Genomic DNA, 56,390 nt, shown 5'->3' with positions numbered 1-56,390 from the left:
GGATGGCCGGCTGGACGGGACTCGCGGCGAACAGCCTCAAAGGCGGCTTCCTTTCGACCGTCGGCCCCACACTGAAGAACCAGAGCGTTCTCGTGCGGTGGCTGGCCAACTGCTATTCATTGCGGGCCACGACGATTCACGCCACCCGGAACAACACCCTCGAGCTCATCTCGCGGGCCACCAGTGAGCTTTTCGAAACCGCGCCGCCGCCGGCGAAGGACACTCCGAAGGCGAAAGTGGCGGTGAATGCCGCCAGCCAGGCATGGGGCATCGCCACAACAGTCGGCAAGGCGCTGGGCAAGGAGGCTCCGGGCAGCGTCGGCACGGCGCTGAGCCTGATCGGCTTCCTGGTCGACGTCGTGGCGAACGTCGGCGAAGCGAAACCGAACGAAGGGCTCCGGTTCCCCCAGCTGAGCACCTTCTTCGCCCACCTGGATTCCGCCGTCCGCACCCTCCACACCGACCTGGACGAAGCCGAACAGGACTACCAGCGGGCCATCACGGCCATCGAGCACCGGATCGCCGGCGTCGACCGCACGGCGCTGGAACTGTACGACTTCACGAAGAGCAGTCCCGACGGCGACGACAGCGACCCGTCCGCTTCCGGCCGGTACGCCGTGGACGTCGTGGTGGTCATGGAGATCGCCCAGCACTGCTACGAGGCCGCCGAGATCTACTCCGGCCTGCTGAGCGACGTCGCGACAGCCTCCTACGCCGACGGGCAGCTGGTGGGCCGGGGCGTCGTCCCCACCGCGGCGGACACCGCGTTGATCGGGTTGCGGAGCGACGTCGAGTCGTTCTTCCAGAAGACGACCGCGCGGTACCTCATGGCGGCCGACCGCATCAAGAAGGCCGCCGAGAAGTACGCGCAGAGTGACGCGGAACAGAAAGACCGGCTCAACGCCGCGATCGCCGACTGGAAGGAATCCGGGGAGGGCGAATACGGCAAGCGCGGCAAGATCGACCTCGACCCGCGCAAGGACGGCTTCCAGAACTGAGCCGTCCGCTCACAGCGTCGCGGCGGCTTCCAGCAGCATCCAGCCGCCGACCTGCACCGACATGTCCCGCTCCGGCGCGTCTTCCGGCAGCGGCAGTGGCGGCGCCGGGCGGTCCCAGAACGCGCTGAACACCAGCCCCTCCGCGGCTCCGGACCAGCACGCCTCCGCGGCTCCGGACCAGCACGCCTCCGCGGACTCCAGCACCAGCGACCGCGCGATCGCGGCTTCCGGGCCTGGCAACGCGTGGGCCGCCAACGCCAGGTAGCGCGCCACGATCGCGGCGAACAATCCGCCGTCACCGCCGCCCTGGCCGCGGATCACTCCGTCCGGCGCGCAATGCGCCGCGACCGCGCGGACCGTCCGCGCGGCTAAGTCCATTTCGGACAGTTCGAGGCACGCGCCGAGATAGACACCCTGGCAATACGTGTAAATGTGCTTCACCAGCTCGCCCGTGTCCGCGCGGATCCCGTCCCAGACCAAGCCCGATTCCGGATCGACCAAAGTGGACGTCATCCAGTCCAGCATCGCCCGGGCGCGGGTGAGGTTTCCCGAGCGGGCGTGGAAGATCGCCGCCGGGCCATTGGCCGGGGCGTTCTTGAAGTCGTCGCCGCGGCGCCACCAGATTCCGCCGCCCGCCGCGGCCGTCCAGCCCGAAAGCAGCTGCGTGTCGATCGCCGCCACCGCCGGGCCGACGTCGATGCCCAGCGACGAAACCCGTTGCAGTGCGAGGCCGAGCCACGCGATGTCGTCGTAGTACTCGTTCGTCCAGCGGCCGAAGTTGCGCAGCCGCACCGAACGCACGAACGACCGGATCAACGCCAGCCGCGCGGACGTGGGCGCACGCAGCTGCGCGTCGACCAGCGTGTCCAGCAAATGGGCCTGCCACCAGTAGTTCCAATGCCAGTGCAACCGCTGATCCACCGAAGCCGGCCAGCGGCTGCGGCCCAGCACCGTCCCGGGCAGCCCCCACACCCGCCGCAGGTGCCGGGCAGTCACCGCGCGTTCGGCAGCCGAGACGTCCATGGCGCAATCCTGCCTTGCCCATCGACATACCGCTCGGTATGTTGAAGGACCCCGATGGCCTGCGAGGTGCCCATGACCACAGCACACGTCACCTGCCCGCTGTGTGAAGCCACCTGCGGCCTGGAGGTCACGCTCGACAAAAACCAGCAGGTCACGCGGGTTAAAGGCGACGAGCACGACGTCTTCTCGAAGGGCTACATCTGCCCGAAGGGCGCCTCGCTCGGCGCGCTGCACCACGACCCCGACCGGCTCACCGCGCCGCTGCTCAAGCGCGACGGCGAGTTCGTCGAGGTCAGCTGGCAGGAGGCCTACGACGAGATCGACCGCCGTCTCCCGCCGATCCTCGAGGAGCACAGCCGGGACGCCGTCGCCGTGTACGCGGGCAACCCCGGCGTGCACAACATCGCGCTCACGCTCTACGGCCGTGTGCTCTACAAAGCCTTGGGCACCAAGAACTTCTACAGCGCGACGTCCGTCGACCAGATGCCGAAGCACTACTCGTCCGGCACGATGTTCGGCGACCCGCTCGCCATCCCCGTTCCCGACCTCGACCGCACGCGCCACCTGCTGATCCTCGGCGCCAACCCGCTCGTCTCGAACGGCAGCCTGATGACCGCGCCGGACATCCGCGGGCGGCTGCGCGGGATCCGCGAGCGCGGCGGCAAGATCGTCGTCGTCGACCCGCGTCGCACGCGCACCGCCGCGTTCGCCGACGAGCACCACGCCATCCGGCCCGGCACCGACGCGCTGCTGCTGTTCGCGCTGGTCAACGTCCTGTTCGCGGAGAACCGCGTCCAGCCTCGAAAGCTCGAAGCGCACCTCAACGGCCTCGACGAGGTCCGGGCGCTGGCCGAGCCGTTCACGCCCGAAGCCGTCGCGTCGCGCACCGGCATCGACGCCGCCGACATCCGCCGGATGGCGCTCGAGCTGGCCTCGGAAAACGCCGTCGTCTACGGCCGGATCGGCACGACGACGCAGACGTTCGGCACAGTCGCGAGCTGGCTGGTCGACGTCCTCAACGTGCTCACCGGCAACCTCGACGAGCCGGGCGGCGCGATGTTCCCGCTGGCCGCGTGCCAGCCGACCGGCAACCGGCGCCCGTTCGCCGTCGGGCGCTGGCACAGCCGCGTGCGCGGGTATCCCGAGGTCGTCGGCGAACTGCCGGTCGCGACGCTCGCCGACGAGATCGAAACCCCGGGCGACGGCCAGGTCCGCGCGCTGATCACGGTCAGCGGCAACCCCTGCCTGAGCACGCCGAACGCGGGACGCCTGGCCGAAGCCCTGAAGAAGCTCGACTTCATGATCTCCGTCGACGTCTACCTGAACGAGACGTCGCGCCAGGCCGACGTGATCCTGCCCGGTCCGTCGCCGCTCGAACGCCCGCACTTCGACCTGGCGTTCTACCAGCTTTCGGTGCGCAACGTCGCGAACTGGACGCCGGCGACGCTGCCGTCGAAGCTGCCGCAGGAGTGGGAGACGATGCTGCGGCTCTCCGGCATCGTCACCGGTCAGGGCCCCGAAGCGGACGTCGAGGCGCTCGACGACTTCGTCGCCGCCGACGTCGCGCGCCGCGCCAAGCTCGAGGTCACCCACGACCGCACCGGTCCCGCGCGGCTGGTCGACCTGATGCTGCGCGCCGGCCCCTACGACGTCACGCTGGCCGACCTCGAAGCCGCGCCGCACGGCATGGACTTCGGGCCGCTGCAGCCGCGGATCCCCGAGGTGCTGTGCACCGCGTCCGGCCGGATCGAGCTGGCCCCGGAGACGATCGTCGCCGACGTCCCGCGGCTGCGCGCCGAGCTCGCCAAGCCCGAAGACGACGGCCTCGTGCTGATCGGCCGCCGCCACCTGAGCTCGAACAACTCGTGGATGCACAACCTCGCGCCCCTGATCCGCGGCGGAAACCGCTGCACGGTCCTGGTGCACCCGGCCGACGCGACGCGCCTGGGCCTCACCGACGGCTCGCTGGCGTCGGTGACCTCGCGCGCCGGAAAGCTGGAGGTCCCGGTGGAGGTGACGGACGAGATCCGGCCGGGCGTGGTGAGCATCCCGCATGGCTGGGGCCACGACGTCGACGGCTCACGAACCCGCGTGGCGCGCGCGAACCCGGGCGTCAACTCGAACCTGGTCGCAGACGAGACCCTGCTGGACGTGCCGTCGGGAACGTCGGTGCTGAACGGGATCCCGGTGGAGGTCGCGCCGGCATGACCCGTCGGCTGCTGATCGCAGTTCTCGCCGCGTCTCTGCTCACGGTCCCCCAGCAGCTGCGCTGGGGCTGGGGTCTGTAGCTACCAGGCCGTCGACAGGTCGGCGTGCTGGCGGACCCAGGCGTGCATGACGATCCCCGCCGCCACGCCCGCGTTGATCGAGCGCGTCGTCCCGAACTGGGCGATCGACACGACCAGCGACGCCGCTTCCTGCGTGCCCTCGGACAGGCCCGGTCCCTCCTGGCCGAACACCAGCACGCACTCGCGCGGCAGCGAAGCCGTCTCGACCGGCTCGGACCCCGGGGTGTTGTCGACGGCCACCACCGCCAGGTTCTGCGACGCGGCGAAGGTCACCAGCCCGGAGACGTCGTCGTGGTGGCGGAGGTGCTGGTAGCGGTCGGTCACCATCGCGCCGCGGCGGTTCCAGCGGCGGCGGCCGACGATGTGGACCTCCGCCGCAGCGAAGGCGTTCGCCGTGCGGACCACCGTGCCGATGTTGTGGTCGTGCTGGAAGTTCTCGATCGCGACGTGGAACGGGTGCCGCCGGCGGTCCACATCGGACACGATCGCCTCGCGGCGCCAGTAGCGGTACGCGTCGACGACGTTGCGGCGGTCGCCGTCGCGCAGCAGGTCCGGGTCGTACCGCTCGTCCGAGGGCCAGTCACCCGGCCACGGGCCGACGCCGACCTCTTCGCGGCTCACCCACTCGGTGGGTCCGGCGTCCGGGGAGGTGCTCACCCCCCGATTGTCGCCTAGCCCAGACGGACGCGGTGCGTCCGGGCGTCCTCGCTGTGGTCGCGGTGGCGCCAGCGGTGGTAGACGCCGGCGTAGGAGTAGACGACCACCGCGATCGCGACGACGCCGATCGCCGGCAGCCACGACTGGGGGAACACCGTGCCGTACAGGTAGTACGCGTTGAACCCGCCGGGCAGGTCACCGAGGCCCTGCTGGTGGCGGAAGTAGTTCTCCAGCGCGGTGAACGGGCACGGCACCGGCGCCACGTTGACCAGGATTCCCCAGGCGACGGCGAGCATGTGGACGAAGATCAGCTTTGGCCAGCGCCACGCGACAAATCCGCCGAAACCGATGAGAAGCAAGGCCAAAAGGTGTACCGCGACAGTCACTTCCGCCAAGAACTTCGCCACCACACGCCCCCTTCACCGACCCCCACCAGCGACTTTACTCCGCTGATCGAGTTCGGCCGCCCCTAGGAATGCCCGGTGGTGTGATGTTTAACCCACCGGAGCAACCCGTTCACCTGGGCGGTGACGGAGGCGTCACGCCCGGTGGGAATTCCGGTGGGCGTTTCGCCGGGTATTTCGTCGGCGTCTCGTGTGGGTACTGCTCGGGCGGCTTCTTCCACGGCGGCTGGTGCCCTGGCCGCTCCGGCTCGTCGGGCTTCGACGGCTCGTCCATGCTCCCGACGGTACGCCGGGCGGGGTCAGCGCACCCGGTCACTCGGCGCGGGCTCGTCACCGGGCAGGTGGACGTCGCTGACGTCGATGTTCACCTCGACGACCTGCAGCCCGGTCATCTGCTCGATCGAGGTGATGACGTTGCGGCGCACCGACCGCGCGAGGTCGGCGATGGCGACGCCGTATTCGACGAGGATCTGCAGGTCGACGGCCGCCTGCTTCTCGCCGACCTCGACCGAGACGCCCTGGCCCGCGCTGGCCGACGCGCCCGGGATGCGGTCGCGCAGGGCGCCGAACGCCCGCGCCGCGCCGCCACCGAGGTCGTGCACGCCGGTGACCTGGCGCGCGGCGAGCCCGGCGATCTTCTGCACCACGGTGTCGGCGATCGTGGTCGTGCCCTGCTTCGTGACGAGGGCGGCGGTGTCGATTACCTCGGCGGTCGCGGTCATGGAGTTCCTCCCTGGATGTCCTGAGCCCCCTGGCTCTTCGTAGCCAAGGACCCCGTGAACGGGCGAGGATCACTGTGATGTGGGTCTCGCGAACGCCGCGCCGTCGAGGTCCGTGACCACCAGCCGCAGCCGCGCGTTCGCCCACTCCGTCCCCGCCAGCACCGGACGCACCGCGGCCGCGGCCTGCTCCAGCAGCGGCGGGATCGGCAGCCGCGTCGCGATCAGGCGGAGCTCGACCACCTCGGCCGACAGGTCGACCGCCAGGCCGGCCCAGTCCACCGGCAGCCACGTCGTCCCGGGGGAAACCGGGGTCGCCGGCCGGAGGCCGTCCACCGCTTCGAGGGCGCCGACGATCTTCTCGACGGCTTCGGACCCGGTCACCGGTCCTCGATGTCCATGATGGACACCGAAACCTCGTCGACGACCAGGCCGGTCTGCTCGGTCACGAACCGCCCGACCGCGCGCTGCACGGCCCGGCCCACCGCCGCGGCCTGGTCGGCCGACGCCGTGACCAGGTCGATCTCGACGGTCACCCGGCCGTCCGCCGTGCGCACCCGGACGCCGTCGGCCGGCGCCGGGTCGAGGCCCTTCCAGCGTTGCCGGGCGGCTCGCGTCCACGCCGTGACCAGGCCGCGCAGGCCCGGTTCGAGCCGCACCACGCCCGGCGTCCCGATCGCCGCCCTGGCCGCCACGCTGGCGATCACCGGATCGGCGATGACGTAGTCCACGCTCATTCCCCTGGCTCCCCGACAGTGTCTTCCTCGACAGCGTCTTCCTCAAAAACGTCATCCACCAGCAGGTCGAGCCTCGCCAGCGTCAGCCCCACCCGGGCCGCGGCCGCCGCGGTCACCCGCTCCCGCACCAGCGCCAACGCTTCACCGCCGGTGACATTCCGCAGACTCACCGCGAGAGTGAGTTCGACTTCAACGACTCCGTCCGCTCCGGTCCGCACCCGGCAGCGTCGCGCCCGGACGCCGTCGACCGTGTCCGCCGCGTACCGCAGCACCGCGGCCACGGCCTGCTCGCTGATCTCGACGACCCCCGGCTCCGGGGTCGGCAGCGCCACCATCGAGCCGCGCCGCACCTCGGCCCGCACCGCCGACATGATCCGGCCGAACAAGGCCGGTGGCACGTCGTCCTCGGCCACCAGTTCCGCGGTGGCCTCGCGCAGGGCCAGCAGGCTTTCGCGCGCGGCCCGGCAGTGCGGGCACGTCAGCTCGTGCTCGTCGGCCAGCCCGGCGCCGACCGCGTCGAGCCGCTCCCACACCTGCTCGACATCGCGTTCGCAGGGCAGTTCGTAGTCCGTCATCGCCATGGCTTCATCACCTCCGCCAGCTGAGCCCGGGCCCGCGCGATCCGGCCGCGGACCGCGGTCGCGTTAGCGCCGACGACTTCGCCGATCTCCTCGTAGGACCGGCCGTGCACTTCGCGCAGCAGCCAGCACGCTCTCTGTTCCGGCGTCAGCTGCGCCAGCGCCGCGTTCAACGCCGCCAGCTGGCCGCTGACCTGGGCGGCCCGCTCCGGCTGGAGATCCACCCGCGGCGACTCGGCGGTGTCCAGGTCGACGTCCGCCTGGGGCTTGCGCGCCCGGATCGTGTTGAGGCAGCGGTTCGTCGTGGCCCGGTAGAGCCAGCCGACGAACGCCGCGTCCTCGCCCAGCTGGCCGAGCTTGCGCCAGGCGTTGAGGAAGACCTCCTGCACGACGTCCTCGGCGTCGCCGCGGTGCGCGAGCATCTTCACGGCGAGCCGGAACATCGGGCCCTGGTAGCGCAGCACGAGCTGCTCGTAGGCGTGGACGTCGCCGTCCTTCGCGCGTCCGACGAGGGTCGCGTCGTCAAGCGGTGTGGCAGCGGTCGTCACGGCACCTCCTCGACGGGAAGACACGGAGGCGCGGAAAACGTCACGGGGTGATTGTCGGTGACCCGCGTCACCGAGGCGAGTCCGTGACGATCACGCGCCTCGGTGGTCTTTCCGGCACGAGGGTGCCCCGCCGGGGCGCCGGCGGAACCGGAGGTGCGCGATGTCGCTGGGCGACAAGATCAGCAACAAGGCCGAAGAGCTGGGCGGCAAGGCCAAGGAGGCGGCCGGGTCGGCGACCGGCGACGAGCAGCTGCAGGCCGAAGGCCAGGCCGACCAGGCGAAGGCCGGGCTGAAGGGCGCGGTCGAGAACGTGAAGGACGCCGCGAAGGACCTGTTCAAGAAGTGAGCCGGGCGGCCCGGGGACCGCAGTGGTCCCCGGGTCCGGCCGATCAGTCCAGGCCGAGGTCGTCCTTACCGAGGACGTAGCGGTACTCCAGGCCTTCCTTCTCGATGGCCTCACGCGCCCCCGTGTCGCGGTCGACCACCGTCACCACGCCGATCACGTTCGCGCCCGCTTCACGCAGGGCCGCGACCGCTTCGAGCACGCTGCCGCCGGTCGTGGAGGTGTCCTCGACCGCCAGCACGCGCTGGCCGCGGACCTCCATACCCTCGATGCGCCGCTGCATGCCGTGTTCCTTGACGGACTTCCGGACGACGAACGCGTCGAGCACGACGCCGTCGGTCGCCGCGGAGTGCAGCATCGCCAGCGCGACCGGGTCGGCACCGAGCGTCAGCCCGCCCGCGGCGACGTAGTCCCAGTCCGCGGTGAGCTGTCGCAGCAGCTTGCCGATCAGCGGCGCGGCGGCGTGGTGCAGCGTCGCGCGCCGGAGATCGATGTAGTAGTCGGCTTCCTTGCCGGACGCCAGGGTCACTTTTCCGTGCACCACGGAAAGATCGGTGACCAGCCTGGCCAGTTCGAGTTTCGCCGCTTGATCCAACCCGGGGTACGCCACGGCCGAGAGTCTTACACACGGCCGTTCTCACTCACCGATGGATGTGGCGTCGACCGCACGCCCGCGCGTCGCGGCCCAGGCCGGGACGAGGATCGCGACGAGCGAGAGCACCACGGCGATCGCGAGCACCACCAGGTAGATCGCCAGTGGCCCGGACGGCAGCACCGATCCGCTCACCACGAGGCAGAACGGCACGATCGAGCCCGCCGAGACCAGCGTCCCGAGCAGCACCGCGATGGTGGCGATCAGCCCGCCTTCGACGCCGGCCATCCGCAGCACCTGACCGCGGGTGAACCCGCTCAGCCGCTGCAGCCCGAACTCCCGGCGCCGCTTGGCCGTGGCCATCACCAGCGTGTTGACGACCGAAATCACCGTGTACGCGATGATCATCCCGACGAGCAGGTAGTTGACCCACGCGCCGATCTCGTTGCCCTTCGCGTGTGCCGCGATGAGCGCGTCCCGATCACCGACCATCACCGGCATTCCGGCCGTCGCCTCGCGAAGCCGCGAAGTGAGCGTCGCGGTGTCGACGCCTTTGGCCGCCCGCACCAGCAGCTGCGGCGCGAGCCCGAGCGTCGTGTGCGGAGCCAGCAGCGACGCGGGCAGCACGAGCCGTTCGAACCCGGCGCGCTGGCTCACGACCGCCGTCACTCGCACGTCGACCGGCACGCCGTCGCCGAGCCGCAGCGACAGCGTGTCGCCGACGTGACGACCGAGCGTCGTCGGCACCTCGACGGCGTTCCCGGTCAGCTCGCTGACGCCGAGCGCGGGCCAGCCGTCCTCGTCGTTGTTCGAGTCGTACGGCTTTTGGACGAACACCGTGCTGGTGACGTACTCCGACGCGCCGGCGACCCCCGGCACCGCGGCGACCCGGCCCAGCACCGACGGGTCCAGGCCGCCCGGCCCGGCGACGACGGCGTCCGCCCGCAGGTCCTCGGTGTACGCCTGGTTCGAGACGGCTTCCTGGGTGGTCTGCAGGTAGATGTTGGCGGTCGCGATGCCGACCGCGAGCATGATCGGGGTGACCGCGCCCGCCGTGCGGACCGCGCCGACGCGCGTGTTGAGCAGCGCGACCCGGCCGGTGACGCCGCTGAAAGCCTGGACCGGCCAGCGCAGCAGCATCGCCGTCACCTTGGTGACGCCGGGGCTGATCGCCGCGAGCCCGAACGCCCACAGCATCACCGCTGGGCCGGCCGTGCTGGCCGCGACCGGGCCGGTCATCAAGGCGACCGTGACGATCGCCAAGGCCGTCCCGCCCGCGAAGCACAGGATCGCGGTGATCAGCCGGATCGGCGTCAGCCAGCGCCGTTCGACGGCCGCTTCCGCCAGCGCCTCGGTCGGGCGGACCTTCGACGCACGGCGTCCGGCGACGAAGGAAGCGGCGACGACGGCCAGCAGCGACGCGCCCGCGGCGACCGTCGCCGGGAGCCAGCCCTGCTCGAACACCAGCACGTCCGGCACGACGTGGTTGGCCGCGAGCTCACCGAACAGCCAGTTCCCGAGCACCGGGCCGAGCACGACCGCGACGGCGACCGCCAGCACGCCGACGACCAGCGCCTCACCGAGGACCATCCGCCGCAGCTGGCGCGGGGTCGTGCCGATCGCGCGCAGCAGCGCGAGCTCGCGCTGGCGCTGCTGGGTCGACAGCGTGAGCGTGCCCGCGACGACGAACACCATGACCATCGCCGACAGCCCGCCCGACACCGCCGCCAGGACGATCAGGTTCTCCCCGCTCTTGCTCACCTCGGGGAACTCGAGGAGACCGCGGTCGGCGCCGGTGGTCACGACCCCCGCGTCCCCGACGGCCGCCGTCACCGCGGCGACGTCACCGCCGAAGACGCCGATCGCGTCGAACTGACCGGGGTGTCCCGAGAGTCGCGAAGCGTCCGAAGCCGCGAAGAACAGCGCGGAGTCCCGCATGGCCTGCGGTGCTTCGGCGACGCCGGAGATCCGGTACTGGCCGACGCTGCCGTGCGCGGCGACCGGCAGCGTGTCCCCGACGGCGAGCCCGAGCCCGGCGTCGACCACGACTTCGCCCGGCTTCGGCGCTTCGCCCTTCAGCGTGTACGGCGTCAGCGCGGCGGAATCCCACGCGTGGCCGAGCGCGCTCGCGGCGCCGATCTGGGCCGGGAAGCTGACCTCGCCGACGACGTTCGTGACGCCGGGGACCGCGCGCAGGCGGTCGGCCAGTGCCGCGTCGACCCGGACGCGCTCGGGCAGGGTCGCGTTCTTGACCTTGTGCTTGTCGTCCGGGTCGAGGGTCGCCGGGTCCTCTCTGGGCAGCGCAAGCGTTTGCTGCCCGCCGACCACGATCGGCGCGGCGGCCAGCCGCTGCACCGGCGTCTCGGACCGGATGCCCGTCTCCATCAGGCCACCGCACGCCGAGACGATCAGCGCGCCGAAGAACACGGCGACGAACGTCGCCAGGAAGGCCCCCTTGCGCAAGCGGAGCGTCCGCATCGCGAGCTTGAACATCAGGCCCGCACCGCCGACCGGTCCCAGGCCCCGAGGTGGGTCATCCGCTCGGCGACGGCTTCCGCGGTCGGCCGCGCGAGCCGACCGGCGATCCGGCCGTCGGCCAGGAACACGACCTCGTCGGCGTGGGACGCGGCGACCGGGTCGTGCGTCACCATGATCACCGTCTGGCCCGACGCCCGGACGGACTCGCGCAGCAGGTCGAGCACGTCGGCGGCGGTGCGGGTGTCGAGCGCACCGGTCGGCTCGTCGGCGAACAGCACCGCCGGGTCCGTGACCAGGGCCCGCGCGATCGCGACGCGCTGCTGCTGCCCGCCGGACAGCTGCCCCGGCAGGTGCTTGCGGCGCCCGTCGAGCCCGACGTGGGTGAGGATCCGCGCCACGAGCCGCTTGTCCGGGCGCTTGCCGGCCAGCTGCAGCGGCAGCACGACGTTCTGCTCGACCGTCAACGCCGAGAGCAGGTTGAACGCCTGGAAGACGAACCCGACGCGGTCGCGGCGCAGCTTCGTCAGGTAGGTCTCGCTCTTGCCGTCGAGATCCTGGCCGTCGAGCACGACACGGCCCGACGTCGGGCGGTCGAGCCCGGCCGCGCAGTGCAGGAACGTGCTCTTGCCCGACCCGGACGGGCCCATCACCGCGGTGAACCCGCCGCGCGGGAACGAGATCGAGACCCCGTCCAGCGCGACCACGCCGTCGTACTCCTTGCGCACGGCCTCGAGCCGAACCGCCTCATTTGTCATGGGGAAACGCTAGGGAGACAGCGCCCCGATCACCCTGGTGCGCACGCGCGTCTTCGAGGTAGGGACAGCCCTACTCAGGTGCGTCCCTTGCCGCCGAAGCCGCCGCTGATCTTCCGCAGCACCGCGCGCGGCAGCAGCCCGCCGATCGCGACGACGGCCTTGTACTGCAGGCTCGGCACCGAGATCACCTTGCCGCGGCGCAGGTCCGCGAGCGCCTCGCCGACCACCTGTTCGACGCCCAGCCAGGCGATTTTCGGTCCCGGCTTGCCGATGCCGGCCCGCTGGTGGAACTCGGTCGCGGTGAAACCGGGGCAGAGCGCCATCATCCGGACGTCCTTCGGCAGCGACGCGGCGATGCCTTCGGTGAACGACGTGACCCAGTTCTTGCTGGCCGTGTACGTCGAACCGCGGCCGCTGAAGAACCCCGCGACGCTGCTGACCTGGATGACGTCGCCGTGGCCGCGCTCGATCATGCCGGGCAGCACCGCGCGGGTCAGCCGCAGGACGGCGGTGACGTTGACGTCGAGCTGACGCTGCAGCGCGTCCGGCGGGATCGTCCAGAAGTCGCCGTTCAGCCCGAACCCGGCGTTGTTCACCAGCAGGTCGACCGGACCGGCGGCGAGCCGCTCCTCGACCTTCGTCCGTCCGTCCACTTCGGACAGGTCGGCGGGAAGCACTTCGACGGCGACGCGGTGGCGGTCCCGCAGTTCGGTGGCGTAGGTCTCGAGTCGCGCCGCATCGCGGGCGACGAGCACCAGGTCGTACTTCTCGGCGGCGAGCGTGCGCGCGAACTGCGCGCCGATGCCCGCGGTGGCTCCGGTGATCACGGCGGTGGTGGTCATGTGGGTGAACGATACCCACTGGTCAGGGCCTCCGGGTGCAGTCGTTTCCTCGCCGGGTTATCGTCCCGATCATGGGTAAGCACACCAGGCGCAAAAGCGGCTACCTGCCCAAGATCGCCGCCGGCGCGGCGCCCGTGGCCCTCCTGTTCGCGGCTCCGGCGGCGGCCCTCGCGGCCCCGGCCGAGCTCACCCTGCCGCTCGACCACCGGCACACCACCACGCTCGACAACGACGGCGACACGCTCTCCGCGAGCCGTCGCGACGTCGTCTTCAAGCAGCTCGGCGACACCAGGATCGCGTCCGACCTGTCGGAGGCCGTCGCCACGCGCGGCGACCGCGCGGGCGCTGTCGAGCGGGCCCGCCAGGGCGTCTGGCTCGCCAAGGGTGTCGACGTCCTCAGCGAAAACGCCGAACAGCTCGACGCCGGGCTGTTCGCGGGCGACCTCACCGGCGGGATCGCCGCCCGCCGGTCGTCCGGCCAGGCCGTCGACCTCGGTCAGCTGGGCGCGGTCGGCACTACGTCCGAGGTGCACGCCATCGGCAGCTTCGCCGGCGACCTCGACGTGGGCGAGACGCACGAGCTCGGCGGCCAGCTGGGTCCGGCGTCCGGCCTGGTCAAGACGTCGCGGAGCCTGTCATCGGGCTCGTTCAGCGGCGACCTCGGGGTGGACCACGTCGTCCACGTCCAGGGCAGCACGACGTCGCTGCGCGGCACGCTGGCGGTCAGCGCGCTCGACCAGCCGGTGCTCGGCCTCTAGTTGTTCTGCGGGTCCGCGGGCGGCTGCTGCACCGGGATCCCCGCCGCCGGGGTGGGCGGGGTGCCGCCGGCGGACGGGATGGGCGCGCTCGCCTGGTGGCGGCCCGCCTCGTAATCCTCGTCGAACGGGTCGACGATGTCCGCGATCTCGCCCAAGTCCCTGAGCAGCCGCTCGAGCCGCGACGGTCCGGCGGTCGGGACGACGCTGGCGAGCACCCACTCGGCTTCGAGCCAGGCCACGCCGACGTCGCCGCCGAGCTGGTCCGCGGCGTCGACGAGCTCCTGGGTGATCACCGCGCGGGCACCGTCGGCGTCGTCCGCGAAGGCGTAGCGCGAGCCGATCGGGCCGAGCATCTCCGGCATGTCGGCGCGCTGGAACGGCACGCTCGACAGCCACATCTCGATCGGGATCCGGTGCTTCTTGTTGCAGCGCACGGCGACGACGACCGCCGGGATCTGCCCCTCGGACTCGATGTCGAAGATGAACACAGGACGGCGGCCGTCGGAGGTGAAGGTCGACCCCGCGACGACGTTCACGGCGGCGTCCGCGCCGAAGTAGCCGATCGCGCCGTTGGACCACTGCTGCGGCAGCCGCTCGTCCTCCTCGACGAACTGCCAGCCGCGCAACTGGGCCCAGCGCATGCGCTCGCGGTTGCGCGAGCCCTCCTTCGCCCGGTCGGCAGCGAGCAGCCCGAGGCCGGCCACCAGGGCGACGGCCGCGATGACGAACCAGATCCACGCCGGAATACCCACGACGTGCAGGGTATCGCCTGCTACGCCGAAGAGATGATCGCCGGTACCCGTGTCGCCGGGCCCGTTCGGACCAATTCCCTGCTCCCGGGTCGACAAATCGCCACAAGACGCCACTGTGGACGCCCGCCGGCGTGAGTGTTCAGTCAGGTCGGAACCCGACTGAACACTCACGACCGGTCAGACGCGTTCGACCGTGAGCGCGTCCCCGGCTTCCAGCTCCGGGAGGTCGACGCGGACCGTGTCGCCGTCGCGGACCTCGCCCGACAGCAGCTTCTTCGCCAGCTTGTCGCCGATCGCCGACTGGACCAGCCGCCGCAGCGGACGGGCGCCGTAGATCGGGTCGAAGCCGTTGAGCGCGAGCCACTCGCGGGCGCCGTCGGTGACCTCCAGGTTCAGCCGGCGCTGCGCCAGCCGCGCGGCCAGCCGGGCCACCTGGATGTCCACAATGGACGTCAGCTGCTCGGTGCCGAGCGAGTGGAACACGACGATGTCGTCGAGCCGGTTGAGGAACTCCGGCTTGAACTGCCGCTGCACCACCGAGAGCACCGCGTCCCGCCGTTGCCGTTCGTCGAGCCCGGGGTCGGCGATGGCCTGCGAGCCGAGGTTCGAGGTCAGGACCAGGATGGTGTTGCGGAAGTCCACCGTCCGGCCCTGGCCGTCGGTCAGCCGCCCGTCGTCGAGGACCTGCAGCAGCACGTCGAAGACGTCCGGGTGGGCCTTCTCGACCTCGTCGAGCAGCACCACCGAGTACGGCCGGCGCCGGACGGCCTCGGTCAGCTGCCCGCCCTGGTCGTACCCGACGTAGCCCGGCGGGGCACCGACCAGGCGCGCCACCGAGTGCTTCTCGGCGTACTCGCTCATGTCGATGCGCTGGATCGCGCGCTCGTCGTCGAACAGGAACTCGGCCAGCGCCTTCGCCAGCTCGGTCTTGCCGACGCCGGTCGGGCCGAGGAACAGGAACGAGCCGGTCGGGCGGTCGGGGTCGGCGACGCCGGCCCGGCTGCGGCGCACCGCGTCCGCGACGACCTGCACGGCCTCCTTCTGCCCGATGACGCGGCGGCCCAGCTCGTCCTCCATCCGGAGGAGCTTGCCGGTCTCGCCTTCGAGCAGCCGGCCCGCCGGAATACCGGTCCACGCGGCCACGACGTCGGCGACGTCGTCCGCGCCGACCTCTTCCTTCAGCATCACGTTCTGCTGGCTGGCCTCGCTCGCCGCGGTGGCCGCTTCGAACTCCTTCTCCAGCGCCGGGATCCGGCCGTAGCGCAGCTCGGCGGCCTTGCCCAGGTCACCGTCGCGCTCGGCGCGTTCGGACTCGCCGCGCAGCTGCTCGAGCTGCTCCTTGAGCTCGCGGACCTTCTCGATGGAGCCCTTCTCGTTCTGCCAGCGCGCGGTCAGCGCCGTCAGCGTCTCGCGCTTCTCGGCCAGCTCGGCGCGCAACGCGTTGAGCCGTTCCTTGGAAGCGGCGTCGCTCTCCTTGGCGAGCGCCATCTCCTCGATCTCCAGCCGACGGACGGCACGCTCGACCTCGTCGATCTCCACCGGCCGCGAGTCGATCTCCATGCGCAGCTTGGACGCGGCCTCGTCGACCAGGTCGATGGCCTTGTCCGGCAGGAAGCGCGCGGTGATGTAGCGGTCGGACAGCGTCGCGGCGGCGACCAGCGCGGCGTCCGTGATCCGGACACCGTGGTGCACCTCGTAACGCTCCTTCAGGCCGCGCAGGATCGCGATGGTGTCCTCCGGCGACGGCTCGCCGACGAGCACCTGCTGGAAGCGCCGCTCCAGGGCGGCGTCCTTCTCGATGTGCTGGCGGTACTCGTCGAGGGTGGTCGCGCCGACCATCCGCAGCTCACCGCGGGCGAGCATCGGCTTGATCATGTTGCCGGCGTCCATCGCGCCCTCACCGGTCGCGCCGGCGCCGACGATCGTGTGCAGCTCGTCGATGAAGGTGACGACCTCGCCCGCGGAGTCGGTGATCTCCTTGAGCACGGCCTTCAGCCGCTCCTCGAACTCGCCGCGGAACTTCGCGCCGGCCACCATCGACCCGAGGTCGAGGGCGATGACGCGCTTGCCGCGCAGCGACTCGGGGACGTCCCCGGCGATGATCCGCTGGGCCAGGCCCTCGACGATGGCCGTCTTGCCGACGCCCGGCTCGCCGATCAGGACCGGGTTGTTCTTAGTGCGCCGCGACAGCACCTGCACGACGCGGCGGATCTCGGTGTCGCGCCCGATGACCGGGTCGAGCTCGCCGGCGCGGGCGCGCGCGGTGAGGTCGACGCCGTACTTCTCCAGCGCCTTGAACGTGCTCTCCGGGTCCTCGCTGGTGATCCGGGCGGAGCCGCGGACCTTGACGAACGCCTCCCGCAGCGCGTCCGGGGTCGCCCCGTGGCGCTTGAGCAGGTCGGCCACCTGGCCGCCTTCGGTCGCGAGCCCGACGAGCAGGTGCTCGGTCGAGACGTACTCGTCGCCCAGCTCGGTCGCCAGCTTCTGCGCGTGCGTCAGCGACTTCACGGCGAAGGTGTCGAACTGCGGGCTCGACACCGTGGCACCGGTCGCGGACGGCAGCGCCGCGATGAGCGGCTCGAGCTCCTTGTGCACCACCCCCGGGTCGGCCCCGACCGCGGTCAGCAGCGGTGCGGTCAGCCCCTCACCCTGCGCCAGCAGGGCGCCCAGCAGATGGGCGGCCGACACGTGCGGGTTGCCGGCCATGGTGGCCGCCTGCGCCGCGGACGAGATCGCCTGCTGGGTCTTCGTGGTCGGGTTGAAAGCGTCCATCCCTCACCTCATGCTCAATACCGAAAGTCCTGGTGACAGGCCTGACCGAGACCTGACACTATCCTTAACGCACGAAAACTTGAGTCTGTTCCGCTCAACTCTGACCGGGTGCGACGGCGCTCGCCGGCAGCCGGGACCCCAGCGGGCCGAGCCCGGCCACGGCGAGGCCGGCGCACGCCCCGACCAGCACCCAGGGTAACCAGTCGGCGACCGAGAACAACGCCACCACGGCGGGTGCGAGCACCTGCGCCATGGTGAACGCGTACTGGTACGCAGCGAGATAACGGCCGCGGGCCACCGGAGGTGCCGCGGCTTCGGCGAGAGCACCCGAACGCGGGCCGAAGACCAGGTCGCCGGCGGCGAAGATCAGCGTCGACGCCAGCAGGTACGCCACGACCCAGTCGTCGGGCACGAGCAGCACGCCCAGGCTGACCAGGCACCACGCGGAGAACAGCGCCGAGCCCGCGCGCATCGCCGTGATCCGGCTCAGGTGGGCGGTGAGCCGCAGCGCGAGCGTGCCGCCGACGCTCGTCAGCACGGTCAGCAGGGCGAGGATCGCGCCGGGCAGCCAGGCCGGCCCGTGCAGCCGGTCGAGCACGAACACCGGCGTGCCGATCAGGAAGAACTCGAGCGAGAGGCCGAAGAGCCCGCTGAAGAGGATCAGGGCGAGGTACGGCCGGTCGCGCAGCACCTTGACGGACCGTTCGCAGTGGCGCCGGTGCGGCCGCTCGAGCCGGACGAACAGCGCGAGGATGGACGCGGCCGCGAAGAACGTCACGACGTCGAGCCCGAGCGCGATCCGGTACCCGCCCGTCCCGAGCCACGTCAGCAGCGCTCCCGCCACGAGACCACCGAGGCCGAAGCAGCCGGCCCGCACCATCCCCACCTCGGCGAACGGCCGATCCTTCGGGACGTCGCCCGCGACGTCGGCGATGAGCGTGAACAGGGAGCTATAAAAGAGCTGCTGCCCGGTGGCGAGCAGGACGGCGGCGGCCACGACCGTGCCCGCGCCGTCGGCGAGCAGGTACGCGCCCGCACCGGCCGCCTGCAGCAGCTGGGCGACGATGACCACGGCCCGCGGCCCGACGCGGTCCACGAGGCGCCCGGCCAGCGGCGGCACGACGAGCCCGCCGACGGTACCGAGCGTGACGGCCGTGCCCGCCATCACGAGCGGGACACCGACCACCTGCGTCACGTAGACCAGCGCCAACGGAAGGAACAGACCTGAGCCGAAGTTGTCGATCCCCAACGCGCACAGCAGTGCGACCCGGCTACGCGTCACCTACCGACGGTAACCCTGTGGCACACCGCCAAGTCAGGCCCGAACGGACATAATCCGGCGTGCAAAATGCAACTCCCGGTGTTACCGCTTCGCCCGGCGTCACTTGGTCGTGTCGGCGAGGCAGGCGGCGCTGCCGAGCGCGCGGCGCAGGTCGGCGTTCATCTCGGCGAGCCTGCCGATGAGGTCGGTGACGCGCTCGTCGTCCCAGCCGCCGAGCGCCTTCTCCATGAACTCGAGGTAGTTGGCCCGCCAGCGGGCGAGCTCCTCCCGGCCCTTCTCGGACACGCTCACCAGGGACGCGCGGCCGTCTTCGGGCGCGGGACGGCGGTCGACCAGCCCGGCGGCGGACAGCTGCGTGATCTGCCTGCTGACCACCGACAGGTCGACGAACCGGCGCTTGGCGAGTTCGGACGGCCTGGCTTCGCCGTTCTTCGCGAGGTCGGACAGCAGCATCGCGGCCGCCGGGTGCAACCCCGGCTGGTCCTGCCAGGCCTGCATGATCCAGGCGTGCTGGAGCTGCGACGCGGTCTTCAGCTCGCGCATGAGCTCGACCCGGACGTCGTCGTCGGTGTCGTCGAAGCCCATCGGACCCTCCCTGCCCCAGCTATTACTTGTCCAATACAAGTTTATTGTGGAACGCTTGCGCGGGCAAGAATCTTCCCGGTGAGGTCGCCCACGCCGTGACCGGGAGCGATACACCCGGTCGGAGCAACAATGCGAGCAAAAGGGCGCCCGGCGGCTACCCTGCGGACGGGCCGCGCGCGCGGCCCGCGCGAGTAACGAGGCGGATGCAGTGGCGATGGACTCAGGAGGCGGCCGTGTGCACGAAGGCCGTCTCCGCGCCCGGGCCGTCGATGACTGACCCGGCACCACCGCTCCACCGTCCCCGAGCAGCGAACACCACGCCATGACAGCCGACTCCGTCAGCCCGCTCCCCAGGTCTTCTTCGTCCCCGCGTCAAGCTCCCGCCGGCGTCGTCGCGATGGTCGGGCTCATCCGCGAAAGCTGGGCGAAGTCCGAGCCGTACATCGCGGACATCTCCCAGTTCTTCTACGGGATGCTGTTCACCCTCGCCCCGACCACGCGCGACTTCTTCCCGATCAACATGGAGATCCAGCGCGGCCGCCTGGTGCGCGCGCTGGTGCACATCGTGCAGATGGTGGACCGGCCCGACGACCTCGCGCCGTTCCTGCGCCAGCTGGGCCGCGACCACCGCAAGTTCGGCGTCGCGCCCCGGCACTACGAAGCCGTCGGCACCGCGCTGCTGGCGTCGCTCAAGAACCACCTCGGCCGGGAGTGGACGCCCCAGGTCGAACGGGCGTGGGCGGAGGCGTTCACCATCGCCGCGCGGGCCATGCAGGACGCGGCCGCGTCCGACACGAACCCGCCGTCGTGGCAGGCCACCGTGGTCGAGCACCGGCGGCTGACGTGGGACCTCGCGCTGGTGCGGCTGATGCCCGACCAGCCCGTGCCCTACCACCCCGGCCAGTACGTGAGCGTCGAAGTCCCGCAGCGGCCACGGCTGTGGCGCTACCTCTCGCCGGCGAACGCGCCGCGCGAGGACGGCGGCATCGAGTTCCACGTCCGCGCGATCGACGGCGGCTGGGTGTCCAGGGCGATAGTCAGCCACACCCAGCCCGGCGACGTCTGGCGGCTCGGTCCGCCACTCGGCCGGCTGACGGTCGACCGCGAGTCGTCGCGGGGCGTGCTGATGGTCGCGGGCGGGACGGGTGTCGCGCCGCTGCGGTCGATCCTCGACCACCTCGCGTTGTGGGGCGAGAACCCGAAGACGCGCCTGTTCTACGGCGGGCCGTCCCGGGAAGACCTCTACGACCTGGAGGAACTGCGCGCGCTCGCGTCCGTGAACCCCTGGCTGAACGTGACGCCGGTGGTGGAGCGCGGCGGCGACGTCCCGGGGTTCGAGCAGGGCACGCTGGCCGAGGCGATCACGCGGTACGGCTCCTGGCCCGGCCACGACATCCTCGTGTCCGGCTCGCCGGCGATGATCCGCGCGACGGTGTCGCGCATGCTGGTCGCGGGCAGCGTGCTGGACCAGATCCAGTACGACCCGTTCACGATCGACTAGTCGAATAGACACACCGATCCGGTGCACAAATCGAACGAACGACGATAATTGTTACGCGAACCGGGTAAATCTTCCGGGTGATCGTTTTTACGCTGTGACAGACGGGGTTTACCCGGTGTGGCGAAATTGGTCCGTTCGAGCGGACCGCGCGGAATCACGCGCATCTGCACGGGAATTCGCATACAGTCGGAAACCCTCGGGGGCGGCACCGCTACAGCATCGCCGCATGCACGGCGCAAAAAAAGCCTTTGCACGACTGGAGATTACCGTTCCCGATGACTGCTGAATCCGTGAAGATCTCCGCACCACCCAAGGCCGTCCCCGTTTCCACAGTGGAAGGTCGCGAACAAGCTCGGCTGATTCGTGAAAGTTTTGCGGAGATCGAACCGAAAGCCGACGAAGTCGCGCAGTACTTCTACGGCGTGTTGTTCGTCGTCGCGCCGGAATGCCGCGACATGTTCCCGGTCACCATGGCGAGCCAGCGGAGCCGGCTGCTGCGCGCGCTCGTCTACGTCGTGCAGATGGTCGACCGGCCCGACGAGCTGATCACCTTCCTCGGGCAGCTGGGCCGCGACCACCGCAAGTTCGCCGTCGTCGCCCGCCACTACGACGCCGTCGGGGTCGCGCTGCTGGCCGCGTTGAAGCGGTTCCTCAAGCAGAAGTGGACGCCCGAGGTGGAGTCCGCGTGGACGACGGCGTACGGGCTCATCGCCAAAACCATGCGCGAGGCCGCGCAGGCCGAAACCGGGCCCGCCTCGTGGGCGGCGCGGGTGCTCGACCACCGCAAGCTGTCCCGCGACGTCGCGATGGTGCGGGTGCAGACCGAAGGCCTGCTGCCCTTCCGGGCCGGCAGCTACGTGAGCGTGGAGGTGCCGCAGCGGCCGCGGATGTGGCGCTACCTCTCCCCGGCGACCGCGCCGCGCGGCGACGGCCAGATGACGTTCCACGTGCGCACGGTCCCCGGCGGCTGGGTCAGCGGCGCCATCGTCAACCACACCAAACCGGGGGACACGTGGCGGCTCGGGCCGGCGATGGGCACGCTCAACGTGCGCCCGACCGCCACGAGGAAGCGGCTGCTGATGATCGCCGGCGGCACCGGGGTCACGCCGTTCGTCTCGATCCTCGACGACCTCGCGCACTGGAAGCGCAACCCGCCGGTGCACCTGTTCTTCGGCGGCAGAAGACCCGAGGACCTGTACGCGCTCGACGACCTCCGGCGGCTGACCGCGGTGTCGAAGTGGCTGACGGTCACCCCGGTGACCGAGGAGGGCGCGATCCCGGGCGGCGACCGCGGCACGCTCGCCCACGCGGTGACCCAGCGCGGTTCCTGGAAGGACCACGACATCCTCGTCTCCGGCTCACCCCCGATGATCCGGGCGACGATCGCGAAGCTGCTGACCGCCGGCATCGAGCTCGAACGCATTCGCTTCGACCCGTTCACCCTGGACTGAGGAACTCTCAGCGGGCCGCGCGGGCGGGGCGGATTCTCGCTATCTTCACCGATATGGAGATGACTATTCCGGTTTCGGACGGGACCATCGGCGGCTACCTCGCGGAGCCCGCCGGCGAGGGACCGCACCCGGGCGTGGTGCTCATCCACGACGCGTTCGGGCTGAGCCAGGACACGAAGAACATCACCGACCGCTTCGCCGCCGAGGGCTTCCTCGCGCTCAGCCCGGACATGTATTCGCGCGGCGGGTTCCGCCGCTGCGTACGTCGCGTGTTCTCGGACATGTTCGCGAACAAAGGCCGGACGTTCGACGACATCGAGGCGGCCCGCACACTCCTGGCCGGCCGCGCGGACTGCTCGGGCCGGATCGGCATCGCCGGGTTCTGCATGGGCGGCGGCTTCGCGCTCGTCGCGGCGTCACGCGGCTTCGAGGCGTCGGCGCCGTACTACGGGCAGCTCCCGAAGAACCTGGCCGTCCTCGACGACGCGTGCCCGATCGTCGCCAGCTTCGGCAAGAAGGACTTCTCGCTGCGCGGCGCGGCGGCGAAGCTCGAGACGGCGCTCACCGAGCGTGAGATCCCGCACGACGTCAAGGAGTACGACGGCGCGAGCCACGGGTTCGCGAACAAGATCGAAGTCGCGCCGCCGCTGAACCTGCTGCTCAAGGTCGTCGGGTTCACCTACCACCACGAGGCGTCCGAGGACGCGTGGCGCCGGGTGACGGCGTTCTTCGGCGATCACCTGCAGCAACCGGCCCGACCTTCGCACTGAGCCGAGCGGGCTAGCGTTTCTGCTGAACGGCTGTAGTTGATTGACCGTTGTGCCCGAATCGCCTTATGGTCTAGACCACATCTTCCCCGGATGTGCTCGTTCGTCCTCCCTCCGGAACAAAGCTGTTCCCCCTCGAGGAGCCGAAATGACCCTGAAGCGAAAGCTTTTCGCGGCCGCAGCCGGTGCTCTCCTCGCCCCGGTGCTGGTCGTCGTCCTCCCCGCCACCTCCGCGAGTGCCCATGGGTACATCTCCGATCCGCCCAGCCGGCAGGCCAACTGCAAGGCCGGGAAGGTGCCCGACTGCGGCCAGATCGTCTACGAACCCCAGAGCGTCGAAGGTCCCAAGGGCCTGCGCAGCTGCAACGCCGGGCTGAGTCAGTTCGCCGAGCTGGCCGACGAGTCGAAGCCATGGCCGGCCAAGTCGGTCGGCACTTCGGTGACGTTCAACTGGGTGTTCACCGCCCGGCACGCCACCAAGAGCTACGAGTACTACGTCGGCAACACGCTCATCAAGTCGTTCGACGGCAACGGCCAGCAGCCGCCGGCGACCGTGCAGCACACGGTGAACCTGGCCGGGTATTCCGGCCGGGTGAAGGTGCTGGCGATCTGGAACATCTCCGACACGGCCAACGCGTTCTACAGCTGCGTCGACCTCCAGATCGGCGGCGGCGGAACCCCGCCGCCGACCACGACGACCCCGCCCCCGACGACGACCCGTCCGCCGACGACGACCCCGACCACGCCGCCGTCGAGCGGCACGTGGGCGGCCGGAACGGCGTACAAGGCCGGCGACGTGGTGACGTACAACGGCGTGAGCTACCGCTGCCTCCAGCCGCACACGGCGATCGCGGGCTGGGAGCCGCCGAACACGCCGGCGCTCTGGCAGCGTCAGTGAGAGTGCTGCTGGCCGTCGTCGCGCTGCTGCTCACGGGCTGCGGCGCGACGGCGGCCCCACCCACGTACAACGCGGCCGACGTGATGTTCCTGCAGATGCTGATCCCCCAGAACCAGCAGGGCATCGAGATCGTCCGCCTGGCCGCGGACCACCCGCTGCCTCCGGCCTTGAAGGAGCTGGCGGCGGCGATCGAGTCGACCCAGCAGACCGAGATCACGGACATGAAGAACTGGCTACGCGCCTGGGGCCAGCCCGAGACGATGGACATGAACCCCGGCGCCCACGCGGGTCACGGCGGCATGAAGATGACATCGCCGGACTTGGTGAGCGCCCTACGGACGGCTCCGCCGGGTGAGTTCCCGCGCAAGTTCCTCGACGTCCTGACCGGCCAGCAGCAGGGCGCGGTCGAGCTGGCCCAGACGGAGAACGGAGCGGGCGGCGGCGTCAACGCCCAGTCCCGTGACCTGGCCCGGCGGGTCATCGAGTCGAGGAACGCCGAGGTCAAGCAGCTGTTGAACTTCAAGGTGTGACGTCCCCGCGGCCCCGGGGTGCGACCGCGAGCAGCCTCCTGCCGAGCTGCTCGCGGTCGCGCGTTCGCTGCCCGCCTCGTGCCGATATATTCGGTTGGCCGCGCTCACGGGCCGCGTTAGCCTCGTGATCATGAAGTTCTCCTTCGCCGTCTTCGCGAGGTTGCGCAGCCGCCGCTGACGGCGGCGCACCGATCTCCTTTCCCTGCCCGCCGTTCCGGCCTTCGCCGGGCGGCCGCTCTCGTGCTGCCCGGCTCCCTCCAGAGCTGCGGAGCATCCCTTGAATTCCCCTCTACTCGACCACGCCCACCTGCGCGCGGAGCACGTCGGCGTCACGCTCGGCTCCCGCCGCGTCCTGCACGACGTGAGCGTCACCGTTTCGGCCCGGTCGCGGCTGGCGATTGTCGGCGAAAACGGTCGCGGCAAGACCACGCTGCTGCACGTCCTCGCCGGGCTCCGGGCGCCCGACCACGGCACCGTCCACCGGACGGGCACGGTCGGCGTCGCGCGGCAGGCGCTGCCGTTCCGGTCCGGCGAAACCGTCGGCACGCTGACCACCGAAGCACTGCGCGACGTCGATGAGGCCTTGCGAGCACTCGACGCGGCGATTTCCGACTTCGACGAAGACCACTACGCCGCCGCGCTGGAGGCGGCGACCCGCCTCGACGCGTGGGACGCCGAACGTCGCGTCGACATCGCGCTCGAAGCCCTCGGCGCCTGCGCCGACCGGACCCGCGAGCTCGGCACGCTTTCGGTCGGGCAGCGCTACCGCGTGCGCCTGGCCTGCCTGCTCGGCGCGCGGCACGACTTCCTGCTGCTCGACGAGCCCGGCAACCACCTCGACGCCGACGGCCTCGCATTTCTCACCGACCGCCTGCGCGGCCACGACGGCGGCGTCGCGCTGGTCAGCCACGACCGTGCGCTGCTCGGCGACGTCGCGACCGAGTTCCTCGACCTCGACCCCAGCCAGGACGGCAGTCCGCGCAGCTACGCGGGTGGCTACCAGGCCTGGCAGGACGGCCGCCGGCGCGACCGCGAACGTTGGGCGCAGGAGTTCGAGGAACAGCAGGACACGCACCGGCAGCTGACGCTCGCGGTGACGCAGGCGCGAGACCGGCTCAGCACCGGCTGGCGACCGGACAAGGGCACCGGACGGCACCAGCGCCAGTCCCGCGCGCCCGGCGTCGTCCAGGCGCTCAACCGGGAGCGGGCGGCGCTGGAGGCCCATCGCGTGACCGTGCCCGAGCCGCCGTTGTCGTTGCGGTGGCCCGATCTCGGCTCCGGCGCTCAAGCGCTGGTCCGCCTGCACGAAGTCGGCGTCGCCGGCCGTCTCGACGGCCCGGTGACGCTCTCCCTCGACCGCGGCGACCGGCTGCTCGTGACAGGAGAGAATGGCGCGGGCAAGTCGACGCTGCTGTCGGCGCTCGCCGGCGAGCTCACACCGACGACGGGGTCGGTCCGGCACCTGCCCGGCGCGAAGGTGGCCTTGATCGGCCAGGAAGTCCCGGCGTGGCCGGAAGAGCTCACCGCTCGCCGGCTGTTCGAGCGCGCGGGTGTCCCGGTTTCGGCCATGGGCCTGCTCGACTCGGAAGCCCTGCGGACACCGGTCGGCCGCATGTCCCAGGGGCAGCAGCGGCGGCTCGACCTGGCCCTGCGGCTGGCCGGACGCCCGGACGTCCTCGTCTTCGACGAGCCGACCAACCACCTGTCGGCGGTGCTCGTCGAGGAGCTGACCGAGGCTCTGCTCGAGACCCCGGCCGCGGTGGTCGTGGCGACGCACGACCGCCGGATGCTGGCGGATCTCGCGGCTTGGCCCCGGCTGGCCCTCTGACGCACGAAGGCCTCCCCGGTCACCCGGGGAGGCCTTCGGTACGTCGGAACGTCAGCGGCGCTTGGGACGCCAGACCACCATCGCGGTCTGCGGGTTGAGCGGCACCAGGTCCCGGCGGTAGGACGCGTGCGCCGCCGCCGCGGCCTGTTCGCCCGCGACGTAGGCCGCGGCCAGCTCTTCGGTCAGCTCCGCGAGCCGGGCCCGCAGCGCGTCGACCTGGTTTTCCAGCTCGATGATCCGCTTGATGCCGGCCAGGTTGACGCCGTCTTCCTGCGACAGGCGCTGGACTTCGCGCAGCAGCGCGATGTCCCGCATCGAGTAGCGCCGCCCGCCACCGGAAGTGCGGCCTGGGGAAACCAGGCCCTGCCGGTCGTAGGTGCGCAACGTCTGCGCGTGCATCCCGGCGAGCTGTGCCGCCACCGAGATGACGAACACCGGGGTCTCTTCGTCGCCTTCCTGAGGGATCCCGCCGAACATCCCACTCACCTGCCTTCGAGCAGCTCCGTGATCTCGGGCCGGGGGTCGTGCCCGGCCATCGACTCGGCGTACGCCTGCAGTGCTTCGCGCGCCTTGTCGTCCAGTTTGGCGGGAATCGCCGCGGTGAGGGTGACGAGAAGATCACCTTGCGAGCCGTCACGCTTGGCGATGCCCTTGCCGCGCACGCGCAGCACCCGTCCGCTGGCGGTACCCGGCGGCACCTTGAGCGAGACCTTGCCCTCGAGCGTCGGCACCGTGATCGTGGTGCCGAGCGTGAGTTCGGTGAAGTCGACCGGCACGGTGATCGTCAGGTCGAGCCCCTTGCGCCCGAACAGCGCGTGCGGGGCCACGTGCACCCGGACGTACAGATCGCCCGCCTGCGCGCCACCCCGGCCCGGCTCGCCCTGGCCGGCCAGCCGGATCCGCTGGTCGTCGTCGACGCCCGACGGGATCCGGACGGTCAGCGTGCGAGTCCGCGTGCTGACCCCTTCGCCGCCGCACTCGGGGCACGGGTCGTCGATGATCTGCCCGCGCCCGCGGCAGTCGCGGCACGGCTCCGAGAACGCGAACGCGCCCTGGCTGCGGCTGACCAGCCCGGACCCGGAACAGGTCGGGCAGGTCCGCGGCGAGGTGCCCGGCTTCGCGCCGTTGCCACCGCACGTCGAACAGGTCGCCGGGCTCGACAGCCGCAGCGGCAGGGTCGCGCCCTTGACCGCCTCGGTGAAGTCGATCCGGACGTCCGTCTCGACGTCGGCTCCGCGCTGCGGCCGGTTGGCCGTCGCGCCCGCCGTCGTGCGGCCGCGGCCGAACAGCCCGCCGAGGATGTCGCCGAGCCCGCCGAAACCGCCCTGCTGGTTGGCACCGGCCTGGCCGAAGATGTCGCCGACGTCGAAGCTGCCGGTACCGCCGCCACCGGGGAAGTTGAACCCGCCCCCGGCGCCGCCGAACAGCCGCCGCGCCTCGTCGTACTCCTTGCGCTTGCTCGCGTCGGAGAGCACGCCGTAGGCCTCGGAGACCGCCTTGAACTTCTGCTCCGCCTGCGCGTTGCCGGCGTTCGCGTCCGGGTGGTTCTCCTTGGCCAGCTTGCGGTAGGCCTTCTTGATCTCGTCCTGGGTGGCGTCGGAGGAGACGCCCAGTTCACGGTAGAAGTCCTTGCCGACCCATTCCCGAGCACTCATCGGGCGCCTCCTCCTTCCAGTCGAACCGGATGTTGCTTACTGCTGCTGGTCATCGAGTCCGCCGCCGAGCGGCAGCTCGCCACCGACGGGCGGGTGCTCCGCCGGGCCGCCTGGCTCGTGGTCGGTGACCCCGACCAGCGCCGCCCGCAGCACCCGGTCGCCGAAGCGGTAGCCGCGACGCATGACCACGGTCACCGTCGGGCCCGCCACCTCCGGCGAGGTGTTGTGCTGCACGGCCTCGTGCACGCTCGGGTCGAAGGCTTCGCCCTCGCTGCCGAACGACTCGAGCCCCGCGCGCTGCAGGCCGCTGATCAGCTTGTCGCCGACGGCCTTGAACGCCCCGGTGAGGTCGCCGTGCTGCTCGGCCCGCTCGAGGTCGTCGAGCAGCGGCAGCAGGTCGTTCACCACCGTCGCCTTGGCCCCGAGCACGACCGCCTCGCGGTCACGCTCGACCCGCTTGCGGTAGTTGGCGTACTCCGCCTGCAGGCGCTGGAGGTCGGCGGTGCGCTCGGCCAGCTCCTTCTCGACGTCGGAGAAAACCGACACCGAGTCGTCCACAATGGACTCGCCAAGCGAGGGGCCCGCGTGTTCCACGGGCGCGTCCTCCGGCTCCGGCGCGGCGTGGGCCGGACCGGGCGGGCGAACCTGCCCGGTCTGGGGGTCCACCCGCCGCCGATCCCGCACGACCACCGGCTCCTCGGGGCCGCGGCCCTGGTTCTCGGATTCGTCGTAGCTGTGGGTCACTTCTTTTCGTCCTCTTCGACGATCTCGGCGTCCACCACGTCATCGGCCTTGGCCTGGCCGCCGGCCGCACCGGCGTCGCCACCGGCCGCACCCGAAGCTCCGGCCGCACCGGCTGCCGCATCGGCGTTCGCGTTGGCGTACAGGGCGGTGCCCAGCTCCTGCGAAGCGGTGTTCAGCTTCTCGATCGACTCACGGATCTTCGCCGAGTCGGTGCCCTTGAGCGCCTCGTTCGACTCGTCGATCGCGGACTTGACCTTGGCCTTGAGGTCCTCGGGCAGCTTGTCGTCGTTGTCCTTGAGGAACTTCTCGGTCTGGTAGACCAGCGTCTCGGCCTGGTTGCGGGTCTCGGCCTCTTCGCGACGGGTCTTGTCCTCCTCGGCGTGCGCCTCGGCGTCCTTGACCATCCGCTCGATGTCGTCCTTCGGCAGCGCGGAGCCACCGGTGATCGTCATCGACTGCTCCTTGTTCGTGCCCAGGTCCTTCGCCAGGACGTGCACGATGCCGTTCGCGTCGATGTCGAAGGTGACCTCGATCTGCGGCACGCCACGCGGGGCGGGCGGGAGACCGGTCAGCTCGAACATGCCGAGCTTCTTGTTGTGCGCGGCGATCTCGCGCTCACCCTGGAACACCTGGATCTGCACCGACGGCTGGTTGTCGTCCGCGGTGGAGAAGATCTCCGAACGCTTGGTCGGGATCGTGGTGTTGCGCTCGATGAGCTTGGTGAAGACGCCACCCTTGGTCTCGATGCCCAGCGACAGCGGGGTGACGTCCAGCAGCAGGACGTCCTTGACCTCGCCCTTCAGGACACCGGCCTGCAGCGCCGCGCCGACCGCGACGACCTCGTCCGGGTTCACGCCCTTGTTCGGCTCGCGGCCGCCGGTCAGCTCCTTGACCAGGTCGGACACGGCCGGCATGCGGGTGGAACCACCGACGAGCACGACGTGGTCGATGTCGCCGACGGCGATGTTCGCGTCGCGGATCACGTTGTTGAACGGGTTGCGGGTGCGCTCGAGCAGGTCCGAGGTGATCTTCTGGAACTCGGCGCGGGAAAGCTGCTCGTCGAGGAACAGCGGGTTCTTGTCGGCGTCGACCGTGATGTACGGCAGGTTGATGCCGGCCGAGTTCGAGCTGGACAGCTCGATCTTCGCCTTCTCCGCGGCCTCACGGATGCGCTGCAGCGCCATCTTGTCCTTGGTGAGGTCGATGCCGTTCGTGGCCTTGAACTTGTCGACCAGCCACTTGACGATGCGCTCGTCCCAGTCGTCGCCACCGAGGTGGTTGTCACCGGAGGTCGCGCGGACCTCGACGACGCCCTCGCCGATCTCCAGCAGCGAGACGTCGAAGGTGCCGCCACCGAGGTCGAAGACCAGGATGGTCTGTTCCTTCTCGCCCTTGTCCAGGCCGTACGCCAGCGCGGCGGCGGTCGGCTCGTTGACGATGCGGAGCACGTTCAGGCCGGCGATCTGCCCGGCCTCCTTCGTCGCCTGCCGCTGCGCGTCCTCGAAGTACGCCGGGACGGTGATCACCGCGTCGGTGATGGTCTCGCCCAGGTACGCCTCGGCGTCGCGCTTGAGCTTCATCAGCACCCGGGCGCTGATCTCCTGCGACGTGTAGTTCTTGCCGTCGATCTCGGTCTTCCAGTCGGTGCCGATGTGCCGCTTCACGGACCTGATGGTCCGGTCGACGTTCGTCACCGCCTGGTTCTTCGCCGGCTGACCGGTCAGCACTTCGCCGTTCTTGGCGAAGGCGACGATCGACGGGGTGGTCCGGGAGCCTTCGGAGTTGGCGATGACCGTCGGCTCGCCGCCCTCAAGGACGGCTACGACCGAGTTGGTCGTGCCGAGGTCGATGCCGACCGCTCGCGCCATGGTGCTTTCCTCCTGTGTAAGCCTGCTATGTACGTGACCTGCACGTTCTTCCTCGCCTTGAGCGAGGCTCTGGCAAGTTTAGTCAGGCCTTCGTGCGTCTCGTCAAGTCGTACTTGAGCCGACCGCACTCAACCTTCGTAACCAGCCTAACGAGCCGGTCCGGGTTCTTGTTCCCGGGTTCAGCGGCAGATCTGGCCCGAAGCGGGTGTGACCCCACTCACCAGGTAGTCCACCTCGGCCGCGCGGGCGCACGCTGAGTTGAACAACCCCGTGTGGCCGTCGTCGGTGCGGGTCAGCAGGACCGCTCCGTCGATGCTCGCCGCCAGGCCGCGGGCCCAGGCCAGCGGCGTCGCCGGGTCGTGGGCGCCGCCGACCACCAGGATCGGCGGGGCGCCGTGGACCGGGTGCCGCTGCGGTGGGTTCTTCGCCGGGACCGGCCAGCCCGTGCAGCCGCTGGTGAAGTCCCAGAACTCCGAGTACCGCCAGCTGTGCGGCGCCACCGCGCGCAGTAGCCCGGCCAGCGCGCCCATGTCCGCCGGACCGGTGAACGGCGACGGGAAGTCGTGACAGCCGATCGCCCGGTACGCCCCGTAGATCGGGGAGAGGAACTGGTTCCGCTCGGTCAGCCCCTTGGCGTCGGGGAACTCACCGCCGGCCGCGGCCAGCGCCTTGCCCAGCGCCGGCCACTCCGCCCGGATGTAGAGGTGGTTGTAGACGCCCGCCGAGATCTCGTCGGCCGTCGCCGGACGGCCCAGGTCGCTCGCCCACACCGCGCCGCGGGCCGCCCGGGCCACGACGTCGTCGTAGAAGCGGAGGACATCGCGCCCCCGCAAGGCGCAGTCGGCCGAGCCGCGGCACCAGTCCGCGAACCGGACCAGCGCGTCTTCGGTCGCCGCGGCCTCTTCGAGGATCGCCTGACGCAGCGGCCGGGCGTGGTCGACGGCACCGTCGAGCACCATCGTCCGCACCCGCCCGGGGTGCTTCGACGCGTAGACCGCACCCAGTTCGGTGCCGTACGACAGGCCCAGCCACGAGATCCTCGGCTCGCCGAGGGCCGTGCGGATCGTCTCGATGTCTTCGGCCGCGCTCTGCGTGTCCGCGTTCGCCAGCAACGGCCCGGTCCGGGCCAGGCAGTCCTCGCCCGCCGCGCGGTTGTGCGCCACCAGCGCGTCGAACGACGGCCGCGTCGACGGGAACCGGTCGAGCGCAGGGTCGAACAACGTCGCCGGGTCGCACGTGATGCGCGGCGTGCTGAACCAGTCGCCGCGCGGGTCGAAGCCCACGACGTCGAACCGCTGCCGCAGCCGCGCGAGGTCCGGTGAGGCGAGCCCGCCGAACTGCACGAACCCGACGCCGGAACCGCCTGGCCCGCCCGGGTTCACCAGCAGTGAGCCGATCCGCCGGCCCGGATCGAGCGCGGGCAACCGGGCCAGCGCGAGCCGCGCCGCCCCCAGCTCCGGCCGCGCGCGGTCGATCGGCACGTCGACCGTCGCGCATTCGGCTGTCGGTTCCTGCTGCGTCGCACATGCGTGCCACGCAAGCGAAGACGCCGCGGCGACGGCCGGTACCGCCGCCATGACCACGACCGCCGCGATGACCGCGGCGACCCGGCGCACGTCCATGATCTTGTTCCTCCCCCTGCACGCCGGCTTTCGGCGTGCACCCTTCCTAACAGCGACCACCGACGGTTCAGGAGCGGTGGCCGGTCCAGGAAGAAAGGAAGAAATCCGAGTTTCCTTGCTGCACAACGACTTCGGCCGGAGTACCGACCCAGGAAGTCACTCGATAGTGGGAATCCGCGGCGACCGGCACCCCCTGCGCCGGCGCCGCGGACCCCTCCCCCCGGGTGAACCCCACGACGCCGAACATCGCGATGGCCCCCAGCAGCGCGGCCGCCAGCACGCGCCGTTCGATCTTGACCATGGTGAAAAAGCCCCCGTAGTAAGGAAAAGGTCAGGCCGCGCGGACCGTGACGCTGCCGCTTTCGGTCGTGAGGTCGAGCGTGTTCGGCGCGGAGCCGTCGTTCGGGACGTCGATGGTGCGACGCCCGCTGTCGCTGTCGCCGATGACGCGGTACGGCCCGCCCGGCACCTCGACGTCGACGCTCCCGCTGTCGGCCTTGATCTTGACGTTGTTCGCCCGCGCCAGCGTGAAGTCGACGCTCCCGCTCGACGCCGTCACGTCGACCGGGCCCCGCACGCCTTCGGCCTTGATGCTGCCCGAGTCGGCGTGCACCTGGACCTCACCGACGTCCGACAGGTCGATCCCGCCGCTCTCCAGCCGCAGCTTCACCAGCCCGGGAACGTCTTCGACGCGGGCGTGGCCCGAGTCCGCCTGGACGTCCACGCTCGCCACCCCGGCGATGTCCAGCCCACCGGAGTCGACCTTGCCGCTGACCGGCACGCCCGCGGGCACGACCACCTCGAAGTCGACCGAGCAGTTGTTCCCGCAGTCGGTGAGCACCAGCTGGTCGCCGTCGACGCGGAAGAACGTGTCGCCCGGCTTGCCGCGCCAGTGGTAGTTGATCTTTTCGTGGACCGTCGACGATCCCGTGCCGGTGCGGATCTTCACCGACCCCGAGTCGCCTTCCAGCTTCACGCTGCGAATGGTCTCCGAGAGGGTCTTGCTGTTCTCGAAGTCCGATCCCCAGCCCCAGCCGAACGCGGTCGCCAGGCCGACGCCGATCAGGACGATGCCACCCAGAGCCAGAAGCGGGCGCGCCATGGTCGTGGTCCCCTCAGTGTTGTTTCCTCTGCGTGAGAAAACGTTATGGCTCGGCACGGGCCCGGCACATGGGGGTAACCCCCCGAAGAACCCTGAGATCCGTCCCTGACACGCGGGGGTGGCGCGAGGGGCCTAACCTGGCGCCAGGCTCCAGTTCCGTGATCAGGAGGATCCATGCCGCAAGCACCCGGCCCGTACGAATCCCTGCCCGACGTGCCGTCCTTCACCCTCCGCAGCACCGACGTCGCCGACGGCGAAACCCTGGCCACGCCCCACCTCTCCGGCATCTTCGGCGCCGGCGGCGAGGACCGTTCGCCGCAGCTGGCCTGGGAAGGCTTCCCGGCGGAGACGAAGAGCTTCGCGGTCACGTGCTACGACCCGGACGCCCCGACCGGCAGCGGTTTCTGGCACTGGGCGGTGTTCAACCTCCCGCCGTCGCTGACGGAGCTGGCCTCCGGCGCGGGCGACGGCTCCGGCCTTCCCGAGGGCGCGGTGACGTTGAAGGGCGACGGCGGGGTCAAGCAGTTCCTCGGCGCGGCGCCCCCGCCCGGACACGGCCCGCACCGCTACTACTTCGCGGTGCACGCACTCGACGTCGACAAGCTGGACGTCCCGGAGGACGCGACACCGGCGTTCCTCGGCTTCAACATGTTCGGGCACACCTTGGCCCGCGCGGTGATCACGCCGGTGTACGAGAACAAGGGCTGAGTCAGCGGGAGGGCCCGGCGCTGGTGCCGCAACGGCGCCGGGTCAGCGCAGGGCTTCCTTGTTGACGCCCTCGCGCTCCAGGTAGCGGCCCTTCGTGTGCTCGTCGAAGCCGAACTGCCGGTACAGCCCGTGGGCGTCGGCGGTGTGCAGCATCCAGCGGAAACCCGCGCCGGGCCCGTTGTCGATCATCTCGCGCACCAGCTCCTTGCCGACGCCGGTGCCGCGCGCGGAGTCGACCACGAACACGTCGGCGAGGTACGCCGAGCCGACGCCGTCGGAGAAAGCGCGTGCGAAACCGACCAGCTCGGAGCCGCGGTACGCGCCGACGATCCGCCACGACCCGTCGATCGCCGCTTCGACCTGTGCGCGCGTGCGCCAACGGCCCCAGTAGGCCTCGGTCGAGAGGAACTTCCACACCGCGTCGAGGTCGAGCCGCGTCGGGTCGTCGTCGAGCTCGTAGTCACCGAAGGTCCGCATGATCCGAAGCTAACGACCGCGTCAACGCGGTTTCAGCAGGTAGGCCACCACCGGCCGCAGCTCGTCCGCGGACGGCGGCTCGTCGTCGATCAGGCCCTGGATCAGCAGCCCGTCGATGCCCGCGAGGAACACCCGGAACGCCACCTCGTCGTCGTGGCGGACCATCGACGTCAGTACGTCCAGCCAGCGCCGCGCGGCCGGGCGCAGCTCCGGCTTCCGCGCCGCCAGCAGGTACAGCTCGTACTCGGCCATCGTGCGCCCGCGTCGCGGCCCCAAGGCCTCGGCCAGCAGGCCGGCGACCTCATCCGCGCCGCGCGAACCGCGGGACCGGGCCCGGTCGATCATCCAGTAGACCTCGGTGGCCATGTCGCGGGCGCACGAGATGAGCGTCGCGATCAGCAGGTCGTCCAGTGACGAGAAGTGGTACGTCGTGGACGTCGTCGGCACGCCGGCCTCGGCCGCGACGATCCGGTGCGTGACGCCGGCGACGCCGTCACGCTCGATCACCCGCAGCGTCGCCTCGATGATCTCCGCGCGCCGCTTGTCCCCGCGGGCCTTGCGGCCGTCGACCTGCAGTTTCACGTCGATGCACTCCCGATTTCGATCAGCACGACACCGCCGATGACCAGTGCCAGTCCCGCGATCATGGCCGCGTTGACCGGCTCCTTCAGGAACACGACGCCGACGATCGCCACCAGTGCGACGCCGGCCGCGGCCCAGATGGCATACGCGACGCCGATCGGCAACCCCAGCTTCAGCACGTACGAAAGCGCGACGAACGCCACCGCGTAGCCGGCCACCACGACGATCGACGGCCCGAGCTTGGAGAAGCCCTCGGAGAGCTTCAAGGAGACCGTCGCGGAGACCTCCGCGACGATCGCCAACGCGAGGAGAAGGTACGCACCCATAGGGTGAAAACTACCTGAACGATCGTCCCGAAACAAAGAGCGACGTACACCACATCGGTGGGACTTAGGGCCACTCAACGGGTTACTCATCAGTAAGGACGGTTAGTCTCCCGGCACCACCACTGATCCATCCGGACGAAAGGCACCCGAACGATGGGCGCTCTGCAACTGACGCTCGGCGGGATCTCGGTCCTGCTCGGCGTCGTCGCCTGGGGAATGTTCGCCGCGACGATCGCCCGTTTCGTGCGGGTGATCCGCCTCGGGCAGCCCGACTCGACGCGCAACGGTCCCTTCATGCCGCGCATGAAGACCTTGGTCAAGGAGTTCGCCGCGCACACGCGGATGAACCGCAAGCGCAGCGTCGGTCCCGCGCACTGGCTCGTCATGTGGGGCTTCCTGCTCGGCTCGCTCGCCCTGTTCGAGGCCTACGGCGAGGTCTTCGTCCCGAGCTGGGGCTGGCCGATCCTCGACGACTTCCCGCCGTTCCAGCTGCTCATGGAGCTGCTCGGCCTCGGCACCATCGTCGGCATCCTGGTGCTGATGGCGATCCGCCAGCGCAACCACCCGCGCCGCGCCGACCGCCAGTCGCGCTTCCAGGGCTCCAACTTCAAGTGGGCGTACTTCATCGAGGCCGTCGTCCTGGTCGAGGGCATCGGCATCATCGGCGTCCGCGCCGCGAAGGCCGCGCTCGGCGCGCACGAGACGCCGACCTGGGCCGCCTTCGTCTCGAACCCGCTCGGTGAGCTGCTGCCGGCCAGCCCGAACCTGGTCACGGTGTTCGCGTTCGTCAAGCTGATGAGCGCCACCGTCTGGCTGATCGTCGTCGCGCGCACGATGACCATGGGCATCGCCTGGCACCGCTTCAGCGCGTTCTTCAACATCTACTTCAAGCGCGAGGCCGACGGCGGCGTCGCCCTGGGTGCGCTCAAGCCGATGATGAGCGGCGGCAAGGTCCTCGACCTCGAGGAAGCCGACCCGGACGAGGACACCTTCGGCGTCGGCAAGATCGAGGACTTCAGCTGGAAGGGCTGGCTGGACTTCTCGACGTGCACCGAGTGCGGCCGCTGCCAGGAGCAGTGCCCCGCGTGGAACACCGGCAAGCCGCTGTCGCCGAAGCTGCTGATCACGCAGCTGCGTGACCACGCCTACGCGAAGGCGCCGTACCTGATGGCCGGCGGCAAGCGCGACATGGCGGGCGACGAAGTGGGCTTGTCCGGGGACAACATGTACGCCGGCATCGACGTCCTCGCGATCGCCGAGTCCCAGAAGGCCCTGATCGGCGACGACGGCGGTGTCATCGACCCCGACGTCCTCTGGTCGTGCACCAGCTGCGGCGCCTGCGTCGAGCAGTGCCCGGTCGACATCGAGCACGTCGACCACATCGTGGACATGCGCCGCTACCAGGTGATGATCGAGTCGTCGTTCCCCAGCGAGCTGAACGGCATGTTCAAGAACCTGGAGAACAAGGGCAACCCGTGGGGCCAGAACGCCAAGGACCGGCTGGCCTGGACCGAGGACCTGGACTTCGAGGTCCCGGTGTTCGACGGCGAGATGGGCGACGCGGAGTACCTGTTCTGGGTCGGCTGCGCCGGCGCGTTCGAGGACCGCGCCAAGAAGACGACGCGCGCGGTCGCCGAGCTGCTCCACATGGCCGACGTGAAGTACAAGGTGCTCGGCTCGGAGGAGTCCTGCACCGGTGACCCGGCCCGCCGCGCGGGCAACGAGTTCCTGTTCCAGATGCTCGCCCAGCAGAACGTCGAGGTCCTGAACTCGGTGTTCGAGGGACGTGAGCGCAAGGCGCGCAAGGTCGTCGTGACCTGCGCGCACTGCTTCAACACCCTCGCCAACGAGTACCCGGAGCTGGGCGGCCAGTTCGACGTCGTGCACCACACGCAGCTGCTGAACCGCCTGGTCCGCGAGAAGCAGCTGGTGCCGGTGGCGCCGGTCGCCGAGGACGTCACCTACCACGACCCGTGCTACCTCGGCCGTCACAACAAGGTCTACGAGGCGCCGCGCGAGCTCGTCGGCGCGACCGGCGCACGGCTGCGCGAGATGCCGCGGCACGGCGACAAGTCGATGTGCTGCGGCGCGGGCGGCGCGCGCATGTGGATGGAAGAGAAGATCGGCAAGCGGATCAACGTCGAGCGCGTCGACGAGGCGCTCGGCACCGCGCCGTCGAAGATCGCGACGGGCTGCCCGTTCTGCAAGGTGATGCTGAACGACGGCCTCACCGCGCGGCAGGCCGACGGCGCCGCGAGCGAGAAGGTCGAGATCGTCGACGTCGCACAGATGCTGCTCGAAGCCGTCAAGCGCAAGCCGGAGCCGAAGCCGATCGCACTCGGAGCGCCGTCGCTCGCAGAAGAGTGACACAGATCGAAAATGTGCACGGCCCCGGTCAGGACTTCCTGGCCGGGGCCGTTTTCCTTGCGGAAAACGCGCTATTCGCGCATTTCCGTAGCCACCGAGCTACCCGTTGTCACGGATCTTCACGTCCACTAGCTGGGATTTTGTCACGGCAATCGATTTCCCGAATAATGTTCATGATATTCACCGAAATGGCCCATCAGGCCAACAAGAAACCTTGGCCAAAAGCCCAGTGGTCCGGCGTATCCTGGCCTTTCCTCGCCGCCACCGCTGCCAGCGAGGCCACTTCGACTATCACGGAATCAGGGGGCAGCGAGGATGGGCGAGGACCCGCGGACCACAGCGGCTGGACGCGGGGACGATCGGCACCCCTCCTCCGGCCGCCACGCGCTCCGCAGCGAGGAACCCTTCGAACAGCGCCGGACCGGCGAACCCATCGGCTACGTTCCCGTCCAGCGGACGCTCGTGCGCCCGTACGTCCTCACGCGCGGCCGGACGCAGTCGCGGCGGCACCTGGCGATCGAGGCCATGGTCTCGACGCGGGCCGGCGCGCACTGGAACGGCGCCCGGCTGACCGGCGAGTTCCGCTCGGTGCGCACGCTGTGCCACCACCCGCGCTCGGTCGCCGAGGTCGCGGCCAGGCTCAGCGTGCCGCTCGGCGTCGCCCGCGTGCTCCTCGACGACATGGCCGAGCAGGGCCTGATCACGATCCACGACAACCGCGTGAACACCGACGGCCGACCGGCCGCGGCGCTCATGGAACGCGTGCTGCACGGCCTGCGCCGCCTCTGACCATTACGCTCACCAAGGTGAGCGAGGAACCCGAAAAGCCCGGTGGCGAAAGCACGCTGACCGTCCTGCTGGCCGGCGGGGTGAACCTGGCGATCGCGATCATGAAGCTGATCGCGGGCATCATCACCGGCTCGGGCGCGATGCTCTCCGAAGCGGCCCACTCGGTGGCCGACACGTTCACCGAAGTCCTGCTGCTGACGGCGTTGAAACGTTCCGACCGCCCGGCCGACCGCGTGCACCCCTTCGGCTACGGCAAGGAGCGCTACTTCTGGTCGCTGCTCGCCGCCGTGTCGATCTTCGCGTCGGGCTCGATGTTCGCCCTCTACGAAGGCGTTTCGACGCTCTTCGGCCACGGCGAAGCGCAGAGCACGTCGATCCTCAGCTACATCGTGCTGGCGGTGGCCTTCCTGCTCGAAGGCACGTCGTGGGTGCAGGCCGTGCGCCAGGTCGTCCGCGAGTCGAAGGCCGAGAACCGGACGATCTGGGCGTACCTCCGCATGATCGACGACCCGACCCCGAAGACCGTGCTCTTCGAGGACTCCGCCGCGCTGATCGGCCTGCTGGTCGCGTTCGCCGGCATCGGACTGCACCAGATCACCGGCTCGGAGGTCTGGGACGGCGTCGCGTCGATCGTCATCGGCGTGCTGCTCGCCTGCGTCGCCTACCTGCTCGGGCGCACGAACCGCGGCCTGCTCATCGGCCGCCAGGCCAACCCGGAGATCGTCCGCGGCGTCCGCGACCACCTGTCCGCCGCGCCGGAGATCGAGGCCGTCGTGGACCTGCAGACGATGCTGATGGGCACCGACCAGGTCCTCGTCTGCACCCGCGTGGACTTCGACGACTCGCTCGGCGCCGCGGACCTCGAACGCGCCTGCGTCCGGATCGCGGCCGAGCTGACCGAGTCCTTCAACGACGTCACCGAGGTGTTCATCGAGCCGGTGCCGCGGACGGATCCCGAGCTGCGGGCGACCGTGCTGGCCCGCTACGGCGACATCGCGGAGCGGTGGAACAACCCGGCTTAGCTCAGTACCCGAAGTCCTGGACCCAGTAGTTGCCCGCCTTGGTGAACCCGACGCCGATCTTCGTCAGCGAGCAGTTCAGGATGTTCGCGCGGTGGCCCTCGGAGTTCATCCAGGCGTCCATGACCTGCGCCGCCGACGTCTGCCCCTTCGCGATGTTCTCCGCGCCCGGCTTCGAGTAGCCGGCGTTCTTGATGCGCACGTCGAACGTGACGCCTTCGGGGTTGGTGTGGGCGAAGAAGTTCCGGGCCGACATGTCGTCGCTGTAGTCCTGCGCGGCCTCGGTCAGGTGCGACTCCGCGGTCAGCGCCTTGCAGCCCGCCTGCGCGCGTTCGTCGTTGACGAGGGAGACGACCTGGTCGACGGTCGAGGACGCGACGCGGGTAGCGGCTTTGGTGGTCGGCGGCGGGGCCGGTTCCGACGTCGTCGACTTCGGCGCTTCGGAGGTCTCGGTCGGCGTCGGTGCCGCGCTGGACGTCGTCGGCGCGGGGGCGCCGGTCGTGGCCTGCTTCGGGGCCGGGGACTGCCCCCCGGCGAGGTCCGTGCCGCTGCCGCCCCCGGCACCGCCCGGCGCATCGGGCAGCACCAAGGCCGCGGCGCCGAGTTCGGCCGTGTTTCCTTCCGCGGTGGCCATCCAGGTGCCTGTCGCGGCGGAGAAAACGCCGAGCAGCACACTGAGTGACACCATCACCACGCGACCACGTTCACCAATGGGGGACACGGCGCGAGAACGTATCACGGAACGATTACACCGAGAACCCTACGAACGCACTGGTCACATTTCTTGCGCCGGGCATTCGACGACCGACCGGGAACCGGCGGCAATCGGACGCTCCGGCGTTACTCCATTCAGCCGCTTCGGACTTTGAACGTCGCGTCGCCGGACGCGGTCACCGGGCGGCCGGTCGGGTCCTGGCCGGTGACGGTCGCCTTGCCCGTGAAGCCTTCCCCACCTGCGACAGTCGTGCAGGTGTAGGTGATTTCGGCGTCCGCGGCCAGTACCGGCGTGGTGTGCGCGCACGACGTCGTGTGGTCGTCCACGACGGACACGGCGGTGAGCGGCACGTCACCGGTGTTTTTGACCAGGATCGAAAACGTGACGGTGTCGCCTTGGCGGACTTCGAACGGCGTCGCGTCCTTCATGAGCGCGATCTCGGGGTGGACTATGTCGACTTTCGCTTCGGCTTTTGCTTGCACGGAGCGATTGGTCGAGTCCATTCCCGTTACTTCGGCCGTGGTGGTGAAGTCGTCCTCCGGCGCTTTTCGAGTGCAGGTGTAGATCCGCTTTTCGCCGGCCGCCAGTGCGGCGAACTTCTTGGCGCACGGATCGTCGTCCACAACGGACATGCTGATCAGCGGCACGTCACCGGTGTTGGTGACGCTGATCGTGAACGTGACGTCGTCGCCCGCGCGGACCGTGCCCGGCGTCGCTTCTTGGGCGATCTTCACGGCCGGGTGGATGACATCGATCTCGTCGGCGTCCTCCGCGGTGACCGGCGGGCCGGTCGGGGCCGTGGCCACGACCTTCGCCTTGCTCACGACGTCGTCCTGCGGCGCGGTCGTGGCGCAGTCGAACTTCTGGTTCGCGCCGGCTTCGAGCCGGTCGAAGGCCTTCACGCAGGGCTCGCTGACCTTCACGTCGGTCAACGGGACGTCGCCGGTGTTCGTGACGGTGACCGTGAACGGCACGGCGTCGCCCTGGCGGAAGGGGCCCCGCACGTCCTGCGTGATCTCGAGGGCGGGGTGCAGGACGGTGTAGGCCGCGTCGTCGGTCGCGCTGACCTGGCGGTTCGTCGGATCGGTGCCAGTCGCGGTGGCGGAGCTCACAAAACTGTCGGTGCCGGCGTTTACCGTGCAGGAGTAGTGCTGGAGAGCGCCGGGAGGGAGGGTGCCGATGGACTGAGCGCATGCCGGAGTGCGACTGTCCGCAATGGACACGTCGGTCAGCGGGACATCGCCGGTGTTCGTGACGACGAGGGTGAACGTGACGGTGTCGCCCTGCCGGACCCGCGCGGGCGTAGCGTCGTCCGTGATGGTGACCGCCGGGTGGATGACATCGACCGGTTCCCCGGCGGTGGCGGTCACGGGACGGTTCGTGGCGTCGGTGCCGGTGACCTTCGCGGTGGCGGTGAAGTCGGCTTCGCCGGCGACTTGAGTGCAGCTGTAGTTCTGCGTAGCTCGCGGTTCGAGTGAACCCAGGGGTTTGGCGCATGCCGGTGCGTCGGGATCGGCCACGGAGACGTCGTGCAGCACGCTGTCGCCGGTGTTGGTGACGGTGATCGTCGAGGTGACGGTGTCGCCGGAGCGGACGACTCGCGGGTCGACGGTCCTGGTGACCGCGATGGCCGGGTGGATGACGTCGGCGGTGGCCTGGGCGTTCGCGGTGACCGCGGGGCCGGTGGGCGGAGTGCCGGTGACCTGGACGGCGGCGGTGACGTCGTCGGCCGGTGCGGTGAGGGTGCAGCCGAAGTCTCGGGTGCCTCCGGGTTCGAGGGCGCCGTCGAGGGCTTGCGCACAGCCTGTGGCTCGCGCCTGCGGGCCGGTGGCCAGGGTGCTCGTGGCCCGGCTGCCGGGCGTCTGCGAGTCCGTGACTCGCAGGGCGGTCAGGGGCACGTCGCCGGTGTTGTGCACGGTGATCCGCAGCGGCACGGCGTCGCCCTCGCGGAACGGCCCGCCGGTGACCGCCGCGGTGATCGTCACGCCGGGGTGCTGCACGGTGAACGCGGCTACCGCGCTCACCGTCACCGGCCGGGCCGTCGGGTCGACACCCGTCACCGCCGGCTTGTTCGTGAAGCCGGTGGCGCCCGCGACCGTCGTGCACGTGTACGCCGAAGTCGCCTGCGGCTGAAGCGTCCCGAGCGGCTTCGCGCACTCCGCGACCTGGTCGTCCGCGACCGTCACGCCGGTCAGCGGCACGTCGCCCGTGTTGGTGGCGGTGATCGTCCACGTCACCTTGTCGCCTTCGCGGACCGCGGCGGGCGAAGCCTGCGCGGCGAGCGCCACCCCCGGGTGGATCACGTCGACCACGGCGTCGTCGGTGACCTTCACCGTGCGGCCGAGCTGGTCCTTGCCCGACGCTGCCGCCGTGTTGGTGAAGTCGTCCGGTGGGGCCGGTGCCGTGCAGGTGTACGTCTGCCTTGCCCGCGGCGGCAACGCGCCGATCGTCTTGGCGCACGCCGGCGTGCGGTCGTCGGTGACGGCGACCTCGGTCAGCGGCGCGTCGCCGACGTTGGCGACCGTGATCGTGAACGTGATCGGGTCGCCGGCGCGGACGATGCCGGGTGCGGCGTCCTTCGTGAGCGTCAGGGCCGGCGTGATCACCGTGACGGTCGACGGCGCGGTGGCGGCCACCGGCTGCCCCGCGAGGTCGGTGCCGGTGGCGGTCACGTGCGACGTCGTCGTGGTGGACGGGTTCGCCGTGCACGTGTACGTCCGCGTCGCGCCCGCGGCCAGGCCGTCGAACGTGCGCGAGCACGACGTCGTCGTGTCGTCGGTGAGCTTCACCGGTGCGAGCGGGCTGTCGCCGGTGTTCTTGACCGCGACGGTGAACGTCACGGCGTCGCCGGCGTGGATCACCGGCGGGTCGGCGGTCTTGATGACCTCGACGGCGGGCGCGATCGTCGGCGCGGGCGCGTCCGCGGTGGCGGTGACCTGCTTGCCGAGCTCGTCGGTGGCGGCGGCCGTCGCGGTGTTGACGCCGTCGGCAATCGGGGCCTTCGCCGTGCACGTCGTCGTGCGGTTTTCGCCGGGCGCGAGAGCTCCGGTGAGGGCGCACGAAGGCACCTTCGGGTCGGTGACCAGCAAGCCGGAAAGGCCGGTGTCGCCGGTGTTCGTGACCTTGATCGCGAAGGTCGCGGTGTCGCCGGCGCGGTAGGCGGGCTTGTCGGCGGTCTTCGTCATGCCCAAGGACGGGTGCACGACATCGACGGCGGCGGTCGCGCCGCCGTCGAGCGCGTCGCCGAGAGCGCTCGTGCCGGTCGCCTTCACCGCGTTGGTGAAGTCGTCGGCCGGGGCGGGGCCGGTGCACTCGTACGTGACCGTCTGACCCGGGGCGAGCGTGCCGAGTGGCTTGGCGCAGGCCGGAAAGGTCTCGTCGGCGGCCTGCACCCCGGACGCCGCGATGCCGCCCGGGTTGGTGACGGCGACGGCGAACGTCACGGGCTCGCCGGCGTGCGCCTTCGGCCGCGTCGCGCGCAGGGCGACCTGGAGTTCGGGCACCGGCACGGAAAACGCCATGTTCTGCGCGAGATAGCTGTCCCCGCTGGTGACGAAGCCGAGCTTCGCGCTCGTCGCGCCCGCGGGGATGCTGTCGACGTCGAACGCTTTCGCGTCCACGCTGAAGTTGTTCTTCACCCCCGGCGCGGCCGCGTTGTCGGCGTTGGAGATGAAGAAGTTCGACGTCCCGCCGGTCGCGGGCTCGGCGGCCGGGGTGCCGTCGACGAGGAACTGGTCGCCGGAGCCGCCCCAGTCGCCGTCGTAGGCGGTGACGCCGATGTGCGCGTCGGCGGCCGCCGCGCGGAAGCCGGCGATCGTCGTTTCCGTGGGTACGTCGGAGGCCTGGCGGACGTGTCCGTCGTAGACGACGACCTTGCGCTTGTTCGGCGCGAAGTCGGGGTTGCGGGACGGGTACGCGTAGACCAGGGCGATCGACCAGCCGCCGGCGCAGTCGAAACCCCGGGGGGCCCAGACGTTGCCGACGGTCACGTCGAGCGCGACGCCGGTCGGCGCGGCCGCGAACTGGCTGGTCACGTCGGCGTGGGCGGAGTAGTAGGGGCCGTCTTCGGCGAAGGCCGACGGCTTGACCTCGACGGACTTCGCGCTGCCCACCGAAAGCCGCACGTTCTGCGTCGCGGGGTTCCCGGGCGGCGGAACGGCGGGAACGCCCTCGCGGAAGCCGCACGTCGTCCCCGTCGTGTTGCCCGCCCAGTTCAGGCGGGCGAAGACGATCCGGGCGCCGGGCGGGATGCGGACGGACGCGCTCGCCGAGTCGAACGTGCCCGGGTCGGCATCGACGTCGGCCCACTGCATGAAGAAGTCGTCGTTGACCAGGGTGTCCTTGCGGTCCGCGGTGTTCGCGCACGCCGCGGGGGTGTCGACCGCGCCGGCGGCCGGCGCGTGGTCGGCGGCGACCGGGCAGCGCAGGACGCCGTTGCCCGCGTACAGGAAGTCGCCGTAGACGACGTCGTCGTAGCCCACCGCGAAGGGCGGGGCGCCCGCCGCGCCGGCCGACGGCGTCAGCGCTGCGGCCAGTAAGGCCAGTGCCAGCACGAGAACCAAGCGAAGCGGTCTATCGGACAACCGCATTCCGCGCTACCTCCGGGGCCTGGACGACCTTTCGGAGCCTGGCACGAGCGAGCCCTTCGCGCCTCTACCTTCACCCGTCCGTGGCGCCGGTCAGCTTCGCCGTCGATTCGTGGGTGAGGGCGGTGGCCCCCTCGACGAACCCGATCACCGTGCGGAGCTCGTCGTCGGTGTAGCGGTCGCACAGCTCGTACATGCGCTTGACGAGGTTGTCCCAGAGGTGCACGCCGCTCGCGATGGCCTGTTCGTCCAGCGCGATGAGGACGCGACGGCGGTCGTCCGGGTGCGGGCGGCGGTCGACGATGCCCTTGCGTTCCAGCCGGTCGATCATCGCGGTCACCGACGCGGGCGCCAGGCCGGAGAGCCGCGCCAGGTCCTTCGGCGTCTGCGGCCCGAACCGCGCGAGGTAGTCCAGGACCTTGCTGTCGACCGCCGACAGCCCCCGCGTCTCGGAGATCGCGGTGTGGAACATGACCGTCTCCGTCGACAGCTCCCGCGACCTGAGCAGGACTTCTTCGACCAGTTGCGCTCGCTCGCTTGACACGGGCCCCAGCCTAGCCCACTCTTTAGTTCGACAGAACGAATTAGTTTCTAAGAGATTCGAGGGGACGAACGAGATGACCAAGGCACTGATCATCGGGGGCGGCATCGCGGGCACGATCACGGCCATCGCCCTGCACGAGGCCGGGCACGAACCCGTGTTGTTCGAGGCGTACGACCGGGGCGCGGAGGGCGTCGGCGCGTTCCTCACCCTGGCGGTGAACGGCCTGGACGCGCTGCTGCCGCTGGGCCTCAAGGACGTCGTCAAGAGCACGGGCTTCGACTCGCCGCGCATGTCGATCGGGCTCGGCAACGGCACCCGGCTGACCGAGTTCACCCTCGGCGGCACGCTGCCGGACGGCACGGTGAGCCAGACCGTGCTGCGCTCCGACCTCTACGTCGCCCTGCGCGACGAGGCCACCCGGCGCGGGATCCACGCCGAGTACGGCAAACGCCTGATCGGCGCGAGCCAGACGTCTTCGCAGGTCAGAGCGGACTTCTCGGACGGCTCACACGCAACCGGCGACCTGCTGGTCGGCGCCGACGGGCTCCGTTCGCGCGTCCGCACGATCATCGATCCGGACGCGCCGGCGCCGCGGTACGTGCCGCTGCTCAACACCGGCGGGTTCGCCGAAGGCCTGACCCTGCCGGACGAGCCGGGCGTGCTGAACATGGTGTTCGGCAAGCGCGTGTTCTTCTGCCACGTCGTCAGCCCGGTCGACGGGCGCGTCTGGTGGTTCGCGAACCCGGCGCGCAAGACCGAGCCGACCACGTCCGAACTGGCGACGCTGGCCGGCGAGAAACTGCGCGCCGAGCTGCTGCACCTGGTGGCGCCCGACCGGACGCCGGCGGCGGACATCATCCGCGCGACCCGCGAGGTCTACCCGGCGTGGCCGACGTTCGACTTCCCGACGGTCCCGGTCTGGCACCGCGGCCGCATGGTGATCATCGGCGACGCGGCGCACGCGACGTCGCCGGCGGCGGGCCAGGGCGCGTCGATGGCCATCGAAGACGCCGTCACGCTGGGCAAGTGCCTGCGCGACGTGCCGGACGTCGCGCGGGCATTGGCCACCTACGAGGGTCTGCGGCGCGAGCGCGTCGAAGCCGTGGTCGCGGCCGGGAAGCGCAACGGCGACCAGAAGGTGATCGGCCCGGTCGGGCGCGTCATCCGCGACTTCTTCATCAAGCGGGTGTTCTCGAAGCCGTTCGACGAGGACCCGAACGCCTTCATGTGGAACCACCGCATCGACTGGAACGAAAAGATCTCCGCCTAGCGCCAGGTGTCGACGCGGTGGAAGTTCTTGTACGCCCGGCTCGGGGTCGGGCCGCGCTGCCCCTGGTAGCGGGACCCGGCCTCACTCGAGCCGTACGGGAACTCGGCCGCGCTGGAGAGCCGGAAGATGCACAGCTGGCCGATCTTCATGCCCGGCCAGAGCGTGATCGGCAGGTTCGCGACGTTCGACAGTTCCAGGGTGATGTGCCCGGAGAAGCCCGGGTCGATGAACCCGGCGGTCGAGTGCGTGAGCAGCCCGAGCCGGCCGAGCGACGACTTGCCTTCGAGACGGCCGGCGAGGTCGTCGGCCAGGGTGACGAGCTCGAACGTCGAGCCGAGCACGAACTCACCCGGGTGCAGCACGAAGGGCTCGTCGCCCTCCTTTTCGACCAGGGAGGTCAGGTCGTCCTGCTGCAGCTGCGGGTCGATGTGGGTGTACTTGCTGTTGTTGAAGACGCGGAAGTACCGGTCAAGCCGGACATCGACGCTCGACGGCTGAACCATGCCGGCGTCGAAGGGGTCGATGCCGAGCCGGCCGGCGTCGAGCTCTTTGCGGAGGTCACGGTCACTGAGCAGCACGGGCGGAAGCCTATCCGGTGGGATCAGGCGGCCCGCATGTGCTGCGCGTAGGTCGTGTCCGGCGCGAAGATCTTCTCGAGCCGCTTCACGTACCCGCGGCGCCCGGCCTCACCGATCCGTTCCTGCAGCGCGGTGGCCCCGGGGATGAACCGCCGCACGGTCTCGGCGGCGAAGTTGACGCCTGCCACAGCGACGATCGCGGCCTGCGCGACGGGGTCGTTCGGCAGCCCGAGGAAGTCGGCATTGGTCTTCCCGAGCACGAGCCGGCTGATCGACGAGTGCACGGCGACGGAGACGTGCGAGAGCACCTTCCCGACAGGCCCGCGCCCCTCACCGACGGCGGCGTTGGCCTCGACCAGCGCCTTGGCGAGCCGCTTCGAGTCGTCGTCCGGGATGAACTCGGTGGCGGCGAGCAGCCAGAGCAGCCGCCAGGCGTCCTCTTCGGAGGTGGGCAGCAACTCGTCGTCGACACCCATGAGCCACCCGATGTAGCGCCAGAGGTGCAGGATGTCGCCGCGCTCGCGCGCGGAGTAGCGAAGGCCGAGCAGCTGCGTGCCGAAGACGTAGACGAGCGAGAAGAGGAGGAGGGTGCCGGCGGTCTGGACCTGGTTGACGGGCCGATCCCAGGCGTCGTAGTCCCAGTCGTCCCGCCGGTTCATGGCGGCGCGCAGGTGGGCGTGCACGAGCCGGATCCGCAGCGCGGAGGCATAGCCCTGCTCACCGTGCTTGAGGGCACCGGGAGTCGTGACGTCGATCCACCAGGTGGCGGTCTCGACGAGCCGCCGCGTGGCCTGGTATTCGATCTCCCCGGTCCCGACCAGGGCTTTCGTGGCGCGCGACGCGAGGTAGCCGCCCATGAGCGACATGTCGCCAAGAGGGAAGAGGCCGAGCAGCCCGGCCCGGGTGATCGCCCTGGCACCACGCTCGAGCCGCTCGTCGTCGACCCAGTAGGGCTTGGCGTCGACCTCGTCGAAGAAGGCCTTGAGCGGACCTTCTTCTTTGACGCCGTCCTTGAGGGCATCCTCGAACAGCCTGCGTCCCTGCCCTTTCGGTTGCCGCGCCATCCAGGCGACGACGTCGTCGGCCCGCCGGTCCTGGACCTGAGCGAACTCCCGCAGCCGCGCGACCTGCCGCTCGTCACCCCGGATGTCCCCGTCGACGAACAGTCGTTGAGCCAGCCGGAACCCACCGTGCCGGAACAGCTCAGGATCGTCCACGGCGCTCACCTCCAAGGTCGACAACAAGTGTTGTCACTTGAAGCGCGAACGTCAAGGAGGGAGGGTCTGGACACGGGGATCACGCCGCCGTGTATGCTGGCGACACACTGCGGATGTAGTTCAATGGTAGAACATCAGCTTCCCAAGCTGAATACGCGGGTTCGATTCCCGTCATCCGCTCTCAGAGAGAAGCCCCAGGTCACACGGTGTCTACTGTGGACCTGGGGCTTTCTCTATCTCCGGTCTTCACTTCTCGCGTGCCATTAATGTGCCATTAGCCGACCGGGACCGGTTGGCTGTCCTGATCTTCGTCGTCGTCCGGGGTGGTTCCCTTGCGGTGCCGGTCGACGAGCTTGGACAGCCGGTCCGCGATCTGCTTGTCGGCGTCGCTGGTCGCCCACTGGTAGATCAGGGCCGCCCGCATGTCGTCGTGCCCCATCCGCGCCATCAGGTCCTTGGTCGACGTGCCCGCCTTCGACGCCCAGATGTTCCCGGCGTGCCGGAGATCATGGAAGTGCAGGCCCTTGAGCCCCATCTTCTCCACGACCTCCGTCCACCTGGTCCGTTGACTGAAGTTGGGCCGGCGGACCGCGTGCCCAGCTCGCTCACCCGTGAAGAGCAGCGCGTCCTGCTCCGGCTTGACCCAGGTGTCCAGGTGCCGCAGCAGGTCACGGCGAACCGCCGTCGGAATGATCAGCGTCCGAACACCAGCCCGCGACTTCGGCGGACCGACGACGAGCCCACGGCCGGGGACCTCGACCATGGCCCGCGACACCCGCACCCACGACGCGTCCTCAGCCACGTCACACCGGCGAAGCGCCGTCACCTCACCCCACCGCAGCGACCCGAACGCGGCAAGCAGGACCAGCGCCCGGAACCGCTCCGGCACCCGACCGTGGCCCAAGTCGAAGACCTGGGCCACGGTGATGACCGGCCGTTCGTCAGGGTTCTCCTTGTCAGCACCACGGACCCGGCAGGGGTTACGCGGGAGGATCTTGTCCTCATCAACGGCCGTGTTCAGGATCGCCCGCAGCAGCCGATACGACTTGGCTGTCACCGACTCCGAGACGCCCGCCGCCAACCGATCCGACCGCCACTGCCTCACCAAGGCTGGGGAGAGCTTGCCCAACTCCACCCCACCGAGACCGGGATCAATGTGCTTGCGCAGCAGCCACTTGTACAGCTCGACCGTGCGCGGACGCAGTCCCGGCCGCTCCGTGATCCACTGGTCCGCGTAGTCGCGGAGCTTGCGCTTCGCCCGTTCCGGGTCGATCCAGTCGCCGTGCGCGATCTGCGTTTCGACCTCGGACAGCCAACGTTCCGCCGTCCGCTTCGTCTCGAAGGTGTTGGGCGCCGTCCTCGTGATGCCGTCCGGCCCGGGATATCGGGCCTGCCAGCGACCCGACGGCAGTTGCCGAACGCTTCCGAACCCTCGGTGCCCATGCTTGTTCGCCATTTCAGGCCGCCCTTCCGAGATCTCGGCGAACCGAAGCGCGGGTGATCGGCTCGACGCGTCCCAATTGCATGAATTCCTCCAGATCGACCACCGCCAGCCGTACGTGCGCGCCGGCCTTGTGAAAGGCGATCCGCCGTTCCGCGATGAGTCGACGCACGAACCGGACTCCGGTGTTCAGGTACTCGGCCGCTTAGTCGACCGTCAGGTACTTCGTCTCCATCCGTTCCCCCTTCCTGATCAGGCCGCTTGCCGAGTTGCCGAAGTTTCTGGCGGTCCCGCTGCGAGTAGCGCCCGGTCATATTCGGCCTTCCACGTGATCCGCTCGGCGATGGCGCGCATGACGAGGTGATCCCGGGGTGGGACGTGAGCATCGGTGGACTCGACCTTGCGCCAGACGAGCCGGGCGGGATCGGGTTCGGGCTTCTCGATCCCGACCACCGCGAGGGCTTGCTTCACGAAGGCCTTGCGGTCGGCTTTGTGGTCCACGAGCGTCTTGCCCGACCACTTCCGCGACACCAGCACGCGGCGCCCCGGAAGCCCGAGGGTGGTCTGCCGATGAGCCCGTCCCTTGCAGTGCCCGGGAGTCGTCTTGCTGTTGACGCCCTTGGGTTGGACGCCGTAGAGCAGCCAGACCGCACAGCGCGGCGAGCACGGGGCGATCGCCAGTTCCGCGTGAAGCCGGTCGTGGTGAGCGACCTGTGCTGCGCCGTTGGCTTCGACTACCTCACCGGTGGACTTGGTGAGGTACTTCGTCAGGTAGCCGATGTGACGGCCGGCCTCTGACTCCGGAGTTCCTGCATGACCGAGCGCTCGACCACCTGCCGGACAACCTCCGCGCCGACGTCCAAACGCTCTGGGACTACCACGACATGCACCACGAACTACGGCCCACCGACGTCGGGATCGGTCTGGGGAGCCACGATCTCGGCGTCGCCACCTACGCTGCGGAGCTGTACCAGCGGGAATACTTCCCGTGGATTGTCTTCACCGGGGCCAACGCACCGACGACCGTCGAGCGGTTCCCACGCGGGGAGGCTGTGCACTACCTGCAGCACGCGCTGGACTTGGGGGTTCCGGATGAAGCGATCCTGGTTGAGCCGGAGGCGCGGAACACTGGGGACAACATCACGCTTAGCCGGAAGCTGCTGGAGGCGCGGGGGATCGAGGTCAAGTCGGTCATGCTGATCTCGCGCCCGTATCAGCAGCGACGGGCGTATGCGACGTGCAAGAAGCTCTGGCCCGAAGTCGACGTCATCTGCGCGTCGCAGCCCCTGCCCCTGGACGAGTACATCGAGAGCATCGGCGACTTCGACCGCGTCATCAACATGCTCGTCGGCGACACTCAGCGCATCACCGTGTACGCCGCGCGCGACTTTGCGATTGAGCAAGACCTACCCAAGAACGTTAGGCAATGTCAAGAAGCCCTAATTAGCAAGGGTTTTACTAAGAGGATTATCTGAACTGCACCAGCTAATGTTTACACTTGGCCATCTTGGATAAGAACTACACATGAGAAGTTTCCATATCAGCCTTTCGTCGAATCGCTCTCAGATGTGGTATCGGTGATAGAAACGGGACGCAGTTATAGTTGGGAACGAGACGCGAGCCAAAGAGTGTGCTCTCTACTAATTGCATCCTCTGCGTCGTTGGCTTCAATTGACCACGCTCGCTCAGAATCCGCAATTTGTAGCTTAGCCTCGACTTGAGATAGGTCCGTTACCGCAGCACCGTAGGCGCGTGCAAGGAAATCGTGCTGCTTGGTCTCAATCCAAGCAACTATGGCACCGACTACAGCGGCAATGGCAGGGCCGAGTAGAACTCCAGCCTGCGTCAAGGCTTCGATCAATGATCCGATCGCCCCAGCAACCTCTAGTCCAACTAGCACGAATCGCCATTGGACAGACCTTTGCCGGTTATATTTCGCCTTTCTGTGGTACCAGTCCTTCTGATGATCAATCCGGTTGCGAAGGCAGAACTCTTTTCTCTGCGCCCAACTCGCCCGTCGCTGATCTTGCATCCATTCGGACACCATGCTCGCGTTAACCGCAACGAGATCAAGACCGCTAAACTGGTCCCTCAACTTTCCCAGGCGGCCGAGAAATTCACGAACCGCACTTTCGTTATCCATATCTACAGGGAAAGGCTGCGCGTAAACAGCAAACTTCCAGGCAAGAGTTTTTGACCGATTCAGCGACAGCCCGACCGTCGTACCAATTTCTATCAGGCCGATTTCACCAAAGCGCGCTCTCGATGGATAGCGCTCCGATAAATAGGACAAGACCGACAACGGAAAGGAGGTCAATCTTGGAAGCACCTACACGCCAGGAGACTATACCTGCGGCAGCCGCAAGGACGATTAGAACCAGGCGCGCCGTAGTGCATCTCACGTATTGCTTCTGGCCCGAAAGGGAGGTGGCATCCGCGGCTAGGAACAATTGAGGCATGTCTGCGGGGCCGACAGCGCGTTCTTCTGACATGAAGGATATCATGCCGGAAGTACGGCTTTTACGCTACCGCTTTAGTGTACTGGGAGCGCGGGCGAGTCAATCGACATAAATACGCAATCGTAAACCAGTCCTACTGAAGCACTTTGCGCGGTCCAAATCCAGCTTTCAATGCGAATATTTATCAGAAGGGGGGCTCGTCAGGAAAGAGTGCACTGATTCTTCCGCTTGCCCATTTCGCTAACGTTTTAGATGTAGACGTGCTCATCAAGAACCTAAAGTCGTCGGCTTCCAAGCGCCCATCCTTAGCCATTTGATCCAAAAGAGAACGAAAAGGGGCTGTCTCTCTTGCTATTTCCCTTGAAACGGCGAGCCTGGGGTTCGAGTGCTCACTATCTCTGACTATGGACTTTAGACTCTGGATCTCGGCGATAATATCAGCAATTCCGCGAGCCTCAGAGTCATCAGATTGAGCAAGTGACTGGATATTAAGGGTGTAGGTAAGTGGTGTTTCAACGCTCTTTCCCGAACGTATACTGTCTACCATTCCTGCCAGGGTCTCCTTAGCTTCAAAGACCGAGTCGAGGTCCCTATGATCAACAAGAATCGTACGCAAACCCTGAATATCGAAGGGTACCTTCTGATCTTCAGCAATTATCTGAATGAATGGTTTCGCAACGGCGTGCCGGATGGCCAACTCGTAAAATACATTAGGGTTGTGGTCTGTCAGGTCGGCTATGACAAGGTCACTAGTAAGAAGTCCATCGATGATCTGAGAAGTAATCAATCCAGATTGATCCATTTGATCAGCACGCGTGACCGAGAAATTCATGGGAGTCAGAGTCGCACTGATGATATGCTGGAATATCTGGCTGCTGCGCTTGCGCGTTGTTGATTCAGGCGACCCGATTGGGCATATGTAGAAACAGGTCTCTGTCGTTTCACTCACGATCGTCACCACACTATCTTGCCTGAGTGCTGCAACTTCTTGATTTCAGGGTCAGGATCGCATGCCTCGGTACGCCGTGGTTGCCGAACTTGGCTCTATGGGATCACGGGCGCGCCGCCAGCGGGCGGCGCGCCGGTGCGGTACCGAGCCGGTCACCTGGGCGACCGCGCCCGCTCCGGCGCGGCGGGCTGCCGCTCCGCTTCGCCCACCGGCCGGGCGGCGCGGCCGCCAGTGGGACGCGTACGTAGCGCCACTTACCCAGGGCCGGAGGAGCCTCCCCATCGAGAGCCATGTCGTCACGGTCGCTCTCAGGGCCCCGATCGTTACGCACGGGGTCACCAGGGTCCACCCCGAAGCCGGATCGTGACAACGTCCGGCGACACCGCGTCAAGGCGGGAAAACGTGCCTTGACCCGGCACCGCCGGCCGCGTGCGGGCTTCGTATCGGGGTGAAGGGAGGGAAGTGGGTAAGCGGCGGCGTGCCATTGCCGTGCCATTCAGGCCGGTCAACGGCGGCCGACGGCAGGTAGCCCGGTCCCCAGTTCAGAGCCACTATCGGCCATGATCACCCTTGGTTCCCAAGCTGAATACGCGGGTTCGATTCCCGTCATCCGCTCCAATAGCAAAAAGGGTGTCTCCCGATTCGAGTGGCACCCTTTTTGGTTGTCACCGGGTGAATCGGTTGTAGAACAGCACCGGGTCGGTGATCCGGGAGAAGTTGCGGTCGGACGCGAACAGGTCGATCGTGTTCTCGTCGAGGATCTCCGCGCCGAAGCGGAAGTGGATCGACTGCGACCACGTGTTGTCGGGGCCGGGGCTGCCCGTCTCCGCGGAGAAGCGGCGCGTGAACTGGCAACGCCGGTCGCTCAGGGGGAACGCGTTCGATTCGTAGAACCGCACCTCCCCGCCCGCGTAAACGCCCATCACGTACCGCCGGGCCGCGCCGGCGTCGATGTCGGCGATGCCCACGGCGTTCGCCGCCTCGCCGGTGTCCACGCGCAGGTCGAGGAGCTTCGGGTCGGCGCTGTCGGTCAGCTTGCCGAGGTCGTAGAAGCGCACGCAACCCCGCGTGGTGTCGTCGTCCTCCAGCGCGACGGCGAGGTAGTCGCCGATCACCTGGGCGCCGCCGGGGTGGTTGAGGCCCCGCTCGGGGATCGTGATCTTCCTGGTGGGCATCTTCCATTCGCGGTCGAGGATGTAGAGGAACCCCTGGTTGCCGAGCCGCGCGTTGTAGGGCAACAGGAACCAGTCGCGGTAGGGCACCATCGATTGGATGGGCAGGTTTCGCGCAGCCCCTTGGTGCCGATGGCCCGGGACGTCGGTCAGCCGCATCGACCATTCGCGGCGCCAGGTGGCTTTGAACGCGGCGATACCGGTGCCGTCGTTCTTCGTCGACCGGTAGCCGACGTCGAGGCCGAAATCGTCGGCCAGCACTTCCAGGTCGCCGTCGGCGCTGGCGTGGTTGCGCTCGGAGATCCGGATTTCCGGGCCCCACGTGGTTGTCCGAGGTGCCGATGAAGAACAAGAGCAGCTGGTTGTCGTAGACCGCCGGGGCGGGTTGCCGACGGCTCCTGGTCTGCCCGTCGCGGATGTGCTGCCGCTTGCGCCAGCTCCGGCCGTCCGGGCTTTCGACGACGGTGAGCAGTTCGCTGTAGCGGTAGAACGCGAACAACGTGCCGCGGTGCAAGCGGAGAACGGGTTTCGCCGACGTCGGAAAGTACTGATCGGTGACGGTCGCGGCGACGTTCCAGCTGCAGCCGTCGATGCTGTAGACCGTGTGGATCTCCGCCGTTCCCCGCCGCCGGCGGGAACCACTCGCTGCCGTCGGACGACTGGCACAGCATGGGTTTCGAACGGTCCTTCCGGTCCCGGTAGACCAGGAAGCTTTTCGAACACGACGATCGGCACGAGCGGGCCGGCACTGCGCGCCTTGTTCTTCGCGGTGAGATCGGCCTTTTTCGACCAGTCGCTCCCGTTCTCCGACGAGCAGTACTCCACCGTGCCGGCGGAGGAAGTGTCCACCGTGGACAAGTACAGCCGGCCCCGGAACCGCACCGGTGCGGGCGATCCGTGCATCATTTCGCCTCTCCCCGGATCTGCGCCGCGATCCAGTGTCGAGCCGGAATCGCCATCGGGAAAGCGGCCATCCGGCGGTCGCCCGAAACGGTGACCTCGCCGACTACCGCGGATTCAGCCGATTTCGCAAATGGGCGGCGTGCGCGGCGGGAAGACCGGTCGCCACGGCGTGGGAAAGCGCTTCTGCGGCGGCTTCGGCGAAATCCAGGCGGAACAGCAGTTCCGCTCGGGACGCGTGCCACCAGGGATACTCCGCCAGATCCGGCAGTTCATCCACCAGTGCCAAAGCCGCGGCGGGTCCGTCGCGCTCCGCTACGGCGGCCGCGCGGTTCAAGTGGACCACCGGGGTGTCCTGGACCGACACCAGCACGTCGTACCAGGAGATCACCGCGTCCCAGTTCGTCTCCGCGTACGACGGCGCCAGGTCGTGGCAGGCCGCGATCGCCGCCTGGACGACGTACGGGTTCGGGACCGATGGCGTCCGGCGCAGCCCCACGCCCACCAGTTCGACGCCTTCCTTGATCAGCGAACCGTCCCACGCCGAGCGATCCTGCGCGGCCAGCAACACCGGCAGACCGGACGAGTCGAAGCGCGCCGCCCGCCGGGCGTCCTGCAGCAGCACCAACGACAAGAGCCCCAGCGCCGTCGGCTCGTCGGGCATCAACTCCGCCAGGAGGCGCGCCAGGCGGACGGCCTCGTCGATGAGAGCGGCCCGGCCCGTGTAACCCTCGTTGAAGATCAAGTACACCGTCGACGCCACTCCGGAAAGGCGCAACGGCAATTCCGAGGCGGACGGCACCCGGTACGGAATCCGGGCCTGGGCGATCTTCTGCTTCGCGCGCGTCAGGCGCTTCGCCATCGTCGCTTCGGGGACCAGCAGGCCGCGGGCGACCTCCGCCGTCGACAAACCGCCCAACGTCCGAAGCGCCAAGGCGACCTGCGCGTCCACCGACAACGCCGGGTGACAGCACGTGAACACCAACCGCAGGAGGTCGTCGCGGACCGAGACCGGGTCGGGGAACGGGTCGAAGGCGGGCATCGCGTCCGCCTCCTTCCCGAGCCGCTTCGCTTCGCGGCGGACGACGTCCACCGCGCGACGGCGGGCCGCCACCAGGAGCCAGCCGCGGGGGTTGTCCGGGACGCCGTCGCGCGGCCACGTCTCCAGCGCGCGCACGACGGCGTCCTGGACGGCGTCCTGGGCCAGGTCGACG

General features: G+C 69.3%; 54 protein-coding genes, 1 tRNA gene and 1 pseudogene (2 of these 56 cut by a window edge). 17 read left to right on the top strand and 39 right to left on the bottom strand.

The genetic code is table 11. The features are described from left to right. On the top strand, positions 1-998 hold the 3' portion of the coding sequence (locus tag ACZ7PG_RS19080; protein WP_470240341.1) for a hypothetical protein. 520 nt of this gene lie to the left of the window's left edge; the window shows 998 of its 1,518 coding nt (coding positions 521-1,518); the start codon falls outside the window, past its left edge; its stop codon occupies positions 996-998. 9 nt (positions 999-1,007) lie between these two features. Here ACZ7PG_RS19080 and ACZ7PG_RS19075 read toward each other — a convergent pair whose 3' ends face one another. After that, a complete protein-coding gene (locus tag ACZ7PG_RS19075; RefSeq protein ID WP_470240340.1) occupies positions 1,008-2,021 on the bottom strand; it encodes a glycoside hydrolase family 76 protein in 1,014 nt (337 codons plus the stop codon). Between the two features lie 72 nt (positions 2,022-2,093). Here ACZ7PG_RS19075 and ACZ7PG_RS19070 point away from each other — a divergent pair, with 72 nt between their 5' ends. Beyond that, a complete protein-coding gene (locus ACZ7PG_RS19070) occupies positions 2,094-4,229 on the top strand; it encodes a molybdopterin oxidoreductase family protein (protein ID WP_470240339.1) in 2,136 nt (711 codons plus the stop codon). 80 nt (positions 4,230-4,309) lie between these two features. On the opposite strand, the gene ACZ7PG_RS19065 is transcribed toward ACZ7PG_RS19070, so the two are convergent. The 7 genes from ACZ7PG_RS19065 to ACZ7PG_RS19035 all read right to left on the bottom strand — a co-directional run bounded on the left by ACZ7PG_RS19065 (position 4,310) and on the right by ACZ7PG_RS19035 (position 7,952). Then, on the bottom strand, positions 4,310-4,966 hold the full coding sequence (locus ACZ7PG_RS19065; protein ID WP_470240338.1) for a TrmH family RNA methyltransferase: 657 nt from the start codon (positions 4,964-4,966) through the stop codon (positions 4,310-4,312). A gap of 14 nt (positions 4,967-4,980) precedes the next feature. Further along, entirely contained in the window at positions 4,981-5,373 is a 393-nt protein-coding gene (locus tag ACZ7PG_RS19060) for a DUF2784 domain-containing protein (RefSeq protein ID WP_470240337.1), read from the bottom strand. Between the two features lie 296 nt (positions 5,374-5,669). After that, positions 5,670-6,092, bottom strand: coding sequence for an Asp23/Gls24 family envelope stress response protein (locus ACZ7PG_RS19055; protein ID WP_470240336.1), 423 nt, complete (start codon positions 6,090-6,092; stop codon positions 5,670-5,672). Between the two features lie 69 nt (positions 6,093-6,161). After that, complete coding sequence (locus ACZ7PG_RS19050; RefSeq protein WP_470240335.1) at positions 6,162-6,473, bottom strand: hypothetical protein; 312 nt, start codon at positions 6,471-6,473, stop codon at positions 6,162-6,164. After that, entirely contained in the window at positions 6,470-6,826 is a 357-nt protein-coding gene (locus tag ACZ7PG_RS19045; RefSeq protein ID WP_364371953.1) for an Asp23/Gls24 family envelope stress response protein, read from the bottom strand. The genes ACZ7PG_RS19050 and ACZ7PG_RS19045 overlap by 4 nt, the downstream gene beginning before the upstream one ends. After that, entirely contained in the window at positions 6,823-7,407 is a 585-nt protein-coding gene (locus ACZ7PG_RS19040; RefSeq protein WP_470240334.1) for an Asp23/Gls24 family envelope stress response protein, read from the bottom strand. The genes ACZ7PG_RS19045 and ACZ7PG_RS19040 overlap by 4 nt, the downstream gene beginning before the upstream one ends. Further along, complete coding sequence (locus tag ACZ7PG_RS19035; protein ID WP_470240333.1) at positions 7,398-7,952, bottom strand: RNA polymerase sigma factor; 555 nt, start codon at positions 7,950-7,952, stop codon at positions 7,398-7,400. Before ACZ7PG_RS19035 ends, ACZ7PG_RS19040 begins: the two co-directional genes overlap by 10 nt. Positions 7,953-8,112: 160 nt before the next feature. On the opposite strand from ACZ7PG_RS19035, the gene ACZ7PG_RS19030 reads away from it, so the two are divergent. Then, entirely contained in the window at positions 8,113-8,298 is a 186-nt protein-coding gene (locus ACZ7PG_RS19030) for a CsbD family protein (protein WP_155548112.1), read from the top strand. 43 nt (positions 8,299-8,341) lie between these two features. Here the strand turns inward: ACZ7PG_RS19030 and pyrE are convergent, their stop codons facing one another. From pyrE to ACZ7PG_RS19010, 4 genes are all read right to left on the bottom strand, one after another. Further along, on the bottom strand, positions 8,342-8,905 hold the full coding sequence (pyrE, locus tag ACZ7PG_RS19025) for an orotate phosphoribosyltransferase (RefSeq protein WP_284749843.1): 564 nt from the start codon (positions 8,903-8,905) through the stop codon (positions 8,342-8,344). A gap of 27 nt (positions 8,906-8,932) precedes the next feature. Continuing rightward, complete coding sequence (locus tag ACZ7PG_RS19020) at positions 8,933-11,380, bottom strand: ABC transporter permease (RefSeq protein WP_470240332.1); 2,448 nt, start codon at positions 11,378-11,380, stop codon at positions 8,933-8,935. Continuing rightward, positions 11,380-12,120 (bottom strand): ABC transporter ATP-binding protein, encoded by a 741-nt coding sequence (locus ACZ7PG_RS19015; RefSeq protein ID WP_470240331.1) that lies wholly within the window; start codon positions 12,118-12,120, stop codon positions 11,380-11,382. Before ACZ7PG_RS19015 ends, ACZ7PG_RS19020 begins: the two co-directional genes overlap by 1 nt. A 74-nt stretch (positions 12,121-12,194) precedes the next feature. Then, positions 12,195-12,962 carry an SDR family NAD(P)-dependent oxidoreductase gene (locus ACZ7PG_RS19010; protein ID WP_470240330.1) on the bottom strand — a complete coding sequence of 256 codons (768 nt, stop codon included), beginning with the start codon at positions 12,960-12,962 and terminating at the stop codon, positions 12,195-12,197. 71 nt (positions 12,963-13,033) lie between these two features. On the opposite strand from ACZ7PG_RS19010, the gene ACZ7PG_RS19005 reads away from it, so the two are divergent. Further along, a complete protein-coding gene (locus ACZ7PG_RS19005; protein ID WP_470240329.1) occupies positions 13,034-13,720 on the top strand; it encodes a hypothetical protein in 687 nt (228 codons plus the stop codon). Here the strand turns inward: ACZ7PG_RS19005 and ACZ7PG_RS19000 are convergent. From ACZ7PG_RS19000 to ACZ7PG_RS18985, 4 genes are all read right to left on the bottom strand, one after another. After that, positions 13,717-14,472 carry a type III secretion system chaperone family protein gene (locus ACZ7PG_RS19000; protein WP_470240328.1) on the bottom strand — a complete coding sequence of 252 codons (756 nt, stop codon included), beginning with the start codon at positions 14,470-14,472 and terminating at the stop codon, positions 13,717-13,719. The genes ACZ7PG_RS19005 and ACZ7PG_RS19000 overlap by 4 nt on opposite strands. A 177-nt stretch (positions 14,473-14,649) precedes the next feature. Continuing rightward, positions 14,650-17,244, bottom strand: coding sequence for an ATP-dependent chaperone ClpB (gene clpB / locus ACZ7PG_RS18995; protein WP_470240327.1), 2,595 nt, complete (start codon positions 17,242-17,244; stop codon positions 14,650-14,652). Between the two features lie 94 nt (positions 17,245-17,338). Beyond that, positions 17,339-18,526, bottom strand: coding sequence for an MFS transporter (locus ACZ7PG_RS18990; protein ID WP_470240326.1), 1,188 nt, complete (start codon positions 18,524-18,526; stop codon positions 17,339-17,341). A 99-nt stretch (positions 18,527-18,625) separates the two neighbouring features. Then, entirely contained in the window at positions 18,626-19,111 is a 486-nt protein-coding gene (locus tag ACZ7PG_RS18985) for a MarR family winged helix-turn-helix transcriptional regulator (RefSeq protein WP_470240325.1), read from the bottom strand. A 322-nt stretch (positions 19,112-19,433) separates the two neighbouring features. Between ACZ7PG_RS18985 and ACZ7PG_RS18980 the strand changes: the two genes are divergently transcribed. From ACZ7PG_RS18980 to ACZ7PG_RS18955, 6 genes are all read left to right on the top strand, one after another. Next, positions 19,434-20,612: a globin domain-containing protein gene (locus ACZ7PG_RS18980; protein ID WP_470240324.1), complete on the top strand. Its 1,179-nt coding sequence runs from the start codon at positions 19,434-19,436 to the stop codon at positions 20,610-20,612. A gap of 275 nt (positions 20,613-20,887) precedes the next feature. Then, positions 20,888-22,063, top strand: a complete 1,176-nt coding sequence (locus ACZ7PG_RS18975; protein ID WP_470240323.1) for a globin domain-containing protein — start codon at positions 20,888-20,890, stop codon at positions 22,061-22,063. A 53-nt stretch (positions 22,064-22,116) separates the two neighbouring features. Then, the gene (locus ACZ7PG_RS18970) at positions 22,117-22,833 is read left to right on the top strand and encodes a dienelactone hydrolase family protein (RefSeq protein WP_470240322.1); all 717 of its coding nucleotides are present in this window, start codon (positions 22,117-22,119) and stop codon (positions 22,831-22,833) included. A 145-nt stretch (positions 22,834-22,978) separates the two neighbouring features. Further along, positions 22,979-23,728: a lytic polysaccharide monooxygenase gene (locus ACZ7PG_RS18965; RefSeq protein ID WP_470240321.1), complete on the top strand. Its 750-nt coding sequence runs from the start codon at positions 22,979-22,981 to the stop codon at positions 23,726-23,728. After that, complete coding sequence (locus ACZ7PG_RS18960) at positions 23,725-24,258, top strand: DUF305 domain-containing protein (protein ID WP_470240320.1); 534 nt, start codon at positions 23,725-23,727, stop codon at positions 24,256-24,258. Before ACZ7PG_RS18965 ends, ACZ7PG_RS18960 begins: the two co-directional genes overlap by 4 nt. Positions 24,259-24,535: 277 nt before the next feature. Next, positions 24,536-26,086, top strand: a complete 1,551-nt coding sequence (locus tag ACZ7PG_RS18955; protein WP_470240319.1) for an ABC-F family ATP-binding cassette domain-containing protein — start codon at positions 24,536-24,538, stop codon at positions 26,084-26,086. Between the two features lie 51 nt (positions 26,087-26,137). Here the strand turns inward: ACZ7PG_RS18955 and ACZ7PG_RS18950 are convergent, their stop codons facing one another. The 7 genes from ACZ7PG_RS18950 to ACZ7PG_RS18920 all read right to left on the bottom strand — a co-directional run bounded on the left by ACZ7PG_RS18950 (position 26,138) and on the right by ACZ7PG_RS18920 (position 33,077). After that, positions 26,138-26,563: a heat shock protein transcriptional repressor HspR gene (locus tag ACZ7PG_RS18950; protein WP_470240318.1), complete on the bottom strand. Its 426-nt coding sequence runs from the start codon at positions 26,561-26,563 to the stop codon at positions 26,138-26,140. 5 nt (positions 26,564-26,568) lie between these two features. Beyond that, positions 26,569-27,741: a molecular chaperone DnaJ gene (gene dnaJ, locus ACZ7PG_RS18945; protein ID WP_470240317.1), complete on the bottom strand. Its 1,173-nt coding sequence runs from the start codon at positions 27,739-27,741 to the stop codon at positions 26,569-26,571. A 36-nt stretch (positions 27,742-27,777) separates the two neighbouring features. Further along, entirely contained in the window at positions 27,778-28,485 is a 708-nt protein-coding gene (gene grpE, locus ACZ7PG_RS18940; RefSeq protein ID WP_470240316.1) for a nucleotide exchange factor GrpE, read from the bottom strand. Further along, entirely contained in the window at positions 28,482-30,353 is a 1,872-nt protein-coding gene (gene dnaK / locus ACZ7PG_RS18935) for a molecular chaperone DnaK (RefSeq protein ID WP_470240315.1), read from the bottom strand. Before dnaK ends, grpE begins: the two co-directional genes overlap by 4 nt. 179 nt (positions 30,354-30,532) lie before the next feature. Next, positions 30,533-31,975, bottom strand: a complete 1,443-nt coding sequence (locus tag ACZ7PG_RS18930; protein ID WP_470240314.1) for an alpha/beta hydrolase — start codon at positions 31,973-31,975, stop codon at positions 30,533-30,535. A gap of 67 nt (positions 31,976-32,042) precedes the next feature. Further along, positions 32,043-32,276 (bottom strand): hypothetical protein, encoded by a 234-nt coding sequence (locus tag ACZ7PG_RS18925; protein ID WP_470240313.1) that lies wholly within the window; start codon positions 32,274-32,276, stop codon positions 32,043-32,045. A 30-nt stretch (positions 32,277-32,306) separates the two neighbouring features. Continuing rightward, positions 32,307-33,077 carry a DUF4097 family beta strand repeat-containing protein gene (locus ACZ7PG_RS18920; protein ID WP_470240312.1) on the bottom strand — a complete coding sequence of 257 codons (771 nt, stop codon included), beginning with the start codon at positions 33,075-33,077 and terminating at the stop codon, positions 32,307-32,309. A gap of 174 nt (positions 33,078-33,251) precedes the next feature. Between ACZ7PG_RS18920 and ACZ7PG_RS18915 the strand changes: the two genes are divergently transcribed. Continuing rightward, positions 33,252-33,785, top strand: a complete 534-nt coding sequence (locus ACZ7PG_RS18915) for a YbhB/YbcL family Raf kinase inhibitor-like protein (RefSeq protein WP_470240311.1) — start codon at positions 33,252-33,254, stop codon at positions 33,783-33,785. A gap of 42 nt (positions 33,786-33,827) precedes the next feature. On the opposite strand, the gene ACZ7PG_RS18910 is transcribed toward ACZ7PG_RS18915, so the two are convergent. The 3 genes from ACZ7PG_RS18910 to ACZ7PG_RS18900 are packed head-to-tail and all read right to left on the bottom strand — an operon-like array spanning position 33,828 to position 35,170. Further along, complete coding sequence (locus ACZ7PG_RS18910) at positions 33,828-34,262, bottom strand: GNAT family N-acetyltransferase (RefSeq protein WP_470240310.1); 435 nt, start codon at positions 34,260-34,262, stop codon at positions 33,828-33,830. Positions 34,263-34,283: 21 nt separating this feature from the next. After that, a complete protein-coding gene (locus ACZ7PG_RS18905) occupies positions 34,284-34,844 on the bottom strand; it encodes a TetR/AcrR family transcriptional regulator (protein ID WP_470240309.1) in 561 nt (186 codons plus the stop codon). Next, positions 34,841-35,170, bottom strand: coding sequence for a DMT family transporter (locus ACZ7PG_RS18900; protein ID WP_470240308.1), 330 nt, complete (start codon positions 35,168-35,170; stop codon positions 34,841-34,843). The genes ACZ7PG_RS18905 and ACZ7PG_RS18900 overlap by 4 nt, the downstream gene beginning before the upstream one ends. Before the next feature lie 153 nt (positions 35,171-35,323). Between ACZ7PG_RS18900 and ACZ7PG_RS18895 the strand changes: the two genes are divergently transcribed. From ACZ7PG_RS18895 to ACZ7PG_RS18885, 3 genes are all read left to right on the top strand, one after another. Then, the gene (locus ACZ7PG_RS18895) at positions 35,324-37,537 is read left to right on the top strand and encodes a (Fe-S)-binding protein (protein WP_470240307.1); all 2,214 of its coding nucleotides are present in this window, start codon (positions 35,324-35,326) and stop codon (positions 37,535-37,537) included. A 315-nt stretch (positions 37,538-37,852) separates the two neighbouring features. Further along, positions 37,853-38,326: a DUF742 domain-containing protein gene (locus tag ACZ7PG_RS18890; RefSeq protein ID WP_470240306.1), complete on the top strand. Its 474-nt coding sequence runs from the start codon at positions 37,853-37,855 to the stop codon at positions 38,324-38,326. Positions 38,327-38,343: 17 nt separating this feature from the next. Further along, complete coding sequence (locus tag ACZ7PG_RS18885; protein WP_470240305.1) at positions 38,344-39,348, top strand: cation diffusion facilitator family transporter; 1,005 nt, start codon at positions 38,344-38,346, stop codon at positions 39,346-39,348. Between the two features lies 1 nt (position 39,349). Here ACZ7PG_RS18885 and ACZ7PG_RS18880 read toward each other — a convergent pair whose 3' ends face one another. The 3 genes from ACZ7PG_RS18880 to ACZ7PG_RS18870 form a co-directional block, all read right to left on the bottom strand. Next, positions 39,350-40,039 carry a CAP domain-containing protein gene (locus tag ACZ7PG_RS18880; RefSeq protein ID WP_470240304.1) on the bottom strand — a complete coding sequence of 230 codons (690 nt, stop codon included), beginning with the start codon at positions 40,037-40,039 and terminating at the stop codon, positions 39,350-39,352. A 155-nt stretch (positions 40,040-40,194) separates the two neighbouring features. After that, positions 40,195-44,613, bottom strand: a complete 4,419-nt coding sequence (locus ACZ7PG_RS18875; protein WP_470240801.1) for a DUF7507 domain-containing protein — start codon at positions 44,611-44,613, stop codon at positions 40,195-40,197. A 106-nt stretch (positions 44,614-44,719) separates the two neighbouring features. Next, positions 44,720-45,190 carry a MarR family transcriptional regulator gene (locus ACZ7PG_RS18870; RefSeq protein WP_470240303.1) on the bottom strand — a complete coding sequence of 157 codons (471 nt, stop codon included), beginning with the start codon at positions 45,188-45,190 and terminating at the stop codon, positions 44,720-44,722. A 73-nt stretch (positions 45,191-45,263) separates the two neighbouring features. On the opposite strand from ACZ7PG_RS18870, the gene ACZ7PG_RS18865 reads away from it, so the two are divergent. Beyond that, the gene (locus ACZ7PG_RS18865; protein ID WP_470240302.1) at positions 45,264-46,460 is read left to right on the top strand and encodes an FAD-dependent oxidoreductase; all 1,197 of its coding nucleotides are present in this window, start codon (positions 45,264-45,266) and stop codon (positions 46,458-46,460) included. Here ACZ7PG_RS18865 and dcd read toward each other — a convergent pair. Together dcd and ACZ7PG_RS18855 are read right to left on the bottom strand one after the other, a co-directional pair. Then, positions 46,457-47,038 (bottom strand): dCTP deaminase, encoded by a 582-nt coding sequence (gene dcd / locus ACZ7PG_RS18860; RefSeq protein ID WP_329053741.1) that lies wholly within the window; start codon positions 47,036-47,038, stop codon positions 46,457-46,459. The two genes, ACZ7PG_RS18865 and dcd, sit on opposite strands and share 4 nt — an antisense overlap. Before the next feature lie 23 nt (positions 47,039-47,061). Next, positions 47,062-48,255 carry an oxygenase MpaB family protein gene (locus ACZ7PG_RS18855; RefSeq protein WP_470240301.1) on the bottom strand — a complete coding sequence of 398 codons (1,194 nt, stop codon included), beginning with the start codon at positions 48,253-48,255 and terminating at the stop codon, positions 47,062-47,064. A 109-nt stretch (positions 48,256-48,364) separates the two neighbouring features. Between ACZ7PG_RS18855 and ACZ7PG_RS18850 the strand changes: the two genes are divergently transcribed. Continuing rightward, positions 48,365-48,435: transfer RNA gene (locus tag ACZ7PG_RS18850), tRNA-Gly, on the top strand. Between the two features lie 94 nt (positions 48,436-48,529). Here ACZ7PG_RS18850 and ACZ7PG_RS18845 read toward each other — a convergent pair. From ACZ7PG_RS18845 to ACZ7PG_RS18835, 3 genes and pseudogenes are all read right to left on the bottom strand, one after another. Continuing rightward, on the bottom strand, positions 48,530-49,711 hold the full coding sequence (locus ACZ7PG_RS18845) for a tyrosine-type recombinase/integrase (protein ID WP_470240300.1): 1,182 nt from the start codon (positions 49,709-49,711) through the stop codon (positions 48,530-48,532). A 1-nt stretch (position 49,712) separates the two neighbouring features. Next, positions 49,713-49,889, bottom strand: a complete 177-nt coding sequence (locus ACZ7PG_RS18840; RefSeq protein ID WP_470240800.1) for an excisionase family DNA-binding protein — start codon at positions 49,887-49,889, stop codon at positions 49,713-49,715. A gap of 59 nt (positions 49,890-49,948) precedes the next feature. Beyond that, positions 49,949-50,491 (bottom strand): annotated as a pseudogene (locus tag ACZ7PG_RS18835) (replication initiator); the annotation flags it as partial. Between the two features lie 89 nt (positions 50,492-50,580). Between ACZ7PG_RS18835 and ACZ7PG_RS18830 the strand changes: the two are divergent. Beyond that, positions 50,581-51,171: a YdcF family protein gene (locus ACZ7PG_RS18830; protein ID WP_470240299.1), complete on the top strand. Its 591-nt coding sequence runs from the start codon at positions 50,581-50,583 to the stop codon at positions 51,169-51,171. Between the two features lie 122 nt (positions 51,172-51,293). Here the strand turns inward: ACZ7PG_RS18830 and ACZ7PG_RS18825 are convergent, their stop codons facing one another. The 5 genes from ACZ7PG_RS18825 to ACZ7PG_RS18805 form a co-directional block, all read right to left on the bottom strand. After that, a complete protein-coding gene (locus ACZ7PG_RS18825) occupies positions 51,294-52,013 on the bottom strand; it encodes an SLATT domain-containing protein (RefSeq protein ID WP_470240298.1) in 720 nt (239 codons plus the stop codon). Further along, the gene (locus ACZ7PG_RS18820; protein WP_470240799.1) at positions 51,943-52,155 is read right to left on the bottom strand and encodes an SLATT domain-containing protein; all 213 of its coding nucleotides are present in this window, start codon (positions 52,153-52,155) and stop codon (positions 51,943-51,945) included. Before ACZ7PG_RS18820 ends, ACZ7PG_RS18825 begins: the two co-directional genes overlap by 71 nt. Positions 52,156-52,339: 184 nt before the next feature. Further along, positions 52,340-53,113, bottom strand: a complete 774-nt coding sequence (locus ACZ7PG_RS18815) for a hypothetical protein (RefSeq protein ID WP_470240297.1) — start codon at positions 53,111-53,113, stop codon at positions 52,340-52,342. A 656-nt stretch (positions 53,114-53,769) separates the two neighbouring features. Then, entirely contained in the window at positions 53,770-54,537 is a 768-nt protein-coding gene (locus ACZ7PG_RS18810) for a hypothetical protein (protein ID WP_470240296.1), read from the bottom strand. Between the two features lie 745 nt (positions 54,538-55,282). Beyond that, positions 55,283-56,390, bottom strand: partial view of an RNA polymerase sigma factor gene (locus ACZ7PG_RS18805; RefSeq protein WP_470240295.1) — the 3' portion only. The gene runs 86 nt beyond the window's last position; only the last 1,108 of its 1,194 coding nucleotides appear in the window; the start codon falls outside the window, past its right edge — the gene reads right to left on this strand; the stop codon is at positions 55,283-55,285.

The sequence above is a fragment of the Amycolatopsis sp. NPDC114504 genome (assembly GCF_055633595.1).
Note: the sequence above shows the minus strand (reverse complement) of the source record. Positions and strands in the feature narration are given on the sequence as shown.

Coding starts and splice junctions, on each gene's coding strand:
- ACZ7PG_RS19075 (WP_470240340.1), bottom strand. CDS start 2,021: ATGGACGTCTCGGCTGCCGAACGCGCGGTGACTGCCCGGCACCTGCGG.
- ACZ7PG_RS19070 (WP_470240339.1), top strand. CDS start 2,094: ATGACCACAGCACACGTCACCTGCCCGCTGTGTGAAGCCACCTGCGGC.
- ACZ7PG_RS19055 (WP_470240336.1), bottom strand. CDS start 6,092: ATGACCGCGACCGCCGAGGTAATCGACACCGCCGCCCTCGTCACGAAG.
- ACZ7PG_RS19045 (WP_364371953.1), bottom strand. CDS start 6,826: ATGAGCGTGGACTACGTCATCGCCGATCCGGTGATCGCCAGCGTGGCG.
- ACZ7PG_RS19040 (WP_470240334.1), bottom strand. CDS start 7,407: ATGGCGATGACGGACTACGAACTGCCCTGCGAACGCGATGTCGAGCAG.
- ACZ7PG_RS19030 (WP_155548112.1), top strand. CDS start 8,113: ATGTCGCTGGGCGACAAGATCAGCAACAAGGCCGAAGAGCTGGGCGGC.
- ACZ7PG_RS19020 (WP_470240332.1), bottom strand. CDS start 11,380: ATGTTCAAGCTCGCGATGCGGACGCTCCGCTTGCGCAAGGGGGCCTTC.
- ACZ7PG_RS19015 (WP_470240331.1), bottom strand. CDS start 12,120: ATGACAAATGAGGCGGTTCGGCTCGAGGCCGTGCGCAAGGAGTACGAC.
- ACZ7PG_RS19010 (WP_470240330.1), bottom strand. CDS start 12,962: ATGACCACCACCGCCGTGATCACCGGAGCCACCGCGGGCATCGGCGCG.
- ACZ7PG_RS19005 (WP_470240329.1), top strand. CDS start 13,034: ATGGGTAAGCACACCAGGCGCAAAAGCGGCTACCTGCCCAAGATCGCC.
- clpB (WP_470240327.1), bottom strand. CDS start 17,244: ATGGACGCTTTCAACCCGACCACGAAGACCCAGCAGGCGATCTCGTCC.
- ACZ7PG_RS18985 (WP_470240325.1), bottom strand. CDS start 19,111: ATGGGCTTCGACGACACCGACGACGACGTCCGGGTCGAGCTCATGCGC.
- ACZ7PG_RS18980 (WP_470240324.1), top strand. CDS start 19,434: ATGACAGCCGACTCCGTCAGCCCGCTCCCCAGGTCTTCTTCGTCCCCG.
- ACZ7PG_RS18975 (WP_470240323.1), top strand. CDS start 20,888: ATGACTGCTGAATCCGTGAAGATCTCCGCACCACCCAAGGCCGTCCCC.
- ACZ7PG_RS18970 (WP_470240322.1), top strand. CDS start 22,117: ATGGAGATGACTATTCCGGTTTCGGACGGGACCATCGGCGGCTACCTC.
- ACZ7PG_RS18965 (WP_470240321.1), top strand. CDS start 22,979: ATGACCCTGAAGCGAAAGCTTTTCGCGGCCGCAGCCGGTGCTCTCCTC.
- ACZ7PG_RS18950 (WP_470240318.1), bottom strand. CDS start 26,563: ATGTTCGGCGGGATCCCTCAGGAAGGCGACGAAGAGACCCCGGTGTTC.
- dnaJ (WP_470240317.1), bottom strand. CDS start 27,741: ATGAGTGCTCGGGAATGGGTCGGCAAGGACTTCTACCGTGAACTGGGC.
- dnaK (WP_470240315.1), bottom strand. CDS start 30,353: ATGGCGCGAGCGGTCGGCATCGACCTCGGCACGACCAACTCGGTCGTA.
- ACZ7PG_RS18930 (WP_470240314.1), bottom strand. CDS start 31,975: ATGGACGTGCGCCGGGTCGCCGCGGTCATCGCGGCGGTCGTGGTCATG.
- ACZ7PG_RS18925 (WP_470240313.1), bottom strand. CDS start 32,276: ATGGTCAAGATCGAACGGCGCGTGCTGGCGGCCGCGCTGCTGGGGGCC.
- ACZ7PG_RS18920 (WP_470240312.1), bottom strand. CDS start 33,077: ATGGCGCGCCCGCTTCTGGCTCTGGGTGGCATCGTCCTGATCGGCGTC.
- ACZ7PG_RS18915 (WP_470240311.1), top strand. CDS start 33,252: ATGCCGCAAGCACCCGGCCCGTACGAATCCCTGCCCGACGTGCCGTCC.
- ACZ7PG_RS18910 (WP_470240310.1), bottom strand. CDS start 34,262: ATGCGGACCTTCGGTGACTACGAGCTCGACGACGACCCGACGCGGCTC.
- ACZ7PG_RS18900 (WP_470240308.1), bottom strand. CDS start 35,170: ATGGGTGCGTACCTTCTCCTCGCGTTGGCGATCGTCGCGGAGGTCTCC.
- ACZ7PG_RS18895 (WP_470240307.1), top strand. CDS start 35,324: ATGGGCGCTCTGCAACTGACGCTCGGCGGGATCTCGGTCCTGCTCGGC.
- ACZ7PG_RS18890 (WP_470240306.1), top strand. CDS start 37,853: ATGGGCGAGGACCCGCGGACCACAGCGGCTGGACGCGGGGACGATCGG.
- ACZ7PG_RS18865 (WP_470240302.1), top strand. CDS start 45,264: ATGACCAAGGCACTGATCATCGGGGGCGGCATCGCGGGCACGATCACG.
- ACZ7PG_RS18845 (WP_470240300.1), bottom strand. CDS start 49,711: ATGGCGAACAAGCATGGGCACCGAGGGTTCGGAAGCGTTCGGCAACTG.
- ACZ7PG_RS18830 (WP_470240299.1), top strand. CDS start 50,581: ATGCACCACGAACTACGGCCCACCGACGTCGGGATCGGTCTGGGGAGC.
- ACZ7PG_RS18820 (WP_470240799.1), bottom strand. CDS start 52,155: ATGCCTCAATTGTTCCTAGCCGCGGATGCCACCTCCCTTTCGGGCCAG.